General features: G+C 73.1%; 42 protein-coding genes and 2 pseudogenes (1 of these 44 running past the window's edge). 31 read left to right on the forward strand and 13 right to left on the reverse strand.

Translation table 11 applies throughout. From position 1 onward, the window contains the following. The 9 genes and pseudogenes from BUE44_RS39020 to BUE44_RS32355 form a co-directional block, all read left to right on the forward strand. Positions 1-666 (forward strand): annotated as a pseudogene (locus BUE44_RS39020) (SRPBCC domain-containing protein); the annotation flags it as partial. A gap of 77 nt (positions 667-743) precedes the next feature. Further along, positions 744-1,547 carry an aldose epimerase family protein gene (locus BUE44_RS32320; protein ID WP_073502585.1) on the forward strand — a complete coding sequence of 268 codons (804 nt, stop codon included), beginning with the start codon at positions 744-746 and terminating at the stop codon, positions 1,545-1,547. 128 nt (positions 1,548-1,675) lie between these two features. Continuing rightward, on the forward strand, positions 1,676-2,218 hold the full coding sequence (gene pyrE / locus BUE44_RS32325) for an orotate phosphoribosyltransferase (RefSeq protein ID WP_073502586.1): 543 nt from the start codon (positions 1,676-1,678) through the stop codon (positions 2,216-2,218). A gap of 237 nt (positions 2,219-2,455) precedes the next feature. Continuing rightward, entirely contained in the window at positions 2,456-3,478 is a 1,023-nt protein-coding gene (fbaA, locus tag BUE44_RS32330; protein ID WP_073502587.1) for a class II fructose-bisphosphate aldolase, read from the forward strand. 98 nt (positions 3,479-3,576) lie between these two features. Beyond that, positions 3,577-3,990 (forward strand): DUF3151 domain-containing protein, encoded by a 414-nt coding sequence (locus tag BUE44_RS32335; protein WP_073502588.1) that lies wholly within the window; start codon positions 3,577-3,579, stop codon positions 3,988-3,990. A 294-nt stretch (positions 3,991-4,284) separates the two neighbouring features. Continuing rightward, positions 4,285-5,163 carry a DUF3152 domain-containing protein gene (locus tag BUE44_RS32340; RefSeq protein ID WP_079190285.1) on the forward strand — a complete coding sequence of 293 codons (879 nt, stop codon included), beginning with the start codon at positions 4,285-4,287 and terminating at the stop codon, positions 5,161-5,163. A gap of 116 nt (positions 5,164-5,279) precedes the next feature. Next, on the forward strand, positions 5,280-6,116 hold the full coding sequence (locus BUE44_RS32345; protein WP_073502590.1) for a tryptophan 2,3-dioxygenase family protein: 837 nt from the start codon (positions 5,280-5,282) through the stop codon (positions 6,114-6,116). Continuing rightward, a complete protein-coding gene (kynU, locus tag BUE44_RS32350; RefSeq protein ID WP_073502591.1) occupies positions 6,109-7,350 on the forward strand; it encodes a kynureninase in 1,242 nt (413 codons plus the stop codon). The genes BUE44_RS32345 and kynU overlap by 8 nt, the downstream gene beginning before the upstream one ends. A 3-nt stretch (positions 7,351-7,353) precedes the next feature. After that, positions 7,354-8,247: an alpha/beta hydrolase family protein gene (locus BUE44_RS32355; RefSeq protein ID WP_073502592.1), complete on the forward strand. Its 894-nt coding sequence runs from the start codon at positions 7,354-7,356 to the stop codon at positions 8,245-8,247. A gap of 159 nt (positions 8,248-8,406) precedes the next feature. Here the strand turns inward: BUE44_RS32355 and BUE44_RS32360 are convergent, their stop codons facing one another. Further along, the gene (locus tag BUE44_RS32360; RefSeq protein ID WP_033174884.1) at positions 8,407-9,081 is read right to left on the reverse strand and encodes a Crp/Fnr family transcriptional regulator; all 675 of its coding nucleotides are present in this window, start codon (positions 9,079-9,081) and stop codon (positions 8,407-8,409) included. A gap of 265 nt (positions 9,082-9,346) precedes the next feature. Here BUE44_RS32360 and nth point away from each other — a divergent pair, with 265 nt between their 5' ends. The 3 genes from nth (at position 9,347) to BUE44_RS32375 (ending at position 12,210) form a co-directional block, all read left to right on the forward strand. Continuing rightward, positions 9,347-10,180 (forward strand): endonuclease III, encoded by an 834-nt coding sequence (nth, locus tag BUE44_RS32365; protein WP_079190286.1) that lies wholly within the window; start codon positions 9,347-9,349, stop codon positions 10,178-10,180. Next, a complete protein-coding gene (locus BUE44_RS32370) occupies positions 10,177-10,905 on the forward strand; it encodes an NUDIX hydrolase (RefSeq protein WP_073502594.1) in 729 nt (242 codons plus the stop codon). The genes nth and BUE44_RS32370 overlap by 4 nt, the downstream gene beginning before the upstream one ends. Positions 10,906-11,010: 105 nt before the next feature. After that, complete coding sequence (locus tag BUE44_RS32375; protein WP_073502595.1) at positions 11,011-12,210, forward strand: MarP family serine protease; 1,200 nt, start codon at positions 11,011-11,013, stop codon at positions 12,208-12,210. A gap of 57 nt (positions 12,211-12,267) precedes the next feature. On the opposite strand, the gene BUE44_RS39025 is transcribed toward BUE44_RS32375, so the two are convergent. The 6 genes from BUE44_RS39025 to BUE44_RS32405 form a co-directional block, all read right to left on the reverse strand. After that, positions 12,268-12,447, reverse strand: a complete 180-nt coding sequence (locus BUE44_RS39025) for a hypothetical protein (RefSeq protein WP_073502596.1) — start codon at positions 12,445-12,447, stop codon at positions 12,268-12,270. A 152-nt stretch (positions 12,448-12,599) separates the two neighbouring features. Continuing rightward, positions 12,600-13,556, reverse strand: a complete 957-nt coding sequence (locus BUE44_RS32385; protein WP_073502597.1) for an alpha/beta fold hydrolase — start codon at positions 13,554-13,556, stop codon at positions 12,600-12,602. Positions 13,557-13,569: 13 nt separating this feature from the next. After that, a complete protein-coding gene (locus BUE44_RS32390) occupies positions 13,570-14,073 on the reverse strand; it encodes a phage holin family protein (protein WP_073502619.1) in 504 nt (167 codons plus the stop codon). A gap of 91 nt (positions 14,074-14,164) precedes the next feature. Next, a complete protein-coding gene (gene nhaA, locus BUE44_RS32395) occupies positions 14,165-15,556 on the reverse strand; it encodes a Na+/H+ antiporter NhaA (protein ID WP_073502598.1) in 1,392 nt (463 codons plus the stop codon). A 183-nt stretch (positions 15,557-15,739) separates the two neighbouring features. Then, on the reverse strand, positions 15,740-17,698 hold the full coding sequence (acs, locus tag BUE44_RS32400; protein ID WP_073502599.1) for an acetate--CoA ligase: 1,959 nt from the start codon (positions 17,696-17,698) through the stop codon (positions 15,740-15,742). Between the two features lie 87 nt (positions 17,699-17,785). Beyond that, the gene (locus tag BUE44_RS32405; protein WP_407640084.1) at positions 17,786-20,137 is read right to left on the reverse strand and encodes a bifunctional SulP family inorganic anion transporter/carbonic anhydrase; all 2,352 of its coding nucleotides are present in this window, start codon (positions 20,135-20,137) and stop codon (positions 17,786-17,788) included. Positions 20,138-20,317: 180 nt separating this feature from the next. Between BUE44_RS32405 and BUE44_RS32410 the strand changes: the two genes are divergently transcribed. After that, positions 20,318-21,769 carry a polysaccharide deacetylase family protein gene (locus BUE44_RS32410; RefSeq protein ID WP_073502600.1) on the forward strand — a complete coding sequence of 484 codons (1,452 nt, stop codon included), beginning with the start codon at positions 20,318-20,320 and terminating at the stop codon, positions 21,767-21,769. Here BUE44_RS32410 and BUE44_RS32415 read toward each other — a convergent pair. Beyond that, positions 21,750-22,829, reverse strand: a complete 1,080-nt coding sequence (locus tag BUE44_RS32415; protein WP_107415917.1) for an ATP-binding protein — start codon at positions 22,827-22,829, stop codon at positions 21,750-21,752. The genes BUE44_RS32410 and BUE44_RS32415 overlap by 20 nt on opposite strands. A gap of 106 nt (positions 22,830-22,935) precedes the next feature. Between BUE44_RS32415 and BUE44_RS32420 the strand changes: the two genes are divergently transcribed. Continuing rightward, positions 22,936-23,796: a Fic family protein gene (locus tag BUE44_RS32420; RefSeq protein WP_073502601.1), complete on the forward strand. Its 861-nt coding sequence runs from the start codon at positions 22,936-22,938 to the stop codon at positions 23,794-23,796. 458 nt (positions 23,797-24,254) lie between these two features. Here BUE44_RS32420 and BUE44_RS32425 read toward each other — a convergent pair whose 3' ends face one another. Next, positions 24,255-25,100 (reverse strand): HAD family hydrolase, encoded by an 846-nt coding sequence (locus BUE44_RS32425; RefSeq protein WP_073502602.1) that lies wholly within the window; start codon positions 25,098-25,100, stop codon positions 24,255-24,257. Between the two features lie 439 nt (positions 25,101-25,539). Here BUE44_RS32425 and ssd point away from each other — a divergent pair, with 439 nt between their 5' ends. The 6 genes and pseudogenes from ssd to BUE44_RS32455 all read left to right on the forward strand — a co-directional run. Further along, positions 25,540-26,649: a septum site-determining protein Ssd gene (gene ssd / locus BUE44_RS32430; protein WP_073502603.1), complete on the forward strand. Its 1,110-nt coding sequence runs from the start codon at positions 25,540-25,542 to the stop codon at positions 26,647-26,649. After that, positions 26,646-27,800, forward strand: coding sequence for a TadA family conjugal transfer-associated ATPase (locus tag BUE44_RS32435; RefSeq protein ID WP_073502604.1), 1,155 nt, complete (start codon positions 26,646-26,648; stop codon positions 27,798-27,800). The genes ssd and BUE44_RS32435 overlap by 4 nt, the downstream gene beginning before the upstream one ends. Before the next feature lie 361 nt (positions 27,801-28,161). After that, positions 28,162-30,066 (forward strand): type II secretion system F family protein, encoded by a 1,905-nt coding sequence (locus BUE44_RS39655; protein ID WP_073502605.1) that lies wholly within the window; start codon positions 28,162-28,164, stop codon positions 30,064-30,066. A 118-nt stretch (positions 30,067-30,184) separates the two neighbouring features. Next, positions 30,185-30,463 (forward strand): DUF4244 domain-containing protein, encoded by a 279-nt coding sequence (locus BUE44_RS39660; protein ID WP_322940940.1) that lies wholly within the window; start codon positions 30,185-30,187, stop codon positions 30,461-30,463. Then, positions 30,450-30,854, forward strand: coding sequence for a TadE family type IV pilus minor pilin (locus tag BUE44_RS32450; RefSeq protein ID WP_073502606.1), 405 nt, complete (start codon positions 30,450-30,452; stop codon positions 30,852-30,854). Before BUE44_RS39660 ends, BUE44_RS32450 begins: the two co-directional genes overlap by 14 nt. After that, a pseudogene (locus tag BUE44_RS32455) lies at positions 30,851-31,114 on the forward strand (Rv3654c family TadE-like protein); the annotation flags it as partial. The gene BUE44_RS32450 and the pseudogene BUE44_RS32455, both read left to right, overlap by 4 nt. A 60-nt stretch (positions 31,115-31,174) precedes the next feature. Here the strand turns inward: BUE44_RS32455 and BUE44_RS32460 are convergent. After that, the gene (locus tag BUE44_RS32460) at positions 31,175-33,850 is read right to left on the reverse strand and encodes a DEAD/DEAH box helicase (RefSeq protein WP_079190289.1); all 2,676 of its coding nucleotides are present in this window, start codon (positions 33,848-33,850) and stop codon (positions 31,175-31,177) included. 182 nt (positions 33,851-34,032) lie between these two features. Here BUE44_RS32460 and bldG point away from each other — a divergent pair, with 182 nt between their 5' ends. From bldG to BUE44_RS32485, 5 genes are all read left to right on the forward strand, one after another. Further along, entirely contained in the window at positions 34,033-34,374 is a 342-nt protein-coding gene (bldG, locus tag BUE44_RS32465; RefSeq protein ID WP_031520166.1) for an anti-sigma factor antagonist BldG, read from the forward strand. 80 nt (positions 34,375-34,454) lie between these two features. Then, a complete protein-coding gene (locus BUE44_RS32470; RefSeq protein WP_073502607.1) occupies positions 34,455-34,868 on the forward strand; it encodes an ATP-binding protein in 414 nt (137 codons plus the stop codon). A gap of 223 nt (positions 34,869-35,091) precedes the next feature. Continuing rightward, entirely contained in the window at positions 35,092-37,488 is a 2,397-nt protein-coding gene (locus BUE44_RS32475) for a sodium-translocating pyrophosphatase (RefSeq protein WP_073502608.1), read from the forward strand. Positions 37,489-37,738: 250 nt separating this feature from the next. Further along, a complete protein-coding gene (locus BUE44_RS32480) occupies positions 37,739-38,314 on the forward strand; it encodes a small secreted protein (protein ID WP_235002690.1) in 576 nt (191 codons plus the stop codon). Positions 38,315-38,445: 131 nt separating this feature from the next. Continuing rightward, a complete protein-coding gene (locus BUE44_RS32485) occupies positions 38,446-39,987 on the forward strand; it encodes a DUF7059 domain-containing protein (RefSeq protein WP_073502609.1) in 1,542 nt (513 codons plus the stop codon). 28 nt (positions 39,988-40,015) lie between these two features. Here the strand turns inward: BUE44_RS32485 and BUE44_RS32490 are convergent, their stop codons facing one another. Beyond that, positions 40,016-40,603, reverse strand: a complete 588-nt coding sequence (locus tag BUE44_RS32490) for a DUF2752 domain-containing protein (RefSeq protein ID WP_407640083.1) — start codon at positions 40,601-40,603, stop codon at positions 40,016-40,018. A 299-nt stretch (positions 40,604-40,902) separates the two neighbouring features. Here BUE44_RS32490 and topA point away from each other — a divergent pair, with 299 nt between their 5' ends. The 4 genes from topA to BUE44_RS32510 all read left to right on the forward strand — a co-directional run bounded on the left by topA (position 40,903) and on the right by BUE44_RS32510 (position 51,728). Beyond that, positions 40,903-43,722, forward strand: a complete 2,820-nt coding sequence (gene topA / locus BUE44_RS32495) for a type I DNA topoisomerase (RefSeq protein WP_073502610.1) — start codon at positions 40,903-40,905, stop codon at positions 43,720-43,722. Positions 43,723-43,850: 128 nt separating this feature from the next. After that, complete coding sequence (tmk, locus tag BUE44_RS32500) at positions 43,851-46,940, forward strand: dTMP kinase (protein ID WP_073502611.1); 3,090 nt, start codon at positions 43,851-43,853, stop codon at positions 46,938-46,940. Between the two features lie 647 nt (positions 46,941-47,587). Continuing rightward, positions 47,588-50,881, forward strand: coding sequence for a BTAD domain-containing putative transcriptional regulator (locus BUE44_RS32505; RefSeq protein ID WP_107415918.1), 3,294 nt, complete (start codon positions 47,588-47,590; stop codon positions 50,879-50,881). A 112-nt stretch (positions 50,882-50,993) separates the two neighbouring features. After that, the gene (locus BUE44_RS32510) at positions 50,994-51,728 is read left to right on the forward strand and encodes a DsbA family oxidoreductase (protein ID WP_073502613.1); all 735 of its coding nucleotides are present in this window, start codon (positions 50,994-50,996) and stop codon (positions 51,726-51,728) included. 40 nt (positions 51,729-51,768) lie between these two features. Here the strand turns inward: BUE44_RS32510 and BUE44_RS32515 are convergent, their stop codons facing one another. Together BUE44_RS32515 and BUE44_RS32520 are read right to left on the reverse strand one after the other, a co-directional pair. Further along, entirely contained in the window at positions 51,769-53,598 is a 1,830-nt protein-coding gene (locus BUE44_RS32515; protein ID WP_235002693.1) for a sigma-70 family RNA polymerase sigma factor, read from the reverse strand. A gap of 363 nt (positions 53,599-53,961) precedes the next feature. After that, a complete protein-coding gene (locus tag BUE44_RS32520) occupies positions 53,962-54,780 on the reverse strand; it encodes a TetR/AcrR family transcriptional regulator (protein ID WP_073502615.1) in 819 nt (272 codons plus the stop codon). 307 nt (positions 54,781-55,087) lie between these two features. Between BUE44_RS32520 and BUE44_RS32525 the strand changes: the two genes are divergently transcribed. Together BUE44_RS32525 and BUE44_RS32530 are read left to right on the forward strand one after the other, a co-directional pair. Then, positions 55,088-56,470, forward strand: a complete 1,383-nt coding sequence (locus tag BUE44_RS32525; RefSeq protein ID WP_073502616.1) for an NAD(P)/FAD-dependent oxidoreductase — start codon at positions 55,088-55,090, stop codon at positions 56,468-56,470. A gap of 127 nt (positions 56,471-56,597) precedes the next feature. Next, positions 56,598-57,671 carry the 5' portion of an ATP-binding SpoIIE family protein phosphatase gene (locus tag BUE44_RS32530; protein WP_073502617.1) on the forward strand. The gene runs 657 nt beyond the window's last position, so only the first 1,074 of its 1,731 coding nucleotides appear in the window; it begins with the start codon at positions 56,598-56,600; the stop codon falls past the right edge of the window.

Here is a 57,671-nt window from a genome sequence, read left to right on the forward strand (position 1 = left end):
GCGGAGGCGGCGGCGGTGGAGGCGGCAGGGACCGCGGATCCGTCCGCGGGCGCGGCGGAGGTCCAGGCTGTACCGGCTGACGAGCCGGCGGCTGGAGAGGACCAGCCCGAGCCGGAGGCCGAGCACGCCGAGGAGGCCGAGCCGGCGGCGAAAGAGGACGAGCCAGAGCCGGACGCCGAGGATGACGAGCCAGAGCCGGCGGCTGAAGAGGACGAGCCGGGGCCGGCGGCTGAAGAGGACGAGCCGGGGCCGGCGGCTGAAGAGGACGAGCCGGGGCCGGCGGCTGAAGAGGACGAGCCGGGGCCGGCGGCCGAACCCGCCGAGGAGGCCGAGCCCGAAGCCGACGTCGTGGACGACCTGGGCGAACCCGTGCCGCCCGCCGAACTCGAGGACTTCGAGCTGGTCGAGGTCGAGGTGGAGGTCCCGGAGAGCGCCGCGGCGCTGGACGACCTCGTACCGCCCGCCGAGGCCGCGCACGCCCGCCGGACGATGATCGGCCGCAGCGCGGAGGAGGTCGACCACGCGCCGCCGCGCGGGCGGTACGCGCCCGTGCCCGCGCCCGACAGCTCCTCGGCGGCCGCCACCCTGCGCTGGGCGGCCCCGGTGGCCGCCGCGCTGGTCGCCTCCGCGGTCGTCGTGGGCCGGGTGCTGCGGCGCCGCGGATAGCCGTCCGGCGAGGGGCGCGCCACCCGCTCGCCGGACCATAAGTGAACGTCAGAGCACCCGCCCTATACGCTCATCGCGTGGAGAACGAGACGAAGCTGACGGCGGGCGACGCCGAACTGACCTTGGAGCCCGGGCACGGCTGCCGGATCGCCTCCCTGCGGGTCGCCGGAACGGAACTCCTGCTCCAGGGCGACCGATTCGGCGCCTTTCTTATGGTGCCCTGGGTGGGCAGAACCGAGAACGGGGTCTTCCGCAACGGCGGTGTCACCCATCAGCTCCCGGTGGACGCCCCGCCACACGCCATCCACGGCACCGGGCGGCATGTCGCCTGGCAGGAGGCGGCGCCGCCGACCGACACCACCGCGGCCTACTACTACGACCTGGCCGACCCGTGGCCCTACCCGGGCCGGGTCACCCACACCGTGCAGCTGGCACCGCACTCGGTGACGCTGACGATGAGCGTCGAGGCGGCGGCGGACGGGGACTCCTTCCCGGCGCAGGCCGGCTGGCACCCCTGGTGGCGGCGCAACCTCGGGCAGGGCGGCCAGGACGTCGAACTGGCCTTCAGCGCGGCCTGGCAGGAGGAGCGCGGCAGCAACCACCTGCCCAACGGCAACCGCATCGACCCCAAGCCCGGCCCCTGGGACGACTGCTTCGGCATGCCCGACGGGGTCGACGTGACGCTGACCTGGCCGGGTGAGATGCGGCTCGAGGTGCGCAGCCCCGCGTCCTGGGTGGTCATCTACGACGAGCAGCCCGACGCGGTGTGCGTCGAGCCGCAGTCCGGCCCGCCGAACGGCCTGAACACCGCGCCGCGGCTGGTCACCCCGATCGACCCGCTGGAGATCTCCACCGTCTGGACCTGGCACCGGATCGGCTGACCGGTCCCTTCATCCGGCGCTCTGTCGCGCCTCCGCCCCGTCACCCCCCTGGTCCAGCCCGGCGGGAACGAACCGGCCCCTCGGCCTGCGCTTCGTGCGCCGGGCTGCGGGGCCGGATACTTGTCGGCATGAGTGACGACGTACGCAGTGCGCTGCTGCAGCAGATCAAGGACAAGGCCGTGGTGCACGGCAAGGTGACCCTCTCCTCCGGGCTGGAGGCCGACTTCTACATCGACCTGCGCCGCATCACGCTGGACGGCGAGGCGGCGCCGCTGGCCGGTCAGGTGATGCTGGACCTGACCGCCGACCTGGACTTCGACGCGGTCGGCGGTCTGACGCTGGGCGCCGACCCGGTGGCGGGCGCGATGCTGCACGCCTCCGCCGCGCGCGGGCAGCGTCTTGACGCCTTCGTGGTGCGCAAGGCCAACAAGGCGCACGGGCTGCAGCGGCGTATCGAGGGGACCGAGGTCAAGGGCCGCCGGGTGCTGGTGGTGGAGGACACCTCGACCACCGGCGGCTCGCCGCTGACGGCCGCCGAGGCGGTCAGGGAGGCGGGCGGCGAGGTGGTCGCGGTGGCGGTGATCGTCGACCGCGGCGCGGAGCCGAAGGTTACGCAGGCGGGTCTGCCGTATCTCGCCGCGTATTCGCTGGCCGATCTGGGCCTGGACTGACGCGGCGCCCGCCGCCGTCCGCATGGTGGTCGGCGGCGGGCCCGGCGACCTCTCCCCAAGGGTGCGCTGACCTGCGGTTTTACGGTCGTCGCGATGTTTCACGTGAAACACTCCGGAGGCCGTGCAAGACAGCGCCTGTACCGAGGTGGTGTATCCGTTCGGGAATGGGAAGATAGGGCCGACGATGACGTCGCCACGCCAGCACCACCATCCCGCGGAATCTGAGGAGCGGAAACGATGCCCATCGCAACCCCCGAGGTCTACAACGACATGCTCGACCGGGCGAAGGCAGGCGGCTTTGCCTACCCGGCCATCAATGTCACCTCGTCGCAGACGCTGAATGCCGCGCTGCGCGGCCTCGCCGAGGCGGAGAGCGACGGCATCATCCAGATCTCCACGGGCGGCGCGGAGTTCCTGGGCGGGCAGTACAACAAGGACATGGTGACCGGTGCGGTCGCCCTCGCCGAGTTCGCCCACATCGTCGCCGAGAAGTACCCGGTCACGGTCGCGCTGCACACCGACCACTGCCCGAAGGACAAGCTGGACGCCTACGTCCGTCCGCTGCTGGCCATCTCGCAGGAGCGGGTCGACGCCGGTCGCAACCCGCTGTTCCAGTCCCACATGTGGGACGGCTCCGCCGAGAACCTGGACGACAACCTCGCCATCGCCAAGGAGCTGCTGGCGCAGGCGGCCAAGGCCAAGATCATCCTGGAGATGGAGATCACCCCGACCGGCGGTGAGGAGGACGGCGTCTCGCACGAGATCAACGACAACCTCTACACCACGGTCGACGACGCCTTCCGCACCGTCGAGGCGGTCGGCCTGGGCGAGCACGGCCGCTACCTGCTGGCCGCCTCCTTCGGCAACGTGCACGGCGTCTACAAGCCGGGCAACGTGGTGCTGCGCCCCGGCATCCTCAAGGAGCTGCAGGACGCCGTCGCGCAGAAGTACGGCAAGGCCAACCCCTTCGACTTCGTCTTCCACGGCGGCTCGGGCTCCACGATCGAGGAGATCAACGAGGCGCTGGCCAACGGTGTCGTCAAGATGAACATCGACACCGACCTGCAGTACGCCTTCACCCGGCCCGTCGCCGCGCACATGTTCACCAACTACGACGGTGTGCTCAAGGTGGACGGCGAGGTCGGCAACAAGAAGGCCTACGACCCCCGCGTGTGGGGCAAGTCCGCCGAGGCGGGCATGGCCGCCCGGGTCGTCGTCGCCGCGGAGAACCTGCGGTCCGCGGGCAACAAGCGCAAGTAGTCCTGCGAAGGACCCTGAGTCCTGCGAAGGACCCTGAGGGCCCCCGGGGCAGCTGCCCGGGGGCCCTCACCCGTGCCGGCTCGGGCAGACTGGGGCCCATGGCCAATCACCAGAACCTGCTCGGGGGTCCCGACCCCACCCACCTGCCCGACGACCCGGAGCCGCGCGAGCTGCTCGCCTCGGGCACCGCGCCCGCCGAGGTCGCGGCGAAGTACCCGGCGTCCTCGCTGGTCTGGGCGCAGCTTGCCGACGACGCCTTCGAGGCCGGCCGCGTCGTGGAGTCGTACGCCTACGCCCGCACCGGCTACCACCGCGGCCTTGACGCGCTGCGCAGGGCCGGCTGGAAGGGCCACGGCCCGGTGCCCTTCGAGCACGAGCCCAACCGCGGCTTCCTGCGCGCCCTGCACGCCCTGGGCCGCGCCGCCCAGGCCATCGGCGAGGAGGAGGAGTACGCGCGCTGCACCGCTTTCCTGCGGGACAGCTCGCCGACCGCCGCCGACATCCTGAACTGAGCCTCCGCCGGGCCCGGCCCTGGCCCCGCAGGGGGCTGTTTTCCGGCTTCCGCCCCGGTTCCTTTCCGGCCCCGTGCGGCCGCCCTCCCGCGACCGCGGCTCAATGTTGCAGTCCTGCCACAGACGGGCGGCGCATGGCCTGGCCACATATCCGTGTGCGATTCTTGGGCCTGTCGTTCGTGTCGGGCACGCGTGAGCGTGCCCGATCGCAATCCACACGCAGCCGCGGAGACGCCAGGGGGGCCGGACGGGGCCGGGGCGGTGGACCCGGCTGCGCGGGCCGCAGGGGGAGTCTTGGCAGGACAGCGCAGCCGACGTCGGCATGGGCGCCGGCGGGCGAAGAAGCGTGCCGCGATAGCCGGGCCGCTCGCGCTCGGCGTCATCCTCCTCGTCGTCGCCTCGGGGGGATACGCCGCCTGGCACAAGACCCAGGAGACCGCGGGTTCCGCGGTTCTCCACGACGGCCTCAACCCGACCGCCACGGCCACCACCACGTCACCGCCGCGGGACACCGGCAGCCCGTCCCCCCGGCCGTCCACCGGCCGCCCGAAGAAGAGCACGTCGCCGAGCCCGTCGCACACGCCCGCCACGCCGCCGGCGTCCTCCGTGCCCAAGTCAGGCAGCGGCAGCTTCAGCACCGCCGACGCGACCGGAAGCGCGTCCGGCCACGGCACCATCCGCCGCTACAAGGTCGAGGTCGAGGGCGGCATCATGCTGTCCGCCACCGACGCGGCCCACGAGATCGCGGAGATCCTGGCCAACCCGCGCGGCTGGACCGCCGACGGCCATGACGGCTTCCAGTTGGTCTCCTCCGGCCACGCGGACTTCGTGATCAAGATCGCGACGCCGGACACCGTGGACGACATCTGCGGCGCCGCCGGCCTGCTCACCCGCGGCGAGGTCAACTGCGACGTCGGCGCCACCGTCGTGGTCAACCTCAAGCGCTGGATGCTCGGGTCGCCCGAATTCGACGGCCCCATCGGGGACTACCGAGCCCTGATCATCAACCACGAGGTCGGCCACCGCATCGGCCACCACCACGAGGGCTGCCCGGGACCCGGCAAGCCGGCACCGGTGATGATGCAGCAGATCAAGGGCCTCAAGGGCTGCACCGCCAACGAGTGGCCATACGACACCAAGGGCCGCTACATCTCGGGACCGCCCGTCGCCTGACCTCGGCGTCCGCCAGACGCGGCGTCCGGAGGCGCCGGCCTTGCCGGATGCGCCCGCACCGCAGATGATCTCGGCGTGGCCCGGTGATCCCGGGCGACCCGTTCTGGAGGTAACCCATGTCCGATGCACCGACCGACGAGGCGGCGACCCCGAACCTGTCGTTCGAGGGCAGCACGCCGTACGAGGACTACGTGCAGGCGTCCGTGCTCACCCATCTGCAGCACCCGCTGTCCGACGAACCCGGCGAGATGGCCTTCCTGGTCACCACCCAGGTCATGGAGCTGTGGTTCACGCTGCTGGTCCACGAATGGACCACCGCCGCCCGCGCACTCCGGCAGGACGACCTGCCCACCGCGATGGCGGCGCTGCACCGCAGCCTGCCGGAGCTGGAGTCGCTGAACGCCTCCTGGAAGCCGATCGCGCACCTGACGCCCGGGCAGTTCAACGCCTACCGGTCCGCCCTCGGCGAGGGCTCCGGCTTCCAGTCCGCCATGTACCGCCGGCTGGAGTTCCTGCTCGGCGACAAGTCCGCGTCCATGCTCGTACCGCACCGCGGCACCCCCGGCGCGCACGCCGAACTGGAGAAGGCCCTCACCGAGCCGAGCCTCTACGACGAGGTGCTGCGGCTGCTCGACCGGCGCGGCTACGCCATCCCCGCCGACGTCCTGAACCGCGACCCGTCACTGCGCTACGAGCCGCACCCCGACGTCGAGAGGGCCTGGCAGCGCGTCTACGCGGCCGACGACCAGGACTCCGACCTGATCAGGCTCGGCGAAACCCTCACCGACGTCGCCGAATACGTGTGGCGCTGGCGCAACGACCACCTGGTCGCGACCCGCCGCGCGATGGGCGCGAAGACCGGGACCGGCGGCTCCGCGGGCGTGGCCTGGCTGGAGAAACGGGCCACCAAGAACGTCTTCCCCGAGCTGTGGACGGCGCGCAGCCATGTCTGACACCGCAGCCGTGCCCGGTGGCGCCACCGTGTCCGACCCCGAAGGCCTGGCCGCCCGCGCCGCCTCTCTGGACGCCGCCGACCCGCTCGCGGCGGTACGCGACCGCTTCGTCCTCGACGACGCCACCGTCTACCTCGACGGCAATTCGCTGGGCGCCCTGACAGCCGGGGTCCTGCCCCGGCTGGCCGACGTCGTCACCCGGGAGTGGGGCGAGCTGCGGATCAGGTCCTGGGAGGAAAGCGGCTGGTGGACCGCCCCCGAACGGATCGGCGACCGTATCGCCCCGCTGGTCGGCGCCGCACCCGGGCAGATCGTGGTCGGCGACTCGACCAGCGTCAACGTCTTCAAGGCGCTGGTCGCCGCGGTCCGGATGGCACCGGCGGGGCGGACCGAGATCCTGGTGGACGCCGCGACCTTCCCCACCGACGGCTACATCGCCGCCGCCGCGGCCCGGCTGACCGGCCACACCGTACGGCCCGTGCCCGCGGCCGAGATCGGCGCCGCGGCCGGCCCGCTGACCGCGGCGGCGCTGGTCAACCACGTCGACTACCGCACCGGACGGCTGCACGACCTGGCAGGGACCACCGCCGCCCTGCACGCGGCGGGCGCGCTCGCCGTGTGGGACCTGTGCCACAGCGCGGGCGCGCTGCCGGTGGCGCTGGACGCCGACGGGGTCGACCTGGCGGTCGGCTGCACCTACAAGTACCTCAACGGCGGCCCCGGATCGCCCGCCTACCTCTACGTACGCCGTGAGCTGCAGCCCCGCTTCGACTCGCCCCTGCCGGGCTGGAACTCGCACGCCGAACCCTTCGGCATGGCACCCGGCTACGAGCCCGCGCAGGGCGCGCCGCGCGGCCGCGTAGGGACCCCGGAGATCCTGTCGCTGCTCGCGCTGGACGCCGCGCTCGACGCCTGGGACGGCGTGACCACCGAGGGCGTACGGGCCAAGAGCCTCGGCCTGACCGACTTCTTCCTGGACTGCACCGCCGTGCTGGTGCCCGCGGGGCGGGTCGAGTCCGTGACGCCCGCCGCGCACGCGGAGCGCGGCAGCCAGGTGTCGCTGCGCTGCGCGGGGGCCGCGGAGGTGATGCGCGAGCTGACCGCGCGGGGCGTCGTCGGCGATTTCCGCCGGCCCGACGTGCTGCGCTTCGGCTTCACCCCGCTCTACACCCGCTACGCCGACGCGCTGCGCGCCGCGCGCGTACTCGCCGATGTGATCGAAGGGACCGCCTGACCGATGGCCGCCGACTCCGCCGCGCCCCCGCCCGTGTCCCAGGCCGAGGCGGAGGAGGCGTCGGCCTTCCGGCACGCACCGGTGCCGGCGGACGCCACCGCCGCCTACGGCGACCATCAGGACCAGCTGGTCGACTTCTTCCGCCCCCGCCCGCCGCGCGGCCGTGACGCCCACCCGGCCCCGCTGGTCGCGCTGCTGCACGGCGGCGCCTGGCGCGCACCCTACGACCGCACGCACGTCTCCCCGCTGGCCGCGTACCTGGCCGGGCACGGATACGCGGTGGCGTCGGTCGAATACCGCAAGGGCGCCGCCGCCGACGACGGCGCGGCCGCCGGGCGGTGGCCCGACACCTTCGACGACGTGGCGGCCGCCGTCGACGCGCTGCCCGCACTGGCCGTGGAGGCCCTCGGCGCCGACCTGGTCGACCCGCGCCGCGTCGTCCTCACCGGACACAGCGCGGGCGGCCAGCTGGCGCTGTGGGCCGCCGCCCGGCACGTGCTGCCCCCGGAATCCCGCTGGCACCGCACCTCAGCGCCTCCGCTGCGCGGGGTGGTGGCGCTCGCCCCGATAGCCGACTTCACCTCCGCGATGCGGATGCGGGTCTGCTCCGACGCCGTGATCGAGCTGCTCGGCGGCCCCGACCACCTCACCGCCCGCCTCCCGCAGACCGACCCCGCGGCGCTGCTGCCCACCGGCATCCCGGTCACCATCGTGCACGGCACCACCGACATCGACGTCCCGCCGCAGGTCAGCCACGCCTTCGCCCGCGCGGCTGCGGCAGCGGGCGAGGAGGTCGTCACGGCCTGGCTCCCCGCCACCGGCCACTTCCCCCTGATCGACCCGTCGGCCCCGGCGGTGTCGGTCGTCGCCGACGAGATCGCCCAGCTCGCCTGGTAGGAAGCTGCTCTCCGGGGCCCAGGGGTGCGGGCGGCCACGACGGTGGGAATGGGATGTCGCCACCGCCCCCAGCGGCGACTGCGCGCGGGCATGGCTGCGCGGCACCGGAGCGCCGAGCGCAAAGCGCTCACGCCACGGCGTAGAACCCGCCGGTCAAGCTCAGCGGCTGCGCTTCGCCAGGCGTTCGACGTCGAGCAGGATGACCGCGCGGGCCTCAAGGCGGAGCCATCCGCGGCCGGCGAAGTCGGCGAGAGCCTTGTTCACGGTCTCGCGGGACGCGCCGACGAGCTGGGCCAGCTCTTCCTGGGTGAGGTCGTGGACGACGTGGATGCCCTCCTCCGACTGGACGCCGAAGCGGCGGGAGAGGTCGAGCAGCGCCTTGGCGACACGCCCGGGCACGTCGGAGAAGACCAGGTCGGACATGACGTCGTTGGTGCGCCGCAGCCGGCGGGCGACGGCGCGCAGCAGCGCCGTGGAGACCTCGGGCCGCACGTTCAGCCAGGGCTGGAGATCGCCGTGGCCCAGGCCGAGCAGCTTCAGCTCGGTCAGCGCGGTGGCGGTGGCGGTGCGGGGGCCCGGGTCGAAGAGCGACAGCTCTCCGATCAGCTCGCCGGGGCCGACCACGGCCAGCATGTTCTCCCGGCCGTCGGGCGAGGTGCGGTGCAGCTTCACCTTGCCCTCGGTGACGACGTACAGCCGGTCCCCGGGGTCGCCCTCGTGGAACAGCGAATCGCCACGCGCGAGCGTGACCTCGGTCATGGAGGCACGCAGTTCAGCGGCCTGCTCGTCGTCGAGCGCCGCGAAGAGCGGGGCACGGCGCAGAACGTCGTCCACGAGCTATCTCCTTGTCGGCATCGCTGGGATGTCCCCATGATGCATGACGTCTACAAACAGTGCGATCAATCACAAGGATGTCTTATCCGGGGCCGTATCCGTGCTCCGGGGGTCCGATTGGGCGTTCCGGGAGGTGTCCTTGGCGGCTGAACGGGTGGCCGCGAGGGCGGATTCAGCTGTCAGCGAACAGGATGCCCGGGAGGGGCGGCCGCGGCGGCGGAACGGATCTCCGCCGGGTGTCGGTGGCGGCCCGTAGGCTGGCGGCATGGCGACGAGTAGTGGCGCGATGACCGGAGCCGCGGCGGGCGGGGCCGCGGTGAAGAAGGCGAAGGTCGCGCAGACGCATACGGGACTGGTACGGCAGGCCCGGCGGATCAACCGCGAACTGGCCGAGGTGTATCCGTACGCCCACCCCGAGCTGGACTTCGAGAATCCCTTCGAGCTGCTGATCGCCACCGTGCTGTCCGCGCAGACGACCGACCTGCGGGTGAATCAGACGACGCCGGCGCTGTTCGCGCAGTATCCGACACCGGAGGCGATGGCGGCGGCGCAGCCGGAGGCCCTGGAGGAGATCCTGCGGCCCACCGGTTTCTTCCGCGCGAAGGCGCGTGCGGTGCTCGGCCTGTCGGTGGCGCTGCGCGACGACTTCGGCGGCGAGGTGCCCGGTCGCCTCGAGGACCTGGTCAAGCTGCCGGGTGTCGGCCGCAAGACGGCCAATGTGGTGCTCGGCAATGCCTACGGCGTGCCGGGGATTACGGTGGACACGCACTTCGGGCGGCTGGCCCGGCGCTTCGGCTGGACCACCTCGCAGGAGCCGGAGAAGGTCGAGCAGGACGTCGCGGCGCTCTTCCCGAAGTCGGAGTGGACGATGCTGTCGCACCGCGTCATCTTCCACGGCCGCCGGATCTGCCATGCCCGCAAGCCCGCCTGCGGCGCCTGCCCCATCGCCCACCTGTGCCCGTCGTACGGCGAGGGCGAGATGGACCCGGAGAAGGCGAAGAAGCTGCTCAAGTACGAGAAGGGCGGCGCGCCCGGCCAGCGGCTGAAGCCGCCGCCGGACTATCCGGGGCAGCCCGCGCCCCCGCTGGCGGCCTCATGACGCAGGCGCGGGGGACGGGGGCGGGTCCGGAGGTGGCGGTCAGCCGGGACGGGCTGCCCGGCTGGCTCGGCCCGGTCGCGGACGCGGCGGACGCGATACGTCCCGAGCAGCTGAGCCGCTTCCTGCCGCCCGCGGCCGGGGGGCGCCAGTCGGCGGTGCTCATCCTCTTCGGCGAGGGCGACGGCACGTCCGGCGAGGGGAACGGCGGGGCCGCTGGCTCCGCGCCCGACCTGCTGCTCATCGAGCGGTCCGCTGCCCTGCGCTCGCACGCCGGGCAGCCGTCCTTTCCCGGCGGCGCCCTGGACCCGGAGGACGGCGACCCCGACGGTGACGGCCCGCTGCGGGCGGCGCTGCGCGAGGCCCGCGAGGAGACCGGCCTCGACCCGGCTGGAGTGCAGCTCTTCGGCGTCCTGCCGCGCCTCTACATCCCGGTCAGCGGCTTCGTGGTGACCCCGGTGCTCGGCTGGTGGCGGGCCCCGAGCCCGGTCGGCGTGGTCGACCCCGCCGAGACCGCCCGGGTCTTCCGGGTCCCGCTCGCGGAGCTGACCGATCCGGCCAACCGTGCGACTCTCACCCACCCCAGCGGCTTCCGCGGCCCGGCGTTCCTGGTCCGGGACGCCCTGGTGTGGGGCTTCACGGCCGGCCTGATCGACAAGATCCTGCACTTCGCCGGCTGGGAGCTGCCCTGGGACGAGGACCGCACCGTCCCGCTCGGCCGACTCTAGAGCCCGACCGACCGCGCACGGCCCGCGGCGGCGCCCGGCACCCGCACGCACTTGTGAGGGCCGTACGGTCCCGCGCGCTCAGGTCGCCATGAGACCGTGTTCCCCGTGAACGTGCTGGACTTCCTGCTCATCCTCGCCGCCGCCTGGTTCGCCGTCATCGGCTACCGGCAGGGCTTCGTCGTCGGCATCATGTCGGTGATCGGCTTCCTCGGCGGCGGGCTCGTCGCGATCTACCTGCTGCCGCTGCTGTGGGACAAGGCGACCGGTGACGCGACCCCCGGTTCCGTGGCAGTGGTGACCGCGGTGGCGATCGTCATCGTGTGCGCGTCGGTGGGGCAGGCGTTCACCACGCATCTGGGCAACAAGGTCCGTACGAAGATCACCTGGTCGCCGGTCCGGGCGATCGACGCCAGCGGTGGCGCGATGGTCAACGTGCTGGCGATGCTGCTGGTGGCGTGGCTGATCGGCAGCGCCCTGGCCACCACGGCGCTGCCGACGATAGGGCGCGAGGTGCGGTCGTCCAGGGTGCTGCTCGGGGTGTCGCGGGTGATGCCGGCGCAGGCCGACACCTGGTTCACCGACTTCAGTTCGACCCTGGCGCAGAACGGCCTGCCGCAGGTCTTCGGGACCTTCGGCTCGGAGCCGATCACGTCGGTGCCCGCCCCCGACCCGGCGCTGGTCAACAGCCGGGTCGTGACGGACGCCCGGCGCAGCATCGTGAAGGTGGTCGGCACCGCGCCCGGCTGCGGGAAGGTGCTCGAAGGCTCCGGCTTCGTCTTCGCCAAGAACCGGGTCATGACGAACGCGCACGTCGTCGGCGGTGTCTCCGAGCCGACCGTGCAGGTCGGCGGCAAGGGGAAGTTGCATGACGCCCGGGTGGTGCTCTACGACTGGCAGCGCGACATCGCGGTGCTCGACGTGCCCGGGCTCGACGCGCCGTGGCTGGACGTCGCCACCACCGACGAGCGCAGCCGCGACGACGCGATCGTGGCCGGTTTCCCGGAGAACGGCGCCTTCGATGTGCGCGCCGCCCGCGTCCGCGACCGTATCCAGGCCAACGGCCCGGACATCTACCACCGCGGCACCGTCCATCGCGACGTCTACTCGCTCTACGCGACCGTCCGGCAGGGCAATTCCGGCGGGCCGCTGCTCAGCACGGACGGGCGGGTCGCCGGGGTGGTCTTCGCCAAGTCGCTCGACGACTCCAACACCGGTTACGCCCTGACCGCCGACGAGATCGCGCCCGACGTGGCCGCGGGACGTACTGCGGACCGGCAGGTGGACACCGAGGGCTGCGCGCTGTGACCCGGGGCCGGCGCGCGGACGCCGGCCGTAGCCCCGCTCCTGGCGCCGGCACCGCTGTCAGTCGCGCGGATGGCGCAGCCTGGCGCCGACCCACCTGGCCCGGCGCCTGAGTATGCGCGGAATGCCCAGCCGGGCCTCGCCCGGCGGGAAGAGGTTTATGGGCGCCGTACTGCTGACGGCGGCGGGGGTGCTTCGGCGATTGCGTGACACATCACGGTAGTCGTGCGTCCAACCCATACCGAGCTACGTGCCCGCGCCTCTTGGTCGGTAATCGCCCTTTGCTGCTCCTGTTGGCGTATGCGTCCGGCATTTTAACGATCATGGGCTTGTCGCACCGGTCACGGTGTACGTAGGGCGGGCAGCAGCCGGCGCGGCGGGAGCGCCTACGCTCAGCGGTCCGGTTCGGGGTCCTTCAGCCAGTTGATCAGCTCGGCGGAGAAGGCGGCCGGGTCCTCCTCGTGCGGGAAGTGCCCGAGGCCGTCGAAGAGCCGCCAGCGGTAGGGCGCCTCGACGTACTCGCCGCTGCCGGCCGCGCTGGCCGTCCTGATGGCCGGGTCGAGCGAACCGTGCAGATGCAGCGTCGGCACCCTGACCGGCCGCTTCATCCTGCGGTTGAACTGGATACCGTCCGGCCGCGCCATCGACCGCACCATCCAGCGGTAGGGCTCGATGGCGCAGTGCGCGGTGGACGGGATCTGCATCGCGCGGCGGTAGACGTCGACCGCCTCGTCGTCCGGCAAGGAGGGCCCCGACCAGGCCTGGATCAGCTTCCCGACCAGCGCCGCGTCGTCCGCGACCAGCTGCCGCTCGGGCAGCCACGGCCGCTGGAAGCCCCAGATGTACGCCCCGGAGCGGCTCTGCCGCAGATCGGTCAGCATCGCGCTGCGCCAGTGCCGGGGATGCGGCATCGAGCAGACCGCGAGCCTGCGCACCAGCTTGGGCCGCATCGCCGCGGCCGTCCAGGCCAGATATCCGCCCAGGTCGTGGCCGACGAGCGCGGCGTCCGGCTCGCCGAGGGAGCGGATCACCCCGGTCACGTCGAGTGCGAGATTGCCCGGGTCGTAGCCACGGGGCGTACGGTCGCTGCCGCCGACCCCGCGCAGGTCCATCGCCACCGCGCGGTAACCGGCGTCCGCCAGCGCGGTGAGCTGGTGCCGCCAGGTCCACCAGAACTGCGGGAAGCCGTGCAGGAGCAGCACCAGCGGCCCGTCACCGACCTCGGCGATGTGGAAGCGGGCGCCATTGGCGGCCACGTCGCGGTGCGTCCAGGGGCCGTCGGGCCGGGCCACCGACGCGCTCGACCCGCCTTTTGTCCACGGGTTTCCCGACCCGTCGGCGAGGTTCATGCCCCAGAGCGTGTCACATCTTGGCGCGGGCCGGGGCCTTGGCGGTGGGCAGCAGGCGCGAGGCCTCGGTGGCACCACTGCCGAGCGCGGGCACGGCACCGTCGCTCAGCTCGCGCGGGTGCGGCTTGGCCTTCTGCAGCACCGCCGCGGTCTCCTTCGCCGACGCGATCGAACGCTCCGGCTTCTTCACCTTCTTGAACCGCCCGTACGCGAACGCGGCGAGCAGCAGCGCCAGCACCACGAAGGCGCCGAAGACGATCAGGAACGACCAGCCGAGGGTGAGGCCGAGCGCCTGCAGCCCGTACGCCGAGGCGAAGCTGAGCATCGGCACCGCGAAGAAGAGCAGTGTCACCGCGCCGATCAGCGCACCGCTGCCGAAGGCGGCGCGCTTGGCGTCCTGCCGCAGTTCGGCTTTGGCGAGGGCGATCTCGTCATGGACCAGGGCGCTCATCTCCGCCGTGGCGGCGGCGAAAAGCTGCCCGATGCTGCGGCTGTCACCGTTGGGGGACTCGCTCATCGCTTCCTCCGTCATTCCGTCGTCCACTGCGGGGGCGGTACGGTCCCGGCCGGAGACCGGCACTCGGACCGTCCACTGACCCGATCATGCCTCAGATGTTGTCAGGTCCGTCGTCGCGGCGGGCCAGTTGGGCGAGCCTGCGGTGTTCCGCGGCCTTGCGTTCCAGGCTCTCAGCCATCCTGAGGTGGTAGGCGGGTTGGTCCTGCTCGTAGATGTCGGGGATGCCGTCGCCGTCCTCATCGCGCTCCTCGTTCTCGTACAGCCGCCGGTAGGTGTTGTTGCGCAGCTTGAGCAGGGTCGCGGCCAGCACCGCGGAGATCACCGACGCGACCAGGACGGCGGCCTTCACCTCGTCGGTGAGCAGCGGGTCGCCGTCGAAGGCGAGTTCGCCGATCAGCAGCGAGACGGTGAAGCCGATACCGGCCAGCGTGGACACCGCGAAGACGTCGGGCCACGTCAGATCGGGGTTCAGCGTGGCGCGCGTGAAGCGGGCAGCGCACCACGTGCCGCCGAAGACACCGACGGTCTTGCCGACCACCAGGCCGATGACCACGCCCAGCGTCTCGGGCTTGCCGAAGACGTCGCCCAGCGCGTGCGCCGAGACCGTCACGCCCGCGCTGAACAGCGCGAACAGCGGCACGGCCAGGCCCGCGGACAGCGGCCGCACCAGGTGCTCGACGTGCTCGCCGGGGGAGTGGCGCTCGCCGTCGCGGGTGGTGCAGCGCAGCATCAGGCCCATGGCCACCCCCGCGATGGTGGCGTGCACTCCGCTGTTGAGCATCAGCGCCCAGATGACCAGGGCGAGCGGCACGTAGACGTACCAGCCGTGTACTCCCGCCCGCAGCAGCAGCCAGAAGAGGAGCAGGCAGGCGGCGGCGCCGGCCAGAGCGGCGAAATTGATCGTCGAGGTGAAGAAGACGGCGATGATCAGGATCGCGAAGAGGTCGTCGACGACGGCCAGGGTGAGCAGGAAGGCGCGCAGCGCAGCCGGCAGCGCGGTGCCGATGACGGCGAGGACGGCCAGCGCGAAGGCGATGTCGGTGGCCGTGGGGACCGCCCAGCCCTGGAGCGACCCGCCGCCGGCGCCGCTGACGACCGTGTAGACCAGGGCGGGCACGGCCATGCCGCAGACCGCGGCGACGACGGGGAGCGCGGCGGCGGACGGCGTACGCAGCTCGCCGGCGACCAGTTCGCGTTTGAGCTCGACGCCGGCGACGAAGAAGAAGATCGCGAGCAGGCCGTCGGCCGCCCAGTGCTCGACGGACAGGTGCAGTCCGAGCGCGGACGGGCCGAAGTGGAAGCCGGCGGCGGACTCGTAGCTGTGGTGCAAGGTGTTCGCCCAGACGAGTGACGCCACGGCGGCGAGCAGGAGCAGGACGCCGCCGACGGTCTCCGTGCGCAGGGCGTCGGCGAGGAAGTTCCGTTCGGGGAGCGACAGCCGGCCCAGCAGGACGGCGGTGCGGCGGCGCCTCGGCTGGGACACGGGGCGGGCCTCCTGGGAGTCGTTCGACCGGCTGTGGACACAGCAGCGCTGCGTGCCGACCAGACTTCCCGGCGCTCCCCTCAGTCTTGCCGCCATCCTGACGCGACATCACGTCAGGCTGGTCCGTACGGGGGAGGGTGCGTCCCGGTGCGCCCGGACGTCCCCTCCCCTTCGTGCGGTGGGTCAGTCCTCGCTGGCTGCGCTGGGCAGCCGGGTCTGGATGAGGTCCATGACGGAGGAGTCGGTGAGGGTGGTGACGTCGCCGAGTTCGCGGTTTTCAGCGACGTCGCGCAGGAGGCGGCGCATGATCTTGCCCGAGCGGGTCTTGGGCAGCTCGGAGACGATGAGGATGCGCTTGGGTTTGGCGATGGGGCCGAGGGTCTTGCCGACGTGGTCGCGCAGGGTGGCGGCGAGGTCGGTGCTGTCCTGGGCGGTGCCGCGCAGGATGACGAAGGCGACGATGGCCTGGCCGGTGGTGGCATCGGTGGCGCCGACGACCGCGGACTCGGCGACCTTGGGGTGGGAGACCAGTGCGGACTCGACTTCTGTGGTGGAGATGTTGTGGCCGGAGACGAGCATGACGTCGTCGACGCGGCCGAGGAGCCAGATGTCGCCGTCGTCGTCCTTCTTGGCGCCGTCGCCGGCGAAGTAGCGGCCAGGGAAGCGTGACCAGTAGGTGTCGAGATAGCGCTGGTCGTCGCCCCAGATGGTGCGCAGCATCGACGGCCAGGGCTCGGTGAGGACCAGGTAGCCGCCGGAGCCGTTGGGCACTTCGTTGGCCTCGTCGTCCACGACGGTGGCGGCGATGCCGGGCAGCGGGGTCTGGGCGGAGCCGGGCTTGGTCGCGGTGACGCCGGGCAGCGGGCTGATCATCATGGCGCCGGTCTCGGTCTGCCACCAGGTGTCCACGACCGGGGTCTTGCCCGCGCCGATGTGCTCGCGATACCAGATCCACGCTTCGGGGTTGATCGGCTCGCCGACGCTGCCCAGCACCCGCAGGCTGCTCAGGTCGAACTTCGCGGGGATGTCGTCGCCCCACTTCATGAAGGTGCGGATCGCGGTGGGCGCGGTGTAGAGGATCGTGACCCCGTACTTCTGGACGATCTCCCAGAACCTGCCCTGGTGCGGGGTGTCGGGGGTGCCTTCGTAGATCACCTGGGTGGCGCCGTTGGCCAGGGGCCCGTAGACGATGTACGAGTGGCCGGTGACCCAGCCGATGTCGGCGGTGCACCAGTAGACGTCGGTGGCCGGCTTGAGGTCGAAGACCGCGTGGTGGGTGTAGCTGGTCTGGGTCAGGTAACCGCCGGAGGTGTGCAGGATGCCCTTGGGCTTGCCCGTGGTCCCGGAGGTGTAGAGGATGAACAGCGGGTGCTCGGCGGGGAAGGCCTGCGCGGTGTGCTCGGCCGACTGGCGGCCGGTGATCTCGTGCCACCACACGTCACGGCCTTCGGTCCACGCCACGTCCTGCCCGGTGCGGCGGACCACCAGGACGTGCTCGACCTGCGGGGTGCGTGAGACCGCGTCGTCGATGGCGGGCTTGAGCGCGGAGGGCTTGCCGCGCCGGTAGCCGCCGTCGGCGGTGATGACCAGCTTGGCGTCGGCGTCCTCGATACGCGAGGCGACCGCGTCGGCGGAGAAGCCGCCGAAGACGACCGAGTGGGCCGCGCCGATCCGGGCGCACGCCAGCATCGCGATGACCGCCTCGGGGATCATCGGGAGGTAGACCGCGACCCGGTCGCCCACGCCGACGCCCAGTTCGCCCAGCGCGTGGGCCGCCCGGGAGACCTCGTCCTTCAGCTCCGCGTAGGTGATCGACCGGCTGTCGCCCGGCTCGCCCTCGAAGTGCAGGGCGACACGGTCGCCGTTGCCGGCCTCCACGTGGCGGTCGACGCAGTTGTAGGCCACGTTCAGCTCGCCGTCGGCGAACCACTTGGCGAACGGCGGGTTCGACCAGTCCAGCGTCTGGGTCGGCTCGGTCGCCCAGCTCAGCCGCCGGGCCTGGGCGGCCCAGAAACCCAGCCGGTCCGCGTCGGCCTGCTCATACGCAGCCGCGGTCACATTCGCGGCGGCCGCCAACTCCGCCGGGGGAGCGAACCGCCGCTCCTCCTTCAGCAGGTTGGCCAGGCTCTCGTTGCTGCTCACGCCAGCTCCTTGTCAGGGTGTCCCAGATGTCCCAACACTACCTCATCAGTCCTGGCGCACCCTGACAAGGGTTCACCCCAAATTGGTTTAGACCTTTGCGGTCAGTCCGTACGCCTCCGGCTCCGGCCCGCCGTCGGCCGCCGGCACCGCCTGCTGACCCGCCTCCGGCCGCACCGCGGCGAACACGCTGGTCGATCGGTCCAGGATGTACGCCTGCGCCTCGCCGACGTGGAAATACATGCCGTGCAACTGCAGCGCCCCCTCAGAAACCCGGCGGGCCACGCACGGGTGAGCCATCAGATGGTCCAGCTGCTGCATCACATTGACCAGGCTGAGCCGCTCCTGGTCGTCGGCCACCGGGCGGTCGGCGAGGGCCACTTCGCCGCGTCCCAGCCGGCCGATCCTGGACATGCGGGCCAGGCTCGGTCTGCCGTGCCGCAGCCAGCGGGCCAGCGGGGTCTGCGCGCCCGGCTCGTGACCGGACCCCAGCAGCGCCTGCATCGCACCGCACCCCGAGTGCCCGCACACCGTGATGCTGGAGACCTCCAGCACCTCCACCGCGTATTCGACGGCGGCGGCCACCGAGTCGCACGACGCGTCGGAGCCCGGCGGCGGCATGAGATTCCCGACATTGCGGACCGTGAACAGATCCCCGGGGCCGCTCGAGGTGATCATGCTGGTGACCAGCCGGGAGTCGGCGCAGGTGAGGAACAGCTGCCCGGGCCGCTGCCCCTCGCGGGCCAGCCGGGCCAGCTCCTCGCGGACCAGCGGGGCCGTATTGCGCTGGAAGGCGCTGACCCCGCCGAGCAACTGCCCGCCGCTGGTGGCCGGCATCACTTCCGACCGGGTGCAGTGGTGATTGCGCCACGACGTCCACGGGCGGCAGGCATGCGCGCCTGCGGGCGCGCTGACGGCCCGTCCGGCGCCGTCGCCGAACACCGCGCGACCGCCGCGCGACCTGTGCCGCGCGCACCAGCCGCGCAGCGCCTCGTACGCGGCATGGTCCATGAACGACCCGTCCAGCTCCACCACGGCATTGGCCCCGTCCGGCACCTGGGCGAAGGCCCTGGTCAGCCGGGGCACCGCCAGGAACGTCAACTGCCCGGTCACCCGCACCCGGTGGCAGTGCGCCTCCTCGGTCACGGTGACCCTGGTGCGGGTCAGGCTCCGCAGCGCGAGGAAGACGGCCACCGCGCCGCCCGCGACCACTCCCTGCAGCACCCCGAAGACCACCACCGTGCCCAGTGTCGCCGCGTACACCGGGAATTCGCGGTGCCGCTGGACGTGGCGGATGTGCGCGAAGCTCACCATCCGCACCCCCACCAGCATCACCAGTGCCGCCAGTGCCGCCAGAGGGATCGCTTCCAGCACGCGTCCCGCGACGCCGGCGCACAGCAGCACCCACACGCCGTGCAGCACGGTGGCGCGCCGGGTCCGCGCGCCCGCCTCGACATTCGCCGAGCCGCGCATCGCACCCCCTGCGATCGGCAGCCCGCCGAGCAGGCCCGACAGCATGTTGGACGCGCCCTGGCCGAGCAGCTCCCGGTCCAGCTTCGCGGGGGCGACCTGGGCGCCGGCCTGCCGACCGGACTGCAGCGCGTCCACCGCGACCGCCGACAGCAGCGATTCCATGCTCGCCACCAGAGTCACCGTCAGGACCACGGTGACGACCCCGAGGACCGGCCCTTCCGGCAGTACGGGCAGCGCGGGCGTCTGCCAGGCGGGCAGCTCGACCCTCGGCACCGACAGGCTCGCGGCTACCAGCGTCGCCAGCGCCACCGCGGCCAGCGGCGCCGGGATCTTCCGCAGCGCCTCGCCCACCCGGCCTCTCAGTCGCGGCCAGCCGAGCAGCACGACCACCGTGATCGCGCCGATGAAAGGGGTCGCGGGATGGCTGTGGATCAACTGGTCGGGCAGGGCCGCGATGTTGTCGAGCGTCGAATTCTGCGGGCTGCCGCCGAGCACGACGTGCAGCTGGCCGACGGCGATGACCGTACCGATGCCGGCCAGCATGCCGTGCACGATGGCGGGGCTGACGGCGAGTGCCGCCCTGGCCACCCGCAGCCCCCCGAGCAGCAGCTGCACGAGCCCGGCGAGAACGGTGACGGCGCAGGTGGCCCGCCAGCCGTACCGCTGGACGAGATCGGCGGTGATCACGACAAGGCTGGTGGCGGCGCCGCTGACCTGGAGCGGCGCGCCGCCGAGCAGGCCGGCGACGATACCGCCGACCGCCGCGGCCACCAGGCCGGACTGGAGGGGTGCGCCGGTCGCCAGCGCGATGCCGAGCGAGAGGGGGACAGCGATCAGGAAGACCGTGATCGAGGCGGACAGGTCGGATCGATGGAGGTTTCTGCGGAGTCTCATTTCCCGTCTCCTTCGGTGGGCGGCGGGACTCGGTAGCGCAGTGTCACTACTCGCTACGCTCAAGAGCCGGTAAATAGACAGTAATGGATCGAATGCGGAGAGTGAAGCCCGGAGGTCGGATCCGGCCCTTATTTACTGCTATCGAGTGATTCGGCAGATGAGCGAGCCGGTCGCTTCGGCCACCGAAGGTGACCGTGTCAGCTTGGAGTCCAGCTCGTGGCCACCCGCGCCGACCCTCTGCGATGCGAGGTACGAATGCACTCCGTACGCAAGACGCCGACCCTGGTCGCCGCGGGAGCCGCGGCCGCCGTACTGGCCCTCGGCACCACCGCATGCTCCTCGGGCGCGGCCGCCCACCGCGGCTCGGACGCGCCGGGCGGACCCGCCGTCGAGGTCGTGCCGCAGGTGCCCCGCGTCCTGCGGTCGATCGGCGACGGTTCCACCGCCGACACCGGGCCGCAGCCGTACCAGCCGGACTTCCACCGCCTGCGGCCCGGCGAGAAGCCTCCGCAGTTCGTGGTCTTCTCCTGGAACGGCGCCGTCGAGGACTCCCGGCGGCTGCTGTCCTCCGTCCGCGGGATCGGCGAGCGCGGCGGCGCTGCGATGACGTACTTCCTCAGCGGGACCACCCTGCTGCCCGCCGACCACAAGGACCTCTACGCGCCGCCGCGCCACCCGCGGGGCACCTCCGACACCGGCCTCACCGACCGGGCGACGATCGCCGACACCGTGCACGAACTGCGGCTCGCGTGGGCCGGAGGCAGCGAGATCGGCACGTACTTCAACGGCCACTTCTGCGGTCAGGACGGCGACGCCGCCGACCAGGCGGCGAGCGCGAGCGGCGCCGCGGCAGGCGCTGGTGGGGGTGCTGGTGCTGGTGTCGCGGCCGGCGCTGATGCCGGTGCCGAGGATGCCGCCGACAGCGGCCCCGGGGCCTGGACCCCCGAGGAGTGGGCCGGCGAGATCCGGCAGGCGCAGGACTTCACCCAGCACTGGAGGACCGCCACCGGCCTCAGCACGCTCGACCCGTTGCCCTTCGACTACGTGAAGGGCGTCGTCGGCGGGCGCCCCCCTTGTCGTACGGACCCTCCGGGACTGGCACCGGCGGCGAAGGCGGCCGGATTCCGCTACACCGCGGACCCCTCCGGCCAGCCCCAGATCTGGCCGTCGCGCACGGACGGGCTGTGGCACTTCCCGCTGCAGGACATCCCTGTTCCCGGGCGGGACACCGAGACGCTGTCCAGCGACGACGGCTTCCTGTCGATCCAGTCGGGCACGCCGGACGACGGCACGGCCGACCGGGAGCAGTACGCCTCCTGGGGCCGGCAGATGCGCGACGGCCTGATCGCCGGTTTCGACCGTGCGTACCACGGCAACCGCGCACCGCTCGTCGTCGGCAGCCACCTGGAGTCGTGGAACGGCGGCGTCTACCTCAAGGCCGTCGAGGACACCGTCAAGGAGGTCTGCGGGCAGCAGGACGTGCGGTGCGTGTCGTTCAAGCAGCTCGCCGACTGGCTGGACATGCAGGACCCGGCGGTGCTCGACCGCCTGCGCGGCCTGGACGTCGGGCAGGCCCCGAAGGGCGGTTGGGGCACCTACCTCCGCGGGGCGCCCGCCACGCCGACAGCCCCCGCCGCCCCGGCCGCACCCGGGGTGCCCGCTTCCCCCGGAGTGCCGTCCGAGGCGGTCAGGCCGGCTGGGCGCTGACCGGCTCGGTCCTTGCGCCGTCCGCCGTCGCGGGCGCGCCGAGGGCGGTCTCGGCGAATGCGGCCTCGCCCAGGGCCGTCTCCGTGAGCGCGGCCTCGCACAGGACGAAGCCGGGGTCGATCTGGGCCGCCAGATCGACTCCGGTCTTCGCATTCCCCCAGCTCTCCGCGTTCTTGCGGTGGAAGTGCGCCATCTGCCGGGTGTAGCGCGCCCAGTCGCGGTGCGCGTACGCGGCGTCGGCCCGCTCGTGCATCGTCCGCAGGGCGTGCCGGTTGGCCGCTTCCAGGAGTTCGAAGCGCGGCGGGCGGCCCTTCTCCATGGCCCGTACCCAGTCGGACTGCCCGACGGTGACCAGCAGGTCGTCGCCCACCTCGGCGCGCAGGAAGGCCAGGTCGTCGGCGCCCTGGACCTTGTTGCCGATCACGGCGAGCGCGACACCGAAGTCGCGGGCGTAGTCCCGGTACTGCCGGTAGACGGCGACGCCCTTGCGGGTCGGCTCCGCCACCAGGAAGGTCAGGTCGAAGCGGGTGAACATCCCGGAGGCGAAGGAGTCGCTGCCCGCGGTCATGTCGACCACCAGATAGTCGTCCCGGCCGTCCACGAGGTGGTTCAGATACAGCTCCACCGCCCCCACCTTGGAGTGGTAGCAGGCGACGCCCAGGTCGGACTCGTTGAAGGGGCCGGTCACCATCAGCCGCACTGAGGCGTCCTCCAACGCCACTTGGCGGGCGCACGCGGCGTGCACGGGATTGTCCTCGGCGCCGGTGATCCGCAGCAGGCGGGAACCCGAGCCGGGCGGGGTGGTCTTGATCATCGTCTCCGCGGAGGTGATTCGCGGGTTCGTGCCGCGCAGATAGTCCTTGATCTCCGGCAGGTGCGCGCCGAGCGCGGGCAGCGCAGCGGCCTCTTCCTCGGTGAGGCCGAGCGCCGGGCCGAGGTGCTGGTTGATGTCCGCGTCGACGGCGAAGACCGGGACGCGGGCGGCGGCGAGATGGCGGATGAACAGCGACGAGAGCGTGGTCTTGCCGCTGCCGCCCTTTCCGACGAAAGCGATCTTCATGGTCGCCAAGAGTAGTCGGATGGTCACGGAGGATGAGCGGCCGGAGTGGGGAAGGCCACTCGAACGTGGTCGATTGCCCTGTCGCGCGGTGCGTAGGGTCGTGTGCATGGCTACGAACGCTGATCCGTCCGCCGCCCAGGGGCTGTCCACCGACCCGATGGTCGTACTCGGCACGCTGCCCGGCGTGCCCGAGGCCGTCGACGCCGTCCGGGGCGCTGTGGACAAACTTTATGGACACCGGGTGATGCGCCGCCGGTCGGACGAGGTGACGTCCGAGGCGGCGCTGCGCGGTGCCCGCGGGTCGGCCGCGCTGGCCGGCGCCGACTGGTCGCTGGAGGAGGTCCGTCGGCGCACCGACTTCTCCGCCGACGACCAGGCCCGCACGGTCGGTGCCGCGCTGCGGCTGACCGCGGAGGCCGGCCAGTTGCTCGGGGTGTGGCGCCGCTCACCGATGCAGGCGCTGGCCAGGCTGCACCTGGTGGCGGCGAGCGGCGCCGCTGCGGACGACGCGGTTGGGCGGCCCAGGCTCGCCGGAGAGCCGGTGGACGAGCCGCTGGTCTCGGTCGCGGAGATCGACCTGCCCGAGCCCCCCGAGGTCAATGCCAGGCTCGACGGCCTGACCGCGCTGCTACTTGCCGGCACCGCGGCGCCCGCGCTGGTGGTGGCGGCGGTCGTGCACGGCGAACTGCTGTGTTTGCGCCCCTTCGGCTCCTTCAACGGCCCGGTCGCCCGAGCCGCGGAGCGCATCGTGCTGGTCGGCAGCGGCCTGGACCCGAAATCCATCTGCCCTGCCGAGGTCGGCTACGCGGAATTGGGCCGGGCCGGCTACCTGCGGGCCCTGGAGGGCTACGCCTCGGGCACTCCCGAAGGCATGGCTGAATGGATCGGCCATTGCGGCCGGGCCCTGGAGTTGGGCGCACGCGAGAGCGTGGCGGTCTGCGAGGCCCTGCAGCGCGGCGCCGCCTGATCTCTTGTCGCTACGGGCCGTTCCTGGAGCGGGTCTCGTACGCCCACCGCGCAGGGGACGGGTCTCGTGCGCCCGTCGCGCAGCGGTCCGATGCCTTACGCCCGCCGCGCAGGTCGCTCGATCCCTTGCGCCCGCGGGTGCGCGTGGGCGCTGTGGCCGGAAAATGATGCGGCGGCACCGGAGAGGTGCCGCCGCTGGCACGTTCGCCGGGTTACCAGTGCGTGCTCGAATGGTGCCGATCAGGTCGGGGACTTCGCCCGTTACCTGGTGCGGCTGGCCCGGTTGGCGGGTCGGCTACGCGTGGGTGCCCCGCTTTCGTGCTCGGTCCGTGGGCCAACTGCTGTGAACTGCGGTCTTCCTCTCGGAAGTCCGTGGTCTCGCGGGCCGCTACCACCCTTTTTACCGCCGACCGGCCGGTAGGGAAACCCCTGGCCGCATTTCTTTACTTTCGGTCGAAATCAGACCATAACAACCGGCCGACGTCTGCGGGCAGCCAGCCAGACCAGCCCCGCCGTGGCCACAGCGGCTCCCACGGCGGCCGCGGCGAGCACCGAGCCGGGCGGCATCGACAGCGACGGGATGCGCTGGTTCAGCCGCACCGGACGGCTGAAAGTGAGCACCGGCCATTCGCGCACTACGGCCTCCCGGCGCAGCGCCCGGTCCGGATTGACGGCGTAGGGGTGGCCGACGGACTCCAGCATGGGAACGTCAGTCACCGAATCGCTGTAGGCGAAGCACCGCTCCAGGTCGTAGCCCTCCGAGCGGGCGAGTTCCTCGATCGCCTCGGCTTTCGCGGGCCCGTACACGTAGTGCTCGATCTCGCCGTTGTAGGCGCCGTCCTTCACCACCATCCGGGTGGCCACCACGTGGTCGGCACCGAGCATCTCGCCGATCGGCTCGACCACCTCCGAACCGGAGGCGCTGACGAGGACGACGTCACGGCCGGCGGCGTGGTGCTCCTCGATGAGCGAGGCCGCCTCGTCGTAGATGATCGGGTCGATCAGATCGTGCAGCGTCTCGGCGACGATCTCCCGCACCTGCTGGACATTCCAGCCGCGGCACAGCTCGGAGAGATATTTGCGCATGCCCTCCATCTGGTCGTGGTCTGCGCCGCCGACCAAGTACACGAACTGGGCATATGCGGTGCGCAATACCGCGCGCCTGTTGATGAGGCCGCCCTGGTAGAAGGATCGTCCGAAGGCGAGCGTGCTGGACTTGGCGATGACGGTCTTGTCGAGATCGAAGAACGCCGCGGTGCGCGGTGGCAGGTGGTTTTCCACAGGACGAGCATAGGCAACCACCATTCGGCCTAAGGCCCGGCGTGTGGGTTTGCTCCAGAAGGCCATCGGGTACACCATGGAAGTCACGGATCGTTCGCGACCGTGCTAACCCGGTCCGGCTCCTCCCCCCCCCCGAGTCGGACCGTGGGGACGACCCCCGCTCTCCCCCCCGGCGGGGGTCGTCGCATGTCCGGACCCGTTCTGCCGCCTCCGGCCGGGTCGCGTGCCGTGCTCGGCCATCGGGGTCTCCTTCGCGTGTGTGCGGCTTCTGATCGATATGACGTGTGACCTTCCGTAATCGTTGCCCGCTTCTCGCGAAGTCACCCATGTGGGTGTCGGGTTATCCACAATCACCGAGTTGTCCACAGATTCCGACCAAGATCATCTCAATTCCCGCTTCTCCCCCCAAGCTGATCTCAGCGACGCACGCCGTGCTCGCACCTCAAGCGACGGGGGCAGAGAAATGTTCGGATCCATCACGCCCGAACCACCGCGGGCCGCAGGCGAACGTCCGGGCGGACCGCTGATTGTCACGGATGACGAAAGGCTCCTCGACGACCTGCTGCGCCTGTGCGCGGCCGCCGGTTCCGAACCGGAAGTCGTCTTCGCGGCGCCGCCTCGCGCGTCGAGTTGGGACAGCGCTCCGCTGGTCCTGGTGGGCGCCGAGGCGACCGACCGGGTGCGCGGCACGGCCCGCCGCAAGGGCGTCCTGCTGGTCGGGCGGGATCTGGACGACTCCGAGGTGTGGCGCAGAGCACTGGACGTGGGTGCCGATCACGTCCTGCTGCTGCCCGACGCCGAGACCTGGCTGGTCGACCGGATCGCCGACATCGCGGAAGGCGTCGGCCGACCCGCCCTGACCATCGGGGTGGTGGGCGGCCGCGGCGGCGCCGGAGCCAGCACGCTGGCCTGCGCTCTCGCCGTCACCGCGGCGCGGGCCGGCCGCCGCACCATGCTGATCGACGGTGACCCGCTCGGCGGCGGCCTCGACATCCTGGTCGGGGCGGAGCGGACCGGCGGGCTGCGCTGGCCCGACCTCGCCGACTCGCGGGGCCGGGTCAACAGCGGAGCGCTGGAGGAATCGCTGCCGCGGCTCGAATCGCTGAGCGTGCTCAGCTGGGACCGGGGCGACTCCGTGCTCATCCCCGCGCAGGCCATGAGGTCGGTGCTCGGCGCCGCCCGGCGCCGCGGCGGGGTGGTGGTGGTCGACCTGCCGCGCCGGGTGGACGAGGCGGTCGCCGAGACCCTGGCCCAGATCGACGTCGGCCTGCTGATCGTGCCGGCCGAGCTGCGCGCCGTCGCGGCCGCCACCCGGGTCGCCGCGGCCGTCAGCATGGTCCTCAAGGACCTGCGGGTGGTGGCCCGCGGCCCCTTCGCCGCCGGGCTGGACGACCGCGAGACCGCCCGCCTGGTCGGACTCCCGCTGGCCGGTGAGCTGCCCCTGGAGAGCAGGGCCGTCGACGCCCTCAGCGGCGGCGGACCACCGGGTGCGTCAGGCCGCGGGCCGCTCGCTCGTTTCTGCACCGCCTTCCTCGCGCAGGCGCTGGCTGGCGGCGGGAGCGTGGCGGTATGAGCGCCGAGCTGCTCGACGCCGTACGGCTCAGGCTCGCCGAGCACGGCGGCGAGGCGACGCCCGCCCGGGTCGCGGCCGCGTTGCGCGCCCAGGGCAGGCTGCTCGGCGACACCGAAGTGCTCGGCGTGGTCGGCGCCCTCAGGTCGGAGCTGGTCGGGGCGGGCCCGCTGGAGCCGCTGCTGGCCGACCCGCAGGTCACCGACATCCTGGTCAACGGACCCGACGAGGTCTGGATCGACCGTGGCAGGGGTCTGGAGCGCGGCACCGTCCGCTTCGCCGATGCCGCCGCTGTCCGCAGGCTCGCCCAGCGGCTGGCCACCAGTGCCGGCCGGCGGCTCGACGACGCGCGCCCCTGGGTCGACGCCCGGCTGCCGGACGGCACCAGGCTGCACGCGGTGCTGCCTCCGGTCGTCGTCGGCTCACCCTGCCTGTCGCTGCGGGTGGTGCGCTCCCGCGCCTTCACCCTCGGCGAACTGGTCACCGCCGGCACCCTGGACGCCCGGACCGCCGCGCTGTTGCGGTCGGTGCTGGACGCCCGGCTGTCCTTCATGATCAGCGGCGGCACCGGGTCGGGCAAGACCACACTGCTGTCCTGCCTCCTGGGTCTGGTCGACCCCGCGGCGCGCATCGTGCTCGCCGAGGACTCCGCGGAATTGCGGCCCGACCACCCGCATGTCGTCCGCCTGGAGACCCGCCCGGCCAATCAGGAAGGCGCGGGCGAGGTCACCCTGCGGGACCTGGTCCGCCAGGCGCTGCGGATGCGGCCCGACCGCCTGGTGGTCGGCGAGGTGCGCGGCGCCGAGGTCACCGATCTGCTCAGCGCTCTGAACACCGGCCATGAAGGCGGCTGCGGGACCGTCCACGCCAACGCGGCGGCGGATGTCCCGGCCCGGCTGGAGGCCCTCGGCTCGACCGCGGGCCTCGACCGGGCCGCCCTCCATAGCCAGTTGGCGGCGGCCCTGTCGCTGGTCGTCCACCTGGCCCGCGACAGCGCGGGCCTGCGCCGGGTCGCCGAAATCCATGTGCTGCACCGCGGCCCCGACGGCCTGGTCGGCACCGTGCCCGCACTCCTGCGTAACAGCCTCGGCCAGTACGAGCGCGGCCCGGGCTGGCAGCGGTTGAGGCAGCTGTGCGCGCGGGGCGCGTCATGAAGCGCCGGGCCGGCGGCACCGGTGGGCGGCAGGGGCGGGGCGCCCCGGGCGGTGGCGTGCGGTACGCGCCAGGTGCCGCCGCGGGCTATTGCGGGCGTTTCGCCGGCGCGGCCGGCGGGCTGCGGAAGCAGCGAGCCGTCGGGGCCGGTGTGCGGGTGCGGAGGCGGGCCGTGAGCGAGTCGGGCGGTTTCGGTCATGCCGCTCGCGGTCGGGGAGGGCTGTGCCCGTCGGGCGTCCTTGTGCCATGCACCGCGGTGCCGGGACTCGGGGATGGGCGACGAGGGCCGTGCCCGTCGGGCGTCCCTGTGCCGGGGACCGCGGTGTCGGGGCACGGGGGTTCGGGATCCGGGGGTGAGGTGTGATGGCGACCGATCCGATGGCGGTGGCATGGGCCGCCGCGCTGTGTGTCGGCGTGCTCCTGTGGACGGTTGTGGATGATGGCAGGCGGCGGCGGGCCCGGCGGACGCTCGGCGCGGACTGGCACGACGGCCGGGGGCGGACACGGACGGCGGGCGGTTCCGGTGGTGCGTCGGGGAACCGGCTGCGGGAGATCGCCGAGGGGCTGCGGTGCCGCGTGGCGCGGTATGCCGCGGAAGTCGGTGACGGGCCGCGCTGGTGGCACCGGTGGGCTCGTGTCGAGGTGCTGTGCCTGCCGGTCGGGGCGGTGCTCGCCGGGGCGACCCGGTCGGTGCTGCCGCTGCTCGCCGGGATGGCGGCGGTCCCGCTGGTGGGGCGTGCGCTGCGGCGGCGGGCCGAGCGGGTGGCGGCTGAGCGCGGTGCCGAGGCCGTCGGCGCGCTGTGCGGTGCGCTGGCCGGTGACCTGCGGGCGGGCCGGCCGCCGCATGCCGCGCTCGGCGACACGATCGAGGCGGCCGGTTGGACCGCCGTGCCGGAACTGTCCGGCGCGGCACGGCTGCTGCTGTCGGCCGCCAGATTCGGCGGCGACGTGCCGCAGGCTCTCAGGGCGGCCGCTCGGCTGTCGGAGGGCACGCGGGGCCTGGCCGCGATGGCGGCCTGCTGGCAGGTCGCGCTCGACGGTGGCGCGGGCCTGGCCGCCGCGCTCGACCGGCTCGCCGCCGCGCTGCGGGCGGAGTCCGACCAACGCGACGACCTACGGGCGCAGTTGGCGGGCCCGCGCTCCACCGCGGGACTGCTCGCGCTGCTGCCGCTCTTCGGTGTCGTGCTCGGCGCGGGCCTTGGCGCCGACCCGGCGCGGGTCCTGCTCCACACGGCGACCGGCCTGGTGTGCTTGCTGGTGGGCGGCCTCCTGGAGTGGGCGGGACTCGCCTGGACGGCTCGCATCATCCGGGCGGCGGAAAGCGGACGAGCCGGGGGTCCAGGTGCCGGCCCGGCCCGGGCGCCGGACGGGCCGCGGGGGCCTGCTCGGCGCGAGGTGGCGGGGCTGCGGGGCGGGATGGAGCGGGCGGACCGGGGGCCGCGGGCGGTGGCGGTGGTGGCTGTAGCGGGCGCCGGCGTCGGCTCTGTCCACAGCCTGGGGACAGTCGCGGTGGCACTGGCCGCGGCCGGTGGAGCGCTGGCCGTCGCAGGAGGCGCCGGGCAGCGGCGCAGACAGGTCAGGCGCCTGCGTGCGGCGCTCGGCGAGGTCCGGCCGCGCCGGGCGGGGCCCGATCGGCTGCGGCACGCGGTCGGCGGTCCGGTACGGCGCTGGGGCCCCGCGGCAGCCGCCGGGCTGGTGGCGGGAGCGCTCGTCGGCGGGGCGCTGGGCGTCCTTGTGGGGCTGCTCGGGGCCGCCGGGGTCCTCCGGGTGCTCCGCGGCCGTCCGAAGGCCGCAGGCGGCCGTACGGCGGCCTCGGAGCCCGACGTGGCGCAACTGCCCCTGTGTGCCGACCTGATGGCGGCCTGTCTGGCCGCGGGAGCGAGCCCGGGCGAGGCGGCCGGGGCCGTGGGCGGCTGTCTGGGCGGGACGCTGGGGGCCGCGCTGATACGGGCTCAGGCCGAGTTGCGGCTCGGCGGGGACCCCGCACAGTGCTGGCAGCGCTTCGGCGGGGTGCCCGCCGCCCGTGAGATGGGCCGGTGCCTGGCCAGGGCCTCCACGACCGGTGTCGCACCGGTGGCGGAGATGTCCCGGCTGGCCGCGGACCTCCGTGCCGCGCACGGCCGCACCGCTCTCGCCGGGGCCAGACGGGCCGCGGTGCTGGCCACCGCACCGCTCGGCCTGTGCTTTCTGCCGGCCTTTCTGCTGGTCGGCGTCGTGCCGGTGGTGATCGGCCTGGCGGGCACGGTGCTGGGCGCCGGCAGCGGCTGAGCCGGCCCGCCGCCGCATATCGACCACACATCAGGGGGCGTGGTTCCGCACGCCCCGATTCGGCCCGGGACCGGTCCAGAACCGGCTCTCTGGCAACCCACAACAGGAGGAAACGACCATGAGCATCATCAAAGCCAGGCCGGCGGGGAAGACCGTGCGGCAGCCGCTCGACGTGAACAGCCGCAAGGCGTCCGCCCGACGTCGTCCGGCGTGGTGGGACCGCAGGATGCGCGCTTGCCGGGCGGCGGCGGAGGCCGGAATGAGCACGGCGGAATACGCCGTCGGAACGATTGCCGCGTGCGGCTTCGCGGCCGTGCTCTACAAGATCGTGACCAGCGGGCCCGTGCGGTCCGCGCTCACCGCGGTGATCGAGAAGGCGCTCCATGCGTCCTTCTGACCGCCGCGCGGCTCCCGGCCCCTTTCGCGGCCGGGAGCCCGCGGGGCGCGACGAGCGCGGATATGTCACCGCGGAGACGGCGGTCGTCATCCCGGTGCTGATCGTGCTGGCCGGGTTGCTGATCTGGGGGCTGGCCGCCGCGGCGGCCCAGGTCGCGTGCGTGGACGCGGCGCGTGCGGGGGCGCGGGCGGCGGCCAGGTCGGAGCCGGCTGCCGACGTGGTCGAGGTGGCGCGGGAGGCCGCGCCCTCCGGGGCTCGGGTGAGCACGGGGCGGGCGGGGGACCTCGTCACCGTGCGGGTGACCGTGCCCTGGCCCCGCTTCCCGGTCACGCTGACGGCCCGGGCCGCCGCCCTCGCGGAGGACAGCGTGGACGGAGGTGACGGGCCATGACCGGGCGGCGCCGGGACGGCGACCGGGGGTCGGCCACGGTGTGGTCGCTGGGGATCGTCGCCGTGCTGCTGGTGGTCTTCGCGACCGGGCTGTTCGTGGGCCAGGCGGTCGTCCTGCGGCACCGGGCGGGCGCGGCGGCGGACCTTGCCGCCCTCGCCGCGGCCGACCACGCCCTGGACGGCCGCAGCGCCGCCTGCGCCCTCGCCGCCGAGGTCGCCACTGCCCAGGGCGCCCGGCTGGCCGACTGCACCGTCACCGGCGACTTCTCCGATGTGGTGGCGGACGTCGGCGGAGCCAGGGTGCGCTCCCGCGCGGGCCCGTCACTCGCCCCCGCCCCGACCCCGGTCGCCCGCGTCGTCGGGCGGCCGGGAGGGGCCGGGTGCGGCCTCCGCCGGGCCGCCGTCGCGGTCGCCCGCCGTCCGACCGGTCGGGCCGTCGCTGCCGTCGGGGTCCTCCGCGCGCGGTTCGCCGGGCCGGGCGGCCGCGCGGCCGCCCTCGGGACCGGCGGGGACTTCGGCGTCCGGGCCGCCGGGCGCCGCGGAGGTGGCGACCGGACCGGCGGCCGCGCCGCCGGACGGCGTGGACGGTGCGGGGGTGGTGTCGAGGCCGGCCGGGTCGACGGCCGGGCCCTCGGCGCCGGGCGCGGAGGACAGCAGGCAGGTGAGGAGGCGGACTGCGGCGGCTTTGTCGAGCGGGTCGTTGCCGTTGCCGCACTTGGGGGACTGGACGCAGGAGGGGCAGCCGAATTCGCATTCGCAGGCGGCGATGGCCTCGCGGGTGGCGGTGAGCCAGGTGCGGGCGGTGTGGAAGGCGCGTTCGGCGAAGCCCGCCCCGCCGGGGTGGCCGTCGTAGACGAAGACGGTGGGCAGGCCGGTGTCGGCGTGCAGCGGTACGGAGACGCCGCCGATGTCCCAGCGGTCGCAGGTGGCGAACAGCGGGAGGAGGCCGATGGAGGCGTGCTCGGCGGCGTGCAGGGCGCCGGGCAGCTCCTCGGGGTGGATGCCGGCGGCGTCCAGCTGGTCGTCGGTGACGGTCCACCAGACGGCGCGGGTGCGCAGCGTGCGCGGTGGGAGGTCGAGCTTGGTCTCGCCCAAGACCTCGCCGGTGAGCAGCCGGCGGCGCAGGTAGGACACCACCTGGTGGGTGACCTCGACCGAGCCGAAGTGGATGCGCGCCTCGCCCCAGGGTTCCTCGACGTCGGCGGACAGCACCCGCACGGCGGTGGTGTCGCGGGCCATGGTCGAGTACGGCGGGTCGGTGCGGGCGACCAGGGCGACGCCATCCTCCAGGTCGAGCCGTTCGACCAGGTAGGTGCGGCCCTGGTGGAGGTGGACGGCGCCATCGTGGACGGCGGTATGGGCCGAGGAGGCGTCGACCGTGCCCAGCAGGCGCCCGGTCGAGGACTCCACGACCTGGATCGGCTTGCCGCCCTCGCCGCGGATGTCGGTGAGGTCGGAGGCCCGCTCCCGCCGGGTCCAGTACCAGCCGGCCGCGCGGCGCCGCAGCAGCCCGCGCCGTTCCAGCTGCGCGACCAGTGCGGGCGCCTCGGGGCCGAAGAGGGCGAGGTCGTCCTCGGTGAGCGGGAGCTCGGCCGCGGCGGCGCACAGGTGCGGGGCGAGGACGTACGGGTTGTCCGGGTCGAGGACGGTGGATTCGACGGGCTGCTCGAAGATCGCCTCGGGGTGGTGGACCAGATACGTGTCCAGCGGGTCGTCGCGGCCGACCATGACCGCCAGCGCCCCCTGTCCCGAGCGCCCGGCCCGCCCGGCCTGCTGCCACAGCGAGGCGCGGGTGCCCGGGTAGCCGGCCAGGATGACGGCGTCGAGCCCGGAGATGTCCACGCCCAGTTCCAGCGCGGAGGTGGAGGCGAGGCCGAGCAGCCGGCCGGAGTGCAGGTCGCGCTCCAGGGCCCGGCGCTCCTCGGGGAGATAGCCGCCGCGGTAGGCGGCGACCCTGGCCGGGAGCGAGGGGTCGATCTCGGCGAGCCGTTCCTGGGCCATCAGCGCGACCAGCTCGGCGCCGCGCCGGGAGCGTACGAAGGCGACCGTGCGGACGCCCTGGAGCACCAGGTCGGTGAGCAGCTCGGCGGCCTCGGCGGTGGCGGTGCGGCGGACCGGCGCCCCGCGCTCGCCGGACAGCCGGGTCAGCGGCGGCTCCCACAGGGCGAAGGCGAGCTCGCCGCGCGGCGAGGCGTCGTCGGTGACCTCCACGACCCGGACGCCGGTGAGCCGGGAGGCGGCGCGGGCCGGGTCGGCGGCGGTGGCGGAGGCGAGCAGGAAGACCGGCTCGGCCCCGTAGCGGGCGCAGACCCGCCGCAGCCGGCGCAGCACCTGGGCGACGTGCGAGCCGAAGACCCCGCGGTAGGTGTGGCACTCGTCGATCACGACGTAGCGCAGATGGCGCAGGAAGGAGGACCAGCGGGCGTGTCCCGGCAGTATGCCGCGGTGCAGCATGTCCGGGTTGGTGAGCACGTAGGTGGCGTACTGCCTGACCCACTCGCGTTCCTCGACGGGCGTGTCGCCGTCGTAGACCGCGGGGCGGATCGCGGTGCCCAGTGGCGCCGCGAGCGCGCTCACGGCCCGTCGCTGGTCGGCGGCCAGCGCCTTGGTGGGCGCCAGGTAGAGCGCGGTGGCGCCGCGGCCGCCGGCGCCGGGGGCGTCGACGCCGTCCAGCAGCGCGCTGAGCACCGGTGCCAGATAGCCCAGCGACTTGCCGGACGCCGTGCCGGTGGCGACCACCACCGACTCGCCGCCGGCCGCGTACTGCGCGGCGAGCGCCTGGTGCTCCCACGGACGGACGATCCCGGCCGCCGCGATTGCCGCCTCGACCTCCGGCCGGATGCTCCCTGGCCAGAATGCATGACGTCCGACCCGCGGGGGCAGGTGCTCCGTATGGGTGATGCGTGCGGCCCGGTCTGCCCCCGTGGCAAGCCGCTCCAGAGCGGTGCGGGGGGACGGGCGGCCGTGCGCCGACTGCGGAAGATGATCCTGGGCCATCGACACTCAGTGTGTCACCGGCGTGACGGACAATCGCAGTAAGGCGTCGTGCTGGCCCACTGCGAAGTGATTGAATGCCATCGCGGCTGCCGGTCCTTCCCCTACCTTCGGTGGGAAGGCCCCTACTCCTCGGTGGGGAGGCCCCTGGGGGAGCCGCGTCGATGCAAGGTGCTGGAGGATCCGTGGACCTGTCCCTGTCGACCCGAACCGTCGGCGATCGCACGATCGTCGAGGTCGGCGGCGAGATTGATGTGTACACCGCGCCCAAGCTGCGTGAGCAGCTGGTGGAGCTCGTGAACGACGGGAGTTACCACCTGGTCGTGGACATGGAGGGAGTCGACTTCCTCGACTCCACCGGACTGGGTGTGCTCGTCGGCGGCCTCAAGCGGGTGCGCGCGCATGAGGGGTCGCTGCGACTGGTGTGCAACCAGGAGCGCATCCTGAAGATTTTCCGTATCACCGGTCTGACCAAGGTGTTCCCGATTCACACCTCGGTCGACGAGGCTGTCGCGGCGACCGACTGATCTTCGCCTGAGCGAAGGGGTACCGGACGGGCCACCGTCCGGACCCCTGTGATGCCCACCCAAGAACCGAGGGGGAGGCCATGCCCACCGTAGAACTGCTCTTCAGCGCTCAGCCGGAGCATGTGCGCACAGCGCGGCTCGTGGCGGCTGCTGTGGCGCGCCGGGCAGGGGTGGACGAGGCGGCTCTGGACGAGGTGCGGCTCGCGGTCGGCGAGGCGTGCAGCAGGGCCGTCGGGCTGCACCGCAGCAACGGCGTGGAGGCGCCGGTGCGGGTGATGCTCAACGAGGACGAGAAGAAGTTCTCCATCGAGGTCGCCGACGAGGTCCCCGGCAACGCCTCCGGCTCCTCGCCGGACGCCGGCGCGGACGAGGCGGCCGACGACGAGGGCGAGATGGGCCTGGCCGTGATCAGCGGTCTGGTGGACGACGTCGAGGTCATCGAGGGTGCCGCCGGCGGAGTGATCCGCATGAGCTGGCCGACCGCGTCGCTCTAGGGACGGCCCCGGAACGCGTCGCCGACCGGCCCTCGGGCGGTCGGCGATCTTCGCCGTGCGAATGGCCGGTTGTGCAATTACCGTGGGAATTCCCGACGGGCACTCTTTTTTGATCTTCTGCCGCTCCCTACAATCCGTCCATCTTGCTCAGCTCGCCTGAGCGTCGCGGCTTTGTCGAGCCGTAGGAGCCGCACGCCCATGCGCCAAACGTCAAGGAGGACGAATGGCGGGGCCACTTACCCCTCACACGCTCGCTGCGGACCCGGTACTGACTGACGGAAACCGCCTGCTCGTCTGGATCATCGCGGTGGTCGCGGTGGCCGCCCTCGCGCTCGCCGCGGTGTTGGTACGTCAAGTGCTCGCTGCGGACGAAGGCTCCGACAGCATGAAGAAGATCGCTGCTGCCGTGCAGGAAGGCGCCAACGCCTACCTCGCACGGCAGTTCCGTACGCTGGCGGTCTTCGCCGTCGCGGCCTTCTTCCTGCTCATGCTGCTTCCCGCGGACGACACCTCGCAGCGTATCGGCCGGTCGATCTTCTTTCTGGTCGGCGCTGTTTTCTCGGCGATCACCGGATACGTCGGAATGTGGCTCGCGGTGCGCAGCAATGTGCGGGTCGCGGCGGCGGCGAGAGCGGCGACACCGGAAGCCGGAGAGCCACCCGCGGATTTGACGGATGTCTCGCACCGGGCGATGAAGATCGCATTCAGGACCGGCGGCGTCGTCGGAATGTTCACCGTGGGACTCGGCCTGCTGGGCGCCTCCGCCGTCGTGCTGATCTACAAGGCCGACGCGCCCAAGGTGCTCGAGGGATTCGGATTCGGCGCGGCGCTGCTCGCCATGTTCATGCGGGTCGGCGGCGGCATCTTCACCAAGGCGGCCGACGTGGGCGCCGACCTGGTCGGCAAGGTCGAGCAGGGCATCCCCGAGGACGACCCGCGCAATGCCGCGACCATCGCGGACAACGTCGGCGACAACGTGGGTGACTGCGCCGGTATGGCGGCCGACCTCTTCGAGTCCTACGCCGTGACCCTGGTGGCGGCGCTGATCCTCGGCAAGGTCGCGTTCGGCGACTCGGGCCTGGCCTTCCCGCTGCTCATCCCGGCTATCGGCGTGCTCACCGCGATGATCGGCATCTTCGCGGTCGCGCCCCGGCGGTCCGACCGCAGCGGCATGTCGGCCATCAACCGCGGCTTCTTCATCTCCGCGGTGATCTCGATGGCGGGTGTCGCGGTGGCCGTCTACGCCTATCTGCCGTCCTCCTACGCCGACCTGGACGGTGTCGGCGCCGACATCAGCGGGCACCCGGGAGACCCACGGGTGCTGGCCCTGGTGGCGGTCGCCATCGGCATCGTGCTGGCCGCGGTGATCCAGCAGCTCACCGGTTACTTCACCGAGACCTCCCGGCGCCCGGTCCGCGACATCGGCAGGAGTTCGCTGACCGGCCCCGCCACGGTCGTGCTGTCCGGCATCTCGCTCGGCCTGGAGTCCGCGGTCTACTCGGCGCTGCTGATCGGGCTGTCGGTCTACGGCGCCTTCCTGCTGGGTGGCACGTCGGTCTGGCTGGCGCTCTTCGCGGTCGCGCTGGCCGGCACCGGCCTGCTGACCACGGTCGGCGTCATCGTCGCCATGGACACCTTCGGGCCGGTCTCCGACAACGCGCAGGGCATCGCTGAGATGTCCGGCGACGTCCACGGCGAGGGCGCCCAGGTCCTTACCGACCTCGACGCGGTGGGCAACACCACCAAGGCCATCACCAAGGGCATCGCCATCGCCACGGCGGTGCTGGCGGCCACCGCGCTGTTCGGCTCGTTCAAGGAGGCCGTCGACACGGCGGTCACGAAGGCGCATCCGGGTGCCTCCGACGCCCGCTGGCTGTCCCTGGACATCTCGCAGCCCAACAACCTGGTGGGGCTGCTGTTCGGCGCGGCGGTGGTCTTCCTCTTCTCGGGCCTGGCGATCAGCGCGGTGTCCCGGTCGGCGGGCGCGGTGGTCTACGAGGTGCGCCGGCAGTTCCACGACCACCCGGGCATCATGGACGGCACCGAGCTGCCCGAATACGGCCGGGTGGTGGACATCTGCACCAAAGACGCTCTGCGCGAACTGGCCACGCCCGGCCTGCTCGCCGTCCTGGCGCCGGTCGCGGTGGGCTTCAGCCTCGGTATCGGCTCGCTGGCGTCGTATCTTGCCGGGGCGATCGGCGCCGGCACCCTGATGGCGGTCTTCCTGGCCAACTCCGGCGGCGCGTGGGACAACGCCAAGAAGCTGGTCGAGGACGGCCACCACGGGGGCAAGGGCAGCGCGGCGCACGAGGCGACCGTCATCGGCGACACCGTGGGCGACCCCTTCAAGGACACCGCGGGTCCGGCCATCAACCCGCTGCTGAAGGTGATGAACCTGGTGGCGCTGCTGATCGCCCCGGCGGTGGTGAAGTTCAGCTACGGCGTCGACGCCAACGCCGCGGTGCGGATCATCGTGGCGGGCGTCTCGATCGCGGTCATCGTGGCCGCGGTCTACGTCTCCAAGCGCCGCGGCGTGGCAATGGGCGGAGCCGACGACATGGGCGACGGGGACGGCGGTGGTCAGGACCGCGAGTCGAGCGGTTCCACGGTGACCGCCTGACGCCGCGCCCGGCGCAATATGCCGCGGTGTGACATGTGCCACTCCGTCAGAGTCGTGGCGGGCGGCCGGAGGTGACCGGCTGTCCGCCACGCGCCGCGTGCACCGCCGAGCGGATCGGCGCCGGATCGTCGCTTGCTACGAATGGCTTGAATATCGAACGAATGCTGACAAATTCATCTGATGATTCGCGGTTGGCACCCCCTTCCCGTGTAAATTCCGGGGCCGTGAGGCCACGGAAGGGACCCAACCGGTGAAGTTGAACCACAGGCTCGCGCTGTCCTGTGCGGTCGCGCTGCTGGCGCTGTCGCCGCTGTCGGCGTGTTCGAGCGACGACACGGGCAAGAAGCTGGACGCCTGGGCGAAGGGCGTCTGCGACCAGACCGCGGCACAGACCAAGAAGATCAACGACGCGAACACCTCGCTGACCAAGGTCGACAGCGGCGGCAAACCGGAGACCGTACAGGCGTCCGACTCGGCCGCCTTCCAGCAGATCTCCGACGCCTACAAGGCGCTGGCGGGCATCTACAGCCAGGCGGGCGCCGCGCCCGGCGACGGCGGCGCCCAATTCCAGCAGAAGGCCGTCACGTCGTTCACCACCCTTTCCACCCAGTACGCCGGTCTGAAGAAGCAGGTCGACGCGCTGGACACCACCGACCAGAACAAGTTCGCCCAGGGGCTCCAAGGCGTGTCCGACTCGTTCAAGCAGACCAGTGCCGACGGCGAGCAGGCGCTCAGTTCGGTGCGCCAGGGCGACCAGGGCAAGGCACTGGCCAAGCAGCCCGGCTGCCAGAGCGGGTCCGGCTCGGCGTCGCCCACCAGTTCGTAGCCTCAGCCCCTTCCGAGCGGGCCGTACGCGCGCGGAACGGGCCGCACGCCCCCGTTTCGAGCGGCCCGTGCGCCCCTTCCGCACGGGCCGAACGCGCGCACGCAGCGCCGGGCGCCGTCGCGTCCGCGACAATGGCCGGTGTGCAGACGCCTCACCTCCCCGCCCCCGACAGCGCGCCCGCCCTGCGGGACGACCTGCGTGCCGCGGCCTTCACGGCCGACGGCTGCCTCGACCTGCTCGGCGCCGTCGCCTATGCCGCGCTGTCCCGGGCCGAGACCGTGCCCGCGCTGCGCGCCACCCGCGGTGACAGCCCGCTGGACACCCTGGTCAGGCTCTTCCTGCTGCAACGCCCCGTCCCCTACGAACGGGCCCGGGCCGCGCTTCCCGGCCTCGAGCGCTACGCCGCCGACGGCTGGCTGCTGCGCGACGGCGAGGACGTACGCGCCACCGTCGACGTACGCCCCTACGCCGGTGACGGCGGCGCCGACTGGTGGATCGTCTCCGACCTGGGCTGCGCCGTGGGCGGCGCGGGCGGCATCGGCAGCGCGCCCGGGGTGGACCGGGCCGACCTGGTGCTCGGCGTCGGCGGAGCGTCCACCACGCTTGCCGGGCTGACCGTACGCGAACCGGTCGGCAGCGCCCTCGACCTGGGCACCGGTTCCGGCGTCCAGGCGCTGCACGCGGCCCAGCACGCCACCCGCGTGACGGCCACCGACGTCAACCCGCGCGCCTTGCACTTCGCCCGGCTGACCCTCGCGCTGTCCGGCGCGCACGAGCCCGACCTGCGCCGCGGCAGCCTCTTCGAGCCGGTCGGCGACGACCGCTACGACCTGATCGTGTCCAACCCGCCCTTCGTGATCTCGCCGGGCAGCCGCTTCACCTACCGGGACGGCGGTATGGGCGGCGACGACCTGTGCCGCACCCTGGTCCAGCAGGCCGCCGACCACCTCAACGACGGCGGCTGGTGCCAGTTGCTCGCCAACTGGCAGCACACTGAGGGGCAGGACTGGCGGGAGCGCCTCAGCGGCTGGGTGCCGCAGGGCTGCGACGCGTGGATCGTGCAGCGCGAGGTGCAGGACGTCGCACAATATGCCGAGCTGTGGCTGCGCGACGGCGGTGACCACCGCAGCGACCCGGCCACTTATACCGCCCGCTACGACGCGTGGCTCGACGACTTCGAGCGCGCCAAGGTCAGCGGCGTCGGCTTCGGCTGGATCACCCTGCGCAAGTCCGGCGCCGACGCGCCGGTGATCACCGCGGAGGAGTGGCCGCACCCGGTGGAGCAGCCGCTGGGCCCGCACATTGCCGCGTGGTTCGCCCGGCAGGACTTCCTGCGCCGCCATGACGACGCCGACCTGCTCGAAGCCCGCTTCACGCTGTCCGACGAGGTCGTCCAGGAGCAGGTCGGGCTGCCGGGCGCCGAGGACCCCGAGCACGTGGTGCTGCGCTCCGCCCGCGGCATGCGCAGGGCCACGAAGGTCGACACCGTCGGCGCGGGCTTCGCCGGGGTCTGCGACGGTACGCTGCCGGCCGGCCGGATCGTGGACGCCATCGCGCAACTGCTCGGCGACGACCCGGTGGTGCTGCGCGACCGTACGCCCGGCTCGATCCGGATGCTGGTCGAGCAGGGCTTCCTCGAACCGGTCCCCGACGCCGTCAACCCGCGGCCCTGAGGATCACACGGCCACGCCCACCCCGGCGTCAGCGCAGATTGCGCAGCACCGCCCACGCCACCAGCACCGCCCCCACCGCGTACGACGCCCGCGCGCCCAGCACCGGCCGCCACCGCCGCCCGCGCAGCCCCGCCGCCGCCCAGCGCCCGGCGACCACCAGCAGGAAGGGCGTGCAGAGCAGCAGCAGCGCGTTGTCGTGGAAGGCCCGGACCGGGTCGGCGTGCAGCAGGTCGTACGCCATGCGGGTGGCGCCGCAGACCGGGCAGAGCAGGCCGGTGGCCCAGTTGAAGGGGCAGCGGGGCAGCCAGTGGCCCGGCTGGTGCGGGTCGGTGCCGTAAAGAACGAGCGACCCGGCAAGGGCCGCGGCGAGTGCGCCGAGCGGCGCCGCGGCGGGATGTCCCGCGGCACGCCGCACTATGCCGGCGCCGCCGGCCTCACGGGCTCCCGCGGTGGTCATTGCCGCGTCACGCAGCCTGGGGCGCCCGTGCTCGACCTGCCGCGTGACCGCGTGGACGCCCCGCGGAGAGCGCACCGGGACCAGCGCGGCGCCCGGACCGTGCGACTGCGGATCATCACGGCGCGGACCGCTGTCCCCGTACGAATTCCGGTCGGACATCCGATCCCCCTGTACTGCTCCGGGCCGCCGTGCGCGGGCGGGCCGCGCGGCGGCTGCCGCGGACCATCCTCGCAGTCCGCGCCCGCCGCGTCGCGCCCCCGCCGTACGCCGCCACGGCCCGCCCCGGCGGGGTGCCGGGCGTCTCGCCTGACTCTGACATGACCAGTCCATGCGGCAGACAGGCCGCTTGTCGGGTTACCGTTCGGATGGCGTTGTTGACTTTTCCCGTTTGACACAGGACCGGGAGGTACGGTCACACTCCGCAGCGTCACCCCTTCGAACCGGAGAGAAGAGCGAAGTTGTCCCCGACCCGCGAGACCGCACCGGCCGGCCGCCGACTCGTCATTGTCGAGTCGCCCGCCAAGGCGAAGACGATCAAGGGCTATCTCGGTCCTGGATACGTCGTCGAGGCCAGCGTCGGGCACATCCGCGACCTCCCCAACGGGGCCGCCGAAGTGCCGGCGGAGTACAAGGGCCAGCCCTGGGCGCGGCTCGGCGTCAATGTGGACAGCGACTTCCAGCCGATCTACGTCGTGAACGCCGATAAAAAGGCACAGGTCAAGAAGCTCAAGGAGCTTCTGAAGGACTCCGACGAACTATTCCTGGCCACCGATGAGGACCGCGAGGGCGAGGCCATCGCCTGGCATTTGCAGGAAATCCTCAAGCCCAAGGTCCCCGTGCACCGGATGGTCTTCCACGAGATCACCAAGGACGCCATCCAGGAAGCCGTCCGCAATCCGCGGGAGCTGAACCAGCGGCTCGTCGACGCCCAGGAGACCCGCCGTATCCTCGACCGGCTCTACGGCTACGAGGTCTCGCCCGTCCTGTGGAAGAAGGTCATGCCGCGGCTGTCGGCGGGCCGCGTCCAGTCGGTGGCCACCAGGCTCGTCGTCGAGCGGGAGCGCGAGCGCGTCGCCTTCCGCTCCGCCGAATATTGGGACCTGACCGGCGTTTTCGCCACCGGCCGCACCGGCGACGCCTCCGACCCGTCCACGCTCAACGCCCGGCTGGTCTCCGTCGACGGCCGCAGGGTCGCCCAGGGCCGCGACTTCGACGCCGCCACCGGCGCGCTCAAGGGCGGCGCCACCGTCCTGCAACTGGACGAGGCCGCCGCCCGCGCGCTGGCCGCGGCACTCGCCGACACGCGGTTCTCGGTCCGCAGCGTCGAGTCCAAGCCGTACCGCCGCTCGCCGTACGCGCCCTTCCGCACCACCACGCTCCAGCAGGAGGCCTCGCGCAAGCTCGGCTTCGGTGCGAAGGCCACCATGCAGGTCGCCCAGAAGCTGTACGAGAACGGCTTCATCACCTACATGCGTACGGACTCCGCGACCCTCTCCGAGACCGCGATCAGCGCCGCCCGCGCCCAGGTCACCCAGCTCTACGGCGCTGACTACCTGCCGGACAAGCCGCGCACCTACGCCGGCAAGGTCAAGAACGCGCAGGAGGCGCACGAGGCGATCCGCCCCTCGGGCGACCGCTTCCGCACCCCCGCCGAGACCGGCCTGACCGGCGACCAGTTCCGGCTGTACGAGCTGATCTGGATGCGGACCGTCGCCTCCCAGATGAAGGACGCGGTCGGTCAGTCCGTCACCGTGAAGGTCGGCGGCACCTCCGCGGACGGCAGGGACGCGGAATTCAGCGCGTCCGGCAAGATCATCACCTTCCACGGCTTCCTCAAGGCGTACGTCGAAGGCGCCGACGACCCCAACGCCGAGCTGGACGACCGCGAGCGCCGGCTGCCGCAGGTCGCCGAGGGCGACCCGCTCACCGCCGAGCAGATCACCGCCGACGGCCACGCCACCAAGCCGCCCGCCCGCTACACCGAGGCGTCGCTGGTCAAGGAGCTGGAAGAGCGCGAGATCGGCCGCCCGTCGACGTACGCCACCATCCTCGGCACGATCCTCGACCGCGGCTACGTCTTCAAGAAGGGCACCGCGCTCGTCCCGACCTTCCTGTCCTTCGCCGTCGTCAACCTGCTGGAGAAGCACTTCGGCTGGCTCGTCGACTACGACTTCACCGCCTCCATGGAGGACGACCTCGACCGCATCGCCCGCGGTGAGGCCCAGTCCGTGCCGTGGCTGCGCCGCTTCTACTTCGGCGCCGAGGACCCGGGCGCGGCCGCCGCCTCGCCGGGCAACGACGGCGACCACCTCGGCGGCCTGAAGGAACTGGTCGAGGACCTCGGCGCCATCGACGCCCGGGAGATCTCCTCCTTCCCGGTCGGCGACGGCATCGTGCTGCGCGTCGGCCGCTACGGCCCCTACGTCGAGAAGGGCGAACGCGGCGAGGAGGACCACCGCCGCGCCGACGTGCCCGACGACCTGCCGCCCGACGAGCTGGACGTCGCCTACGCCGAGGAGCTGTTCGCCCGTCCCAGCGGCGACTTCGAGCTGGGCGACGACCCCGTGACCGGCCGCCCGATCGTTGCCAAGGACGGCCGCTACGGCCCCTACGTGACCGAGATCCTCCCCGAGGACACCCCGAAGACCGGCAAGAACGCGATCAAGCCGCGCACCGCGTCGCTCTTCAAATCGATGACCCTCGACACCGTCACGCTGGAGGACGCGCTCCGGCTGATGTCGCTGCCCCGCGTCGTCGGCACGGACGCGGAAGGCGTCGAGATCACCGCGCAGAACGGCCGCTACGGGCCGTATCTGAAGAAGGGCACGGACTCGCGGTCGCTGGAGACCGAGGACCAGCTCTTCACGATCACCCTCGACGAAGCGCTGGCCATCTACGCCCAGCCCAAGCAGCGCGGGCGCGCCGCGGCCAAGCCGCCGCTGAAGGAACTCGGCACCGACCCGGTCAGCGAGCGACCCGTCGTCGTCAAGGACGGCCGCTTCGGCCCCTACGTGACCGACGGCGAGACCAACGCCACGCTCCGCCGGGACGACGACGTCGAGTCGATCACCCCCGAGCGGGGTTACGAGCTGCTGGCGGAGAAGCGGGCCAAGGGCCCCGCGAAGAAGACGACGGCGAAGAAGAGCGCGTCCGCGAAGAAGGCTCCCGCCAAGAAGGCCGCGCCGGCGAAGAAGGCGGCGACCAAGAAGGCCGCTCCCGCCAAGAAGGCCGCCGCCAAGAAGACGGCGGCGAAGAACTCCGCGCCGTCCGGGGAGTAGCGCGGAAGCCGCGGATCCTCCGCGCTCGGGTCGCGCCCCCGCGGGGCGCCGCCCGAGCGCACAGGTGTCCAGGTCCGGGCGGGCGGACTGGCGCTCGGGGGCGCAAGGATGGGCGATAGGCTGTTGGGATGACGCGATCCGAGCAGCCACCGCAGCCCGCTGACGTCACGCCCGCCTTCGCAGGCGATCTGGCGGCGGATTCACGCGACCGCGCGGTGGGCGCGCTGCTGAAGATCCCGGCCCTGCGGAAGTTGTGGAACGCCCAGTTGACCGGTGCGGTCGCCGACCGCCTCGGGCTGCTGGTGCTGCTCTGGCTCACAGCGCAGGCGACCGGCGCGGCCAACGCGTTCGGCGGGGGATACCGCGGAGTCGCGCTCGCGACGGCCGCGGTCTTCGCGGTCCGCCTCGTGGCCACCGTGCTCTTCGGCGCCGTCCTGCTCGGACCGCTGTCCGCCGCGACCGCGGAAGGCGGCCCGCTGGACCGCCGCTGGACCATGATCGGCGCCGACGCCGTACGCCTCGCGCTCTTCATCGTCGCGCCCCTGTGGATCACCTGGTCGCCGGACTCGGCGCACCTCTGGCTGCTGGCCACCGCCTTCGCCGCCGGGATCGCCGAACGGCTGTGGGCCGTCGCCAAGGACGGCGCCGCCCCCATGCTGCTGCCGCCGAAGGGCGACACCTCGGTCCGGCCCGCGCCCGACCACCTGGCCACGCTGCACCGGCTCGACCTGCGGACCAGCTTCGTCGCCCTGCCGCTCGCCGCCGCCGCGATGGTCGTCGTCACCCTGGTCAACACGCTGCTGGCGACCGGCATCAACTGGTTCGACCTGCACCAGGTCGCGCTGTCCTCCTACGTCGCCGCCGGGCTGTTCTCCGCCTCGCTGGCGGTGCTCTCCGCGCTGGAACTCCCCTCGGGCACGGCGGCCAGGCCGCGCTCGCCGCTCGAAGGGCTGCGGCTGCCCAAGGGCCCCGCCGGCGCCGAGAACGGCAGGACCGGCGCGCTGCCGCTGCTCGTACCGGCCACCGCGGCCGTCGCCGGCGCCATCGCCGCGGCCGTATCCGTGGCAGTTCTCCACGCCGCGGCAATGGGCTTCGGCCCGACCGGCTTCGGCCTGCTCGTCCTCGTACTGACCGCGGGCACCGTCCTCGGCATCCGCGTCGCCCCCCGCGTCCTGCCCGGCCTGTCCAGGCGGCGGCTGCTCGCGCTGGCCATCGGCGTGACGGGCGTGGCCCTGCTGCTGACCGGCCTGGTCCCCGACCCGACCACCGTGCTGCTGCTCTCCCTGCTCGCCGGCACCGCCGCAGGGGTCAGCGCCAACATCGGGCACCTGCTCATCGAGCAGGAAGCCGAGGAGACCCGCAGGGCCAGGACCACGGAACACCTCCAGGCCGTGGCGAGGGCCGCGCTCGGCGTCGCCGCGATCTGCGCGCCGCTGCTGGCCGCCGCGATCGGCCCGCACCGCATCGACAACGGCCGCTTCACCTTCGACCACGCCGGTGCCGCCTACACCCTGATGCTCGTCGGCGCCCTGCTGCTGCCCGTCGCCGCGCTCGTGCTCGGCAAGACCGACGACCGCAGTGGCGTGCCGCTGCGCCGCGACCTGCGCGAGGCGCTGCGCGGCGCTGAGCCGTCCGCCGCGCCCGCCGCCACCGGCTTCTTCATCGCCGTCGAAGGCGGCGACGGCGCCGGCAAGTCCACCCAGGTCGAAGCGCTCGCGAGCTGGATCCGCGCCAAGGGCCACGAGGTCGTGGTCACCCGCGAGCCCGGCGCCACCGCCGTCGGCAAGCGGCTGCGGTCGATCCTGCTCGACGTGTCGTCCGGCGGCATCTCGCACCGCACGGAAGCGCTGCTCTACGCCGCCGACCGCGCCGAGCACATCGACACCGTCGTACGCCCCGCTCTGGCCCGCGGCGCCGTCGTCATCTCCGACCGCTACATCGACTCGGCCGTCGCCTACCAGGGCGCGGGGCGCGACCTGGCGCCCACCGAGATCGCCCGCATCAACCGCTGGGCCACCGACGGGCTCGTCGCCCACCTGACCGTGCTGCTCGACGTGTCACCCGAAACCGCGAGGGAACGCTTCACCGAGGCCCCCGACCGGCTCGAATCGGAACCGGCGGAATTCCACCAGCGGGTCCGCGCCGGCTTCCTCACCCTCGCCGCCGCCGACCCCGCGCGCTACCTCGTCATCGACGCAGGCCAGGACCCGGCCGCCGTCACCACGGTCATACGCCACCGGCTCGACGAAGTCCTCCCGCTGTCCGCCCAGGAGATCGAGGCCCGCGCCGAGGCCGACCGCAAGGCCGCCGAAGAGGCGGCACGCCTCGCCGCCGAGGAAGCCGCCCGCAAGGCCGAGGCCGAACGCGCCGAGCGCGAGCGGCAGGCCCAGCTGGAGAAGCTCCACCGCGAGGAGGAGGAGCGGCGCCTCGCCGCCGAGGAAGCCGCCCGGCAGGAGATCGCCGACCGCAAGGCCGCGCAGGAGGCGGAGGCCGCGCGCCTCCGCCAGGAGGAGGCCGACCGCCTCGCCGCCGAGGAAGCCGCCCGGGTCGCCGCGGAGACCGCCGCCCGGGAGGCCGAGCAGGCCAGGCTGCGGCGGCTGGCTGAGGAGCAAGCCAAGCTGCGCTCCGAGGCGGAGGCGCGGCGGCTGGAGAAGCAGCGCAAGGCGGAGGAGGCGCTGCTGCGTGCCGAGGCGGCGCGGGCTGCGGCCGCTCCTGCTCCCGCTCCCGCGGAGGTGGACGACGCGACGACGGTCATCACGCCGGCCGTCCCCGAGGACGCGCCGTCCACGGACACCGCGAGTCCCGCGGATGCCACGGACACCTCCGAGACCACCACGGTGCTGCCGCCCGTCGTGCCGGCCCCCGAGCCGGAGTCGTCCGACGACGCGCCGGAGGCCGGTTCCGACGAGACCGCTGTCCTGCCGGCGGTCCCCGCGCCCCCCGCGGAGCCCGCCGCGGACGACGAGACGGCCGTGCTGCCCCCGGTGCCCGGCACCGCGAGCGACGCGGATCCGGTGGACCGCGTACCGCCGTGGCTCTTCCGGCCCGAGTCGGGACCCGCCGAGACCGAGCGGACGCGGGAGCTGCCCGCGGTCCAGCCGTCCGCCACGCGGCGGCCCCGGCCCGACTGGGCCGAGGAGACGCCTCTCGACGACCTTCCGACCCTCGCGGACGAGCTCCTCGGCCGCCACGACGAGGACGACCACCCCCGCCACTAGGGCCTGTCCGGCGGATCTTGGCGGATCAGCCTGCGGCGTCCGGTGCCGTACATCGCAAGGCGGAGAATCGTCCTCGTACCGGGTCGTACAAGGATGATTCGACAACGCAGCGAGGTGCGGTGCCGGGCGTCGCAGGCCCGCCAAGATCCGCCGGACAGGCCCTAGCCCCTGGCGGGGAGCCGCCCCCTCCTGCCCCTTGCGGTGCGTCCTTTGCCTGCGGCGGCGCTGTGGTTGGTCGCGCAGTTCCTCGCGCCCCTCGGGTGCTGCCCCGTGCGGTGCGTCACTTGGGCGCGGCGGCGGCGTGGTTGCGCGCGCAGTTCCCCGCGCCCCTTTTGGTCCTGCGTCCTCCCACGCCCAGGGGCCGACCCCTGCCAGGGAGCCGGACCCTTGCGCAGGAGGGCACGCGTTTTTCAGGGGCGCGTGGGGGTACCCCCAGGCGAAGCTCTGGGGGAGAACGGAGCGCCCCGCCGAAGAGGCGGGAAAGCAAGCAACGCACCGCACGGGGCAATCACCAAGGGGCGCGGGGAACTGCGCGCGCAACCACGATGGCGCCGCGCCCAAGTGACGCACCGCAAGGGACAGTCATCCGGGGGCGCGGGGACCGCGACACGGCGGCCAGCCGGCGCAAGGGGCGGGAGAATGCGCGGGTGCGGTATTTGGTGTTGGGGGTTACCGAGGTGCGGGGTACGGGCGGCGAGCCCGTGGCTCTGGGCGGGGGGCGGGCGCGGGCGCTCGTGGCCGCGCTCGCCGTCGAAGCGGGACGTCCCGTGCCGGCCGAGACGCTGATCGACCAGGTGTGGGCGGCGCACCCCCCGGCGGACGCCGCGGGCGCGCTGCAGGCGCTGGTCGCCCGGGTGCGCAGGGCGCTGGGCCGGGACGCCGTGACGTCGGAGCCCGGCGGATACCGACTGGCGGCGGAGCGCGACGCCGTGGACCTGTACGCGTTCGAGCGGCTGGTCCAGGAGGGCGACGCGGCCCTGACCGGCGGAGATCCGCAGAAGGCCGCGGACGTGCTGGCGCGGGCCCTGGCGCTGTGGCGCGGGCCGGCGCTGGCGGATCTGCCGGAGCGGGCGGCGGCCGCCGCCCGGCCGGACGCGCTGCGCCGCACGGCGCGGCGGCTGCACGTCGAGGCGGAGCTGGCGCTGGGCAGGGCCGCAGATGTGCTGCCCGCGCTGGGGGAGGCGGTGGCGGCGCATCCGCTGGACGAGGCTTTCAGGGCGCAGCTGATCAGGGCGCTGCGCGCGGCGGGGCGGTCGGCGGACGCGCTGGTGGCTTATGAGGAGACCAGGAAGGTCCTGGTCGAGGCGCTGGGCGCGGATCCCGGCCCGGAGTTGCGGGCGCTGCACGCGGAGCTGCTGCGGCAGCCCGCCCCGGCGCAGGAGCCGGCGACCCCGGCGCCGGCCGGGAATCTGCGGGCCAGGCTGACCAGCTTCGTCGGCCGGGAGGCCGATCTGCGGGACATCCGCCAGGACGTGGCTGTGGCCCGTCTGGTGACGCTGACGGGCCCCGGCGGGTCCGGGAAGACCCGGCTGGCCCAGGAGGCCGCTGAGGGGGCCGCGGACGGCTTTCCCGACGGCGTGTGGCTCGCCGAGCTGGCCCCGCTGGACGATCCCGCCGCGATCCCGCACGCGGTGCTGAGCGCGCTGGGCCGGCGGGAGGCCCAGGGGCTCGCGACGAGGCCGTTGCGCGGCGAGGCGCATCAGGACGACCCGGTGGAGCGGCTGCTCGAATACTGCGGGCGGCGCCGCTTGCTGCTGGTGCTCGACAACTGCGAGCACGTGATCGGCGGCGCGGCCGTGCTGACCGCCGAACTGCTCGCCGCGTGCCCGGGGGTGACGGTGCTGGCCACCAGCAGGGAGCCGCTGGGGGTGCCGGGCGAGGTGGTGCGGCCGGTGGAGCCGCTGCCGCCGCCGACCGCCTACCGGCTGTTCGCCGAGCGGGCGGCGACCGTACGGCCGGGCGCGGCGCCGTACGGGGACGACGACGGCCCCGACGCGGTGGCGGTGCGGGAGATCTGCCGGCGGCTGGACGGTCTGCCGCTGGCGATCGAACTGGCCGCGGCCCGGCTGCGCGCCCTGTCGCCGCGGCAGATCGCCGACCGCCTCGACGACCGTTTCCGCCTGCTGACCAGCGGCAGCCGTACCGTGCTGCCGCGGCAGCAGACGTTGCGCGCGGTCGTGGACTGGAGCTGGGACCTGCTGACCGAGCCGGAGCGTACGGCGCTGCGCGCGCTGAGCGTCTTCGCGGGCGGCTGCACGCTGGCAGCGGCGGAGGCGGTGTGCGGGCCCGACGCGCTGGAGACGGTCGCGCAGCTGGTCGACAAGTCCCTGGTGGTCGCGGATCTGGTGCCCGCCCCCGAGGGGCAGGGCGGCCCGCAGGCGCGCTACCGGCTGCTGGAGACGATCCACGAATACGCCGCCGAGCGCGCCGCCGAACTGCCCGGCGAACTGGCGCGGGCAGCCCGCCGGCACACCGTCCATTACCGGGACCTGGCCCTCACCGCGGACCCGGAGCTGCGCCGGGCGGACCAGATGCGCTGGCTGGAGGTGCTCGAAACCGAGCTGGACAATGTGCGCGCGGCGCTCCACCGCACGGTCGAGGCGGGTGAGGAGCGGGACGCGCTGGCCATCGCGCAGGCGATGGGCTGGTTCTGGTGGCTGCGCAATTACCGCGACGAGGCGGACAGCTGGCTGGAGCAGGTGGTCGCGATGGGCGGCGATCCCGCCGACAACCCGGACGACCCGCTGTATTGGCCGCGGACCGACGCGCGGATGCTGCTGTACTTCGTCAAGAGCGACCACGCCGCGGAGGACCAGCTGTCGACGCCCGCATCGCTGGCGATGGCCGAGGCGCTTGCGAAGGCGTACGCGGCCGGTGGTCCTCCGGCCGCGCGTTTTCCCGGGTTGCTGTGGCCCTTCACCGCGTATCTTCTCGGGGGCGCCCCGGAGATCCGTCGTCATACGGAGGCGGTCGTGGCGAACTGCCGCGTCCACGGTGGCGACTGGGAGCTGGCGACGGCGCTGATGTTCCGTACCCATGTGGCGGTCGACTCGCCGGGCGGCCTCGCACGTGCCGACGACAGCCGGGCGGAACTGGAGACGCTGGCCGACCGCCTCGGCGACCGCTGGATCCGCGCGCAGGTGCACAGCGCGAGCGGTGAGATCGCGATGGCCCACGGCGACTACGCGACGGCCCGCGCCGACCTGGAGGCGGCGCACCGGCTCGGTCAGGAGCTGGGAGCCTTTGCCGAGGCCGCCTTCCTCATCGCGCGGCTCGGCGAGATCGCCCACCGGGCCGGCGACGACGAGACCGCGGACCGGCTGGTGGCGCGCGCCGGTGAGGAGGCCGAGCGCTATTCGGTGTGGGATGCGCGCACTTATGTGCGCTATCTCCAGGCCGTGCTGCTGCTGCGGCGCGGCGAGGTGGCGAAGGCGCGGCAATGGTGCGACCTCGCGGCGGGCCATGCCTCCGACGGCACCCCGCCGCCGGCTTTCCGCGTCGTGCTGGGGGGCCTGGCGGCACGGATCACGGTGGCCGAGGGCGATCCGCGGTCCGCGCTGCCCCTGGTCGACGACGCACTGCGGACGGCGCTGACCTCGGGGTGCACGGAGCAGATCCTCGGCGCGCAGCTGGACGTGGCGGCCGAGGTGCTGACGGCGCTCGGCGAGACGAGGACCGCGGTGGTGGCGCTGGCCGCCGCGGACGCCGTGCGGGGTCCTGTGCCGCGCAGCGTGCCCGAGCAGGAGATCGCCGACGCGGTGGCGGCCCGGGCGGCCGCGGCGCTGTCCGCGGCGGAGGTGGCGGCGGCCCGCGAGCGCGGCGCGGGCCTGGACCGGGAGCAGGCCGTGGCTCTGGTGGTGGCGGTACTGGCAGACGGCAGGGCGGGCCTCGGCGCTCCGGACGGCGGCGGGGCGCAGCCGCCGGGAACAGCCGGGGAATAGCGGTCGCGGACCGCGGCTTACGTCATTGAGGCTTCAAGGAATACTGGAGCCCGTAAGCCGTGCCGGAGGCCCCCGCCGACGCCGCCGCAGCCCACCGGAAGTGAGAAGAGCCGTGAAGGTCGAGATCTACAGCGACATCGCCTGCCCGTGGTGCTACGTCGGCAAGACGCGGTTCGAGCGGGCGCTCGCGGCCTTCCCCAACGGCTCGTCCGTCGAGGTCGTCTACCGGCCCTTCCAGCTCGACCCGTCCGCCCCGCACGAGGCGCGCCCGCACCGCGAGGTGCTGGCCGCGAAGTTCGGGCCGCAGGCCGCGGCAATGGACCAGCGGATCGCCGCGCTCGGTGCCGAGGAGGGCATCGACTTCGACTTCGACACGGTCCTGGAGAACAACTCGCTGCTCGCCCACCGCCTGCTGCGCTTCGCCCTGGACCAGTACGGCCCGGAGGCGCAGGTCCGGCTCAAGGGCCGGCTGATGGCGGGGCACTTTGGCGAGGGCATGGACATCGGCGACCACGAGCACCTGACCGACGCGGCCGTCGCGGTGGGCCTGGACCGGGACGCGGTCGCGGACTTCCTGAGCGGTGACGGGCTGCACGACGAGGTGCTCGGCGAGATCGACGAGGCCAGGCAGCTCGGCATCACGGCAGTGCCGACCTTCGTCTTCGAGGGCCGGTGGGCCGTGCAGGGCGGCCAGGAGACCTCGACCTTCCTGCGGGTGTTGGAGCAGGTCGCCAAGGACACCGCCGCCGCGGGCGTCGCCGACACCAGTGCCGACACCGACGCCGGTGCCTGCGCCGACGGTGTGTGCGAGGTGCCCGCGACCGGCGGCACGACCGCGGCCCGCTGACCCGCGGCGGCCCGATCCGTACGGCGGCTCGGCCGCCCCGCTACGAGCAGCTGATCACCGCGTCCGCCCAGTCCGCCAGGCCCGTGACGCCCCACCCGTCGCCCTGCCGCCCCTGCCGGGGCTCCGGGGTGACGACAAGGCGCATGGTCGTGTAACCGCTCAGGCCGACGCGTACCGGCACCGCCCGGTCGCCGCCGCGGACCACGTCGGAGGTCCACAGGCGGGTGCTGTCGCCGTAGACCGAGAAGCGCACGGCGGTGGGCAGCAGCCGGGTCAGGTCGTCCATCCCGGCGCGGGCGTCGTAGGAGACGCAGGCGCGGTTGAGGTCGATGGTCACCGACGAGGGCGTGCCCACGCTGATGCCGTGGCCATAAGCCGTGCCGCCGATCGTCAAACCCCAGCGGTCCCACCACCAGCCGCCCGCGGAGGCGGTCGCACGGATGGTGGGCTGCGTCGGGTCGCCGATGCCGCTGATGCCGAGCGAGTTGACCTTGTACGCCGTCGGCGCGGGTGGCGGGGGCGGCGGTGGCGCGGGCGGGGCGGTCGTCGGCGTGGGGCTGGGCTTCGGGGCGGGCAGCGTGGGGCTTGACTTCGGGGGCGGAGGCGGCGGGGTGGTCGCCTTCGGGGTCGGCTTCGCCGTAGCCTTCGGCGCCGGCTGACGGGTCGGTGCGGGCGGCGGCTTCGGGGCAGGCTTGGGCACGGGCCGTGGCTGGGCTGCGGGCGGTGGAGGGGGCGCGGGTGTGGTCGCGACCGGAGCGGCCACCGGCGGTTTGGCGAGCGGCTTGTGCGGCTTGGCGTCATGGCCCGCGGTCAGCGCGAAGGCGGTGGCGGCAGCGGCGACGACGATAGCCGCCGCGATGCCGACCTTGACGGGCGCGCCGAGGCCTTCGCTCGCGGCGGCGCCTCCCGCGGCGCCGGCGGCGCCCGAGCCGGAACCCGTCGCGGCGGCCGCGGCGCCTCCCGCGGCTCCGGCGGCCGCTGCGCCGCCCGCCACGACGGCGGCTCCGGCGGCCTTGGTGGCGTAGACGGCGGCGAACCAGCCGATGTAAGCGACCGGCAGCAGCCCCTTGAGCGCCGAATTGAGGTCGGCCAGTTCGAGCGAGGCGGCCGTGCAGCGCTCGCAGTCCTTCAGGTGCCGGTTCAGCTCGCGGTCCGCGCGCATCCGCAGGCCGCCGCGGGCGTGCGCGCCGAGCCGGTCCGCATAGCGCGCGCATTCGCCTTCGGCGGTGAGCGTGGAGCTGACGTGCGCCTGCAGATACGCCTGCCGCAGGCCCTCCCTGGCGCGGTGGGCGAGCACGGCCGTGGCGTTGGCGGTCAGGCCGAGCAGCGGGGCGATGGCGCTGGGCGGCTCCTCCTCGACGGCGGTGTGCCAGAGCACGGTCTGCCAGCGTTCGGGCAGCGTGCGGAAGGCCTGGATGGCCAGCGACTGCTCGGCCTCCTCCATGGCCCGCACGTCGGCGGCCGGCGCGCTCGTCACGGCCTCGGCGCCGGCGCCCGCCGCGCTCACGGCGAAGACGGCGAAGTCCTCGACCAACTGCTCCCGGCGGGCGGTGCTGCCCCACGTCGCCGCGACCCGGCGGACCGTGGTCAGCAGATAGGCGCGGACGGCTGACCGCGGCCCGCTGCCGCTGCGGATCGCCTGCAATGTGCGGGCGAAAACCTCGCCGGTCAGGTCCTCGGCGGTGTGTGCGTCGCGGCAGCACGTCCGGGCGTAGCGGCGCACCGCTTCGGCATGGCGGCGGTAGATCTCCTCGTACGCGCTGTCCCGGCCGGCTCTGACCTGGTCGACCAGCTCCTCGTCGGACAACCCGGAACCGGGCTCGGGGTGCCCCGCGGGCAGCAGGTCGTCGTCGGCGGGCGCGTCCGTCACGCCGTCAGGCGCGGTACCGGGCAGCGGATCAGGGCGCGGCGGATCGACCCGTGCCGGATCGCGGCGCACCTGATCCGGGAACGCCGTTTCGGGGCGCGCCACCGGGTCACGCTGGCCCGGCACCCTGCGAAACGGCAGCCCCGCGCCGCCTTCCGGCCCGCCCCCTGCGGCGGGGGCGGCGCCGGAGTCCCCGCTTGGCTCATCCACGCGCCAAGCCTGGCACAGCGGAGGCCCCCGGGGTCATCGCCTTCGGCGGAACCACCCGTCCGTGGAGAGATCGTTCACCGGTCCTCCACGTTCATCCGCACGGCCTAAGCGGCCGCCGGGTTTCCCGCCGCGGGCGGCGGGGCGTCGGGCGGGGCGTCAGGAGGGTCGTTCCGACGGGCGTGAGCGCAGTCCTTCGAGCAGGATGTCGAGCAACCTGGCCGAGGCCGCCGCCTGTTGCGCGGCGTCCGGCAGCGAGGGCGCCGCGGTGGCGATGACCAGCAGGATGTCGGCGACCGAGACGTCGGCGCGCAACTCGCCGGCTGCCCGGGCCCTTTCCACCAGCTGGCCGACGACGTCCAGCAGGGCGCGTATGCCCTCCTGCTCCTCGCCGCGGGCGGTGCGGCTGCCGGCCGGACCGGTGTCGGCGAGGTCGTCGCGGCCCGCGTGGTCACCGGGAGCCGAGCGCGCGCCCTCCGCGGGGTCGGCGCCGAACCTGATCCGCTGCTGCGGCACCCGGGCGGCGTCACCGGTCCCCTCGGCCTCGTGCGACGCGCGAGCGGTGTGCGGCTCGCCGCCGGGGGCGCCCTGCACCCGCAGCACCTGCGGCGGCAGCAGCCGTCCGGCGCCGGAGGCCACGGAGGTGCGCAGGAAGCGGGCCAGTGCGGACCAGGCTTCGTTCTCCTGGCCCAGCGCGGTGCGCGCCTGCTCGGTCAGCCGCGCGGTCTCCTCCTCCGCGATCCGCCTGACCAGCACGTCCTTGCTGGGGAAGCGGCGGTAGACGGTGCCGACGCCGACCCGGGCGCGGCGGGCCACGTCCTCCATGGGAGCGCCGTAGCCCAGCTCGCCGAAGACCTCACGGGCGGCCCTGAGCACATGTTCCAGATTCCGCTGGGCGTCCACCCTCAGCGGCGCCGCCCTGCCGGTGCCCCCGTCCGGACCTGCGGAAGTCGTCCACGTCGTGTCCTGAATGCGCATGTATGTATCCCCCCGGAAAATTGAATGTCTCCCCCCGGAGACTCCCCGCTCTCGTTGATCGCGTGCGTCGTGCCGCGCACTACTACGAGATACGAACATAGTTGAGGCTGCGTCAAGAATGAAGGGGGAGTGATCCCTGGGACTCGGGCTCTTCGAGAGCCGGGCGGGACACGGTTGCGCCCTGGGGCGTTTGCCCGCTGATGGCCCGATGCGGACACGGGCTGCGGACCTGCGGCGATGCCGATTCCTACGAATCATGGTGCCCGCCCTGTGGACAAACGGCGGCCGGTCATTGCGTCATGGAGCAATGACGACGGAGTCGGCGGCCACGGCCAGGGCAAGCACACCGCGCATTCTTGTGGTCGGCGGTGGTTATGTCGGCATGTACACGGCATTGCAGCTGCAGCGAAAGCTGCGGCTGAAACGCGGTGAGGCCGAGATCATGGTCGTCGAGCCGCAGCCGTACATGACCTACCAGCCCTTTCTCCCTGAAGCGGCCGCCGGGTCGATCTCGCCGCGGCATGTCGTCGTACCGCTGCGCCGGGTCCTCGACCGGTGCCGGATCGTCGTCGGCGAGGTGCGCTCGGTCGACCACGACAAGCGGGTCGCGAGCGTCGTCACCCCGGCCACCGAGGAGGAGGGCGGCGGCGCCACCGAGATCCCGTACGACCAGCTGGTCATCGCACCGGGCTCGGTCTCGCGGATCCTGCCGGTGCCGGGCCTCGCCGACTTCGGTATCGGTTTCAAGACCGTGGAGGAGGCGATCGGGCTGCGCAACCACGTGCTGGAGCAGCTCGACATCGCCTCCTCCACCCGCGACGCCGGCGTCCGCGAGGCGGCCCTGACCTTCGTCTTCGTCGGCGGCGGCTACGCGGGCGTCGAAGCGCTCGGCGAGCTGGAGAACATGGCCCGCTACGCCCTGCGCTATTACCACAACGTCCGCGTCGAGGACATGAAGTGGGTGCTGGTCGAGGCCACCGACCGGATCCTGCCCGAGGTCGGCGAGCAGCTGGGCCGCTACGCCGTCCGGGAGCTGCGCGGGCGCAACGTCGACATCCGCCTGGAGACCCGCCTCGAATCGTGCGAGCACCGGATCGCCGTGCTGTCCGACGGGTCGCGGCTGCCCACCAGGACCGTCGTATGGACCGCGGGCGTCAAGCCCGCGCCCGTCCTGGCCGCGACCGGGCTGCCGCTGAACGGCCGCGGACGGCTGATCGCCGACGCCACCCTGCGGGTCGCCGGCCACGACGGCGTGTGGGCGGCCGGCGACGCGGCGGCCGTCCCGGACCTGACCGCCGACCGCGAAGGCGTCCTGTGCGCGCCCAACGCCCAGCACGCCGTGCGCCAGGCCAAGGTGCTGGCCGGCAATGTCGTGGCACATCTGCGCGGCGAACCGCTCACCGAATACCGCCACAAGTACGCGGGCTCCGTGGCCTCCCTCGGCCTGCACGAAGGCGTCGCCCTGCTCTACGGGCGCAGGTTCAAGGGCTACCCGGCCTGGCTCGTGCACCGCGTCTACCACCTGAGCAGGATGCCTACCGCGAACCGCAAGTCCAAGGTGCTCGCGGAATGGATCCTCTCCGGTCTCTTCAAGCGCGAGATCGTCTCGCTGGGCTCCCTGGAGCATCCGCGGGCCGAATTCGAACAGGCCGCGGGAAGCGGCGGTGACGGCGGCCGGCCGCGCCCGTGAGCGCTCCCCGACGCGCCGTCCGCGCACCGGCGTGATTCCCTCGCGGGCCCCCGGTCGGCCACACTGGGCGGGTGACCACCCGTGCGGCAGCACCTGCAAAGAGTGACAAATACGAGGAATCGGACGTTTGAACCTCACGCGTTGGAGCGCCCGGCTCCCCGGAACACAGCGACGCGGTGCCGTCCCGGCGGCCCGCGCCGGAACCGCCGACGCCGCCGCACCGGCCGGCGGCACCAAGGGCGGCGCCCCCGCCCCCGCGGACCCGCTCCCACCCTCGGCGAAGGTCCGCGCCGACATCCCCGCGCAAGCCCACGACCTGGCGCTTTTGGCCATCGGCGGCGCACCCGGCGACCTGGCGGGCGTGCTGAGCCAACTGCCCGCGCTCATCGCGGTCACCCACGGCCCCGCCCACCGCGTCGGCTTCGTCAACGACGCCTACGCCGACGTCTTCGGCCCCCGCACCCCCGGCGCCCCGGCCCGCGAGGCCCTGCCCGAGCTTGCCGAGCTCGGCCTGCTGCCGCTCATGGACCAGGTCCACCGCAGCGGACGTCCGCGTACCGTCAAAGCCCGCAAAGTAAGCAGGGCCGACACCACCGCACTCACCCGTCAGGGCTATTTCACCTTCACCTGCACCCCCGTCCACGCCGGCGACCCCGACCCCGAACGCCGCGGCGTCTTGGTCTTCGCCGCCGACGTCACCGACCAGGTCCAGTCCGCGGAAAGGCTCAGGGAGAGCGAGCGCCGGCTCCACGAGACCGCCGTCACCCTCCAGCGCAGCCTGCTGCCGCAGCAACTGGAACAGCCCGACGACCTCCGGCTCGCCGCCACCTATCAGCCCGGCGGCACCGACGCGGCAGTCGGCGGCGACTGGTACGACGTCATCACCCTCGGCGCCGGCCGCACCGCCCTGGTCATCGGCGACGTCATGGGCCGCGGAGTGCGGGCCGCCGCCGTCATGGGCCAGCTCCGTACGGCCGTACGCGCCTACGCCCGCCTCGACCTGCCCCCGCACGAGGTCATCCAGCTGCTCGACGGCCTCGCCTCGGAAATCGACGCCACGCAGATCGCCACCTGCGTCTACGCCGTCCACGACCCCAGCGAGGGCCGGCTGTCGTACGCCAGCGCCGGCCACCTGCCGATCCTGATCCGCGACCCCGACGGCACCGTGCAGCGCACCGAGGAGCCCACCGGGCCGCCGCTC

The sequence above is a fragment of the Actinacidiphila paucisporea genome, assembly GCF_900142575.1.
Classification (GTDB): domain Bacteria; phylum Actinomycetota; class Actinomycetes; order Streptomycetales; family Streptomycetaceae; genus Actinacidiphila; species Actinacidiphila paucisporea.

Coding starts and splice junctions, on each gene's coding strand:
- pyrE (WP_073502586.1), top strand. CDS start 1,676: ATGAGTGACGACGTACGCAGTGCGCTGCTGCAGCAGATCAAGGACAAG.
- fbaA (WP_073502587.1), top strand. CDS start 2,456: ATGCCCATCGCAACCCCCGAGGTCTACAACGACATGCTCGACCGGGCG.
- BUE44_RS32335 (WP_073502588.1), top strand. CDS start 3,577: ATGGCCAATCACCAGAACCTGCTCGGGGGTCCCGACCCCACCCACCTG.
- BUE44_RS32345 (WP_073502590.1), top strand. CDS start 5,280: ATGTCCGATGCACCGACCGACGAGGCGGCGACCCCGAACCTGTCGTTC.
- kynU (WP_073502591.1), top strand. CDS start 6,109: ATGTCTGACACCGCAGCCGTGCCCGGTGGCGCCACCGTGTCCGACCCC.
- BUE44_RS32355 (WP_073502592.1), top strand. CDS start 7,354: ATGGCCGCCGACTCCGCCGCGCCCCCGCCCGTGTCCCAGGCCGAGGCG.
- nth (WP_079190286.1), top strand. CDS start 9,347: ATGGCGACGAGTAGTGGCGCGATGACCGGAGCCGCGGCGGGCGGGGCC.
- BUE44_RS32370 (WP_073502594.1), top strand. CDS start 10,177: ATGACGCAGGCGCGGGGGACGGGGGCGGGTCCGGAGGTGGCGGTCAGC.
- BUE44_RS39025 (WP_073502596.1), bottom strand. CDS start 12,447: ATGGGTTGGACGCACGACTACCGTGATGTGTCACGCAATCGCCGAAGC.
- BUE44_RS32385 (WP_073502597.1), bottom strand. CDS start 13,556: ATGAACCTCGCCGACGGGTCGGGAAACCCGTGGACAAAAGGCGGGTCG.
- BUE44_RS32390 (WP_073502619.1), bottom strand. CDS start 14,073: ATGAGCGAGTCCCCCAACGGTGACAGCCGCAGCATCGGGCAGCTTTTC.
- BUE44_RS32410 (WP_073502600.1), top strand. CDS start 20,318: ATGCACTCCGTACGCAAGACGCCGACCCTGGTCGCCGCGGGAGCCGCG.
- BUE44_RS32415 (WP_107415917.1), bottom strand. CDS start 22,829: ATGAAGATCGCTTTCGTCGGAAAGGGCGGCAGCGGCAAGACCACGCTC.
- BUE44_RS32420 (WP_073502601.1), top strand. CDS start 22,936: ATGGCTACGAACGCTGATCCGTCCGCCGCCCAGGGGCTGTCCACCGAC.
- BUE44_RS32425 (WP_073502602.1), bottom strand. CDS start 25,100: ATGGTGGTTGCCTATGCTCGTCCTGTGGAAAACCACCTGCCACCGCGC.
- ssd (WP_073502603.1), top strand. CDS start 25,540: ATGTTCGGATCCATCACGCCCGAACCACCGCGGGCCGCAGGCGAACGT.
- BUE44_RS32435 (WP_073502604.1), top strand. CDS start 26,646: ATGAGCGCCGAGCTGCTCGACGCCGTACGGCTCAGGCTCGCCGAGCAC.
- BUE44_RS39655 (WP_073502605.1), top strand. CDS start 28,162: ATGGCGACCGATCCGATGGCGGTGGCATGGGCCGCCGCGCTGTGTGTC.
- BUE44_RS39660 (WP_322940940.1), top strand. CDS start 30,185: ATGAGCATCATCAAAGCCAGGCCGGCGGGGAAGACCGTGCGGCAGCCG.
- BUE44_RS32450 (WP_073502606.1), top strand. CDS start 30,450: ATGCGTCCTTCTGACCGCCGCGCGGCTCCCGGCCCCTTTCGCGGCCGG.
- BUE44_RS32460 (WP_079190289.1), bottom strand. CDS start 33,850: ATGGCCCAGGATCATCTTCCGCAGTCGGCGCACGGCCGCCCGTCCCCC.
- BUE44_RS32470 (WP_073502607.1), top strand. CDS start 34,455: ATGCCCACCGTAGAACTGCTCTTCAGCGCTCAGCCGGAGCATGTGCGC.
- BUE44_RS32475 (WP_073502608.1), top strand. CDS start 35,092: ATGGCGGGGCCACTTACCCCTCACACGCTCGCTGCGGACCCGGTACTG.
- BUE44_RS32485 (WP_073502609.1), top strand. CDS start 38,446: ATGGCCGGTGTGCAGACGCCTCACCTCCCCGCCCCCGACAGCGCGCCC.
- BUE44_RS32490 (WP_407640083.1), bottom strand. CDS start 40,603: ATGTCCGACCGGAATTCGTACGGGGACAGCGGTCCGCGCCGTGATGAT.
- tmk (WP_073502611.1), top strand. CDS start 43,851: ATGACGCGATCCGAGCAGCCACCGCAGCCCGCTGACGTCACGCCCGCC.
- BUE44_RS32520 (WP_073502615.1), bottom strand. CDS start 54,780: ATGCGCATTCAGGACACGACGTGGACGACTTCCGCAGGTCCGGACGGG.
- BUE44_RS32525 (WP_073502616.1), top strand. CDS start 55,088: ATGACGACGGAGTCGGCGGCCACGGCCAGGGCAAGCACACCGCGCATT.